Origin of the sequence: Martinezella tropici (assembly GCF_003287875.1) — a bacterium.
In the GTDB taxonomy this organism is placed as follows: domain Bacteria; phylum Pseudomonadota; class Alphaproteobacteria; order Rhizobiales; family Rhizobiaceae; genus Rhizobium; species Rhizobium tropici_C.
Genome location: NZ_QMKK01000043.1, coordinates 55,575 through 111,508 on the forward strand (window position 1 = coordinate 55,575; position 55,934 = coordinate 111,508).

The 55,934-nt window shown below is 59.9% G+C and carries 57 protein-coding genes, 1 tRNA gene and 1 riboswitch (2 of these 59 cut by a window edge); of the genes, 28 read left to right on the forward strand and 30 right to left on the reverse strand.

Translation table 11 applies throughout. From position 1 onward, the window contains the following. Positions 1-270, reverse strand: partial view of an L-serine ammonia-lyase gene (locus DQ393_RS18050; RefSeq protein ID WP_112343122.1) — the start only. 1,140 nt of this gene lie to the left of the window's left edge; the window shows 270 of its 1,410 coding nt (coding positions 1-270); its start codon is at positions 268-270; its stop codon lies beyond the left edge, outside the window. A 198-nt stretch (positions 271-468) separates the two neighbouring features. On the opposite strand from DQ393_RS18050, the gene DQ393_RS18055 reads away from it, so the two are divergent. The 3 genes from DQ393_RS18055 (at position 469) to DQ393_RS18065 (ending at position 2,699) form a co-directional block, all read left to right on the forward strand. Then, the gene (locus DQ393_RS18055) at positions 469-1,161 is read left to right on the forward strand and encodes a DUF599 domain-containing protein (protein WP_112343123.1); all 693 of its coding nucleotides are present in this window, start codon (positions 469-471) and stop codon (positions 1,159-1,161) included. A gap of 62 nt (positions 1,162-1,223) precedes the next feature. Further along, on the forward strand, positions 1,224-2,213 hold the full coding sequence (locus tag DQ393_RS18060) for a heparan-alpha-glucosaminide N-acetyltransferase (RefSeq protein ID WP_112343124.1): 990 nt from the start codon (positions 1,224-1,226) through the stop codon (positions 2,211-2,213). 12 nt (positions 2,214-2,225) lie between these two features. Further along, the gene (locus DQ393_RS18065; protein ID WP_112343125.1) at positions 2,226-2,699 is read left to right on the forward strand and encodes a methyltransferase family protein; all 474 of its coding nucleotides are present in this window, start codon (positions 2,226-2,228) and stop codon (positions 2,697-2,699) included. A gap of 23 nt (positions 2,700-2,722) precedes the next feature. Here DQ393_RS18065 and DQ393_RS18070 read toward each other — a convergent pair whose 3' ends face one another. Beyond that, a complete protein-coding gene (locus DQ393_RS18070) occupies positions 2,723-3,112 on the reverse strand; it encodes a MerR family transcriptional regulator (RefSeq protein ID WP_112343126.1) in 390 nt (129 codons plus the stop codon). Positions 3,113-3,552: 440 nt separating this feature from the next. Here DQ393_RS18070 and DQ393_RS18075 point away from each other — a divergent pair, with 440 nt between their 5' ends. Continuing rightward, positions 3,553-4,047 (forward strand): peptide deformylase, encoded by a 495-nt coding sequence (locus tag DQ393_RS18075; protein WP_112343179.1) that lies wholly within the window; start codon positions 3,553-3,555, stop codon positions 4,045-4,047. Between the two features lie 60 nt (positions 4,048-4,107). Here the strand turns inward: DQ393_RS18075 and DQ393_RS18080 are convergent, their stop codons facing one another. Beyond that, on the reverse strand, positions 4,108-4,641 hold the full coding sequence (locus tag DQ393_RS18080) for a hypothetical protein (RefSeq protein ID WP_112343127.1): 534 nt from the start codon (positions 4,639-4,641) through the stop codon (positions 4,108-4,110). Positions 4,642-5,287: 646 nt separating this feature from the next. On the opposite strand from DQ393_RS18080, the gene DQ393_RS33485 reads away from it, so the two are divergent. Beyond that, positions 5,288-5,449, forward strand: a complete 162-nt coding sequence (locus DQ393_RS33485; protein WP_162736972.1) for a hypothetical protein — start codon at positions 5,288-5,290, stop codon at positions 5,447-5,449. 99 nt (positions 5,450-5,548) lie between these two features. Here the strand turns inward: DQ393_RS33485 and lipB are convergent, their stop codons facing one another. After that, positions 5,549-6,265, reverse strand: coding sequence for a lipoyl(octanoyl) transferase LipB (gene lipB, locus DQ393_RS18085; protein ID WP_112343180.1), 717 nt, complete (start codon positions 6,263-6,265; stop codon positions 5,549-5,551). Between the two features lie 238 nt (positions 6,266-6,503). On the opposite strand from lipB, the gene DQ393_RS18090 reads away from it, so the two are divergent. Beyond that, a tRNA-Leu gene (locus tag DQ393_RS18090) sits at positions 6,504-6,588 on the forward strand. Between the two features lie 84 nt (positions 6,589-6,672). On the opposite strand, the gene DQ393_RS18095 is transcribed toward DQ393_RS18090, so the two are convergent. Next, on the reverse strand, positions 6,673-7,095 hold the full coding sequence (locus tag DQ393_RS18095; RefSeq protein ID WP_112343128.1) for a helix-turn-helix domain-containing protein: 423 nt from the start codon (positions 7,093-7,095) through the stop codon (positions 6,673-6,675). Between the two features lie 220 nt (positions 7,096-7,315). Here DQ393_RS18095 and DQ393_RS18100 point away from each other — a divergent pair, with 220 nt between their 5' ends. The 6 genes from DQ393_RS18100 to sugE all read left to right on the forward strand — a co-directional run bounded on the left by DQ393_RS18100 (position 7,316) and on the right by sugE (position 13,566). Continuing rightward, positions 7,316-8,251 carry a DMT family transporter gene (locus DQ393_RS18100; RefSeq protein WP_112343129.1) on the forward strand — a complete coding sequence of 312 codons (936 nt, stop codon included), beginning with the start codon at positions 7,316-7,318 and terminating at the stop codon, positions 8,249-8,251. An 80-nt stretch (positions 8,252-8,331) separates the two neighbouring features. Continuing rightward, positions 8,332-10,341, forward strand: coding sequence for an acetyl-CoA carboxylase biotin carboxylase subunit (locus DQ393_RS18105; RefSeq protein ID WP_112343130.1), 2,010 nt, complete (start codon positions 8,332-8,334; stop codon positions 10,339-10,341). Positions 10,342-10,503: 162 nt separating this feature from the next. After that, positions 10,504-11,631: an S-(hydroxymethyl)glutathione dehydrogenase/class III alcohol dehydrogenase gene (locus DQ393_RS18110; protein ID WP_112343131.1), complete on the forward strand. Its 1,128-nt coding sequence runs from the start codon at positions 10,504-10,506 to the stop codon at positions 11,629-11,631. A 74-nt stretch (positions 11,632-11,705) separates the two neighbouring features. After that, complete coding sequence (locus DQ393_RS18115) at positions 11,706-12,146, forward strand: YaiI/YqxD family protein (RefSeq protein ID WP_112343132.1); 441 nt, start codon at positions 11,706-11,708, stop codon at positions 12,144-12,146. Positions 12,147-12,268: 122 nt separating this feature from the next. Beyond that, positions 12,269-13,105: an S-formylglutathione hydrolase gene (fghA, locus tag DQ393_RS18120; protein ID WP_112343133.1), complete on the forward strand. Its 837-nt coding sequence runs from the start codon at positions 12,269-12,271 to the stop codon at positions 13,103-13,105. A 146-nt stretch (positions 13,106-13,251) separates the two neighbouring features. After that, on the forward strand, positions 13,252-13,566 hold the full coding sequence (sugE, locus tag DQ393_RS18125) for a quaternary ammonium compound efflux SMR transporter SugE (RefSeq protein ID WP_112343134.1): 315 nt from the start codon (positions 13,252-13,254) through the stop codon (positions 13,564-13,566). 7 nt (positions 13,567-13,573) lie between these two features. Here sugE and DQ393_RS18130 read toward each other — a convergent pair whose 3' ends face one another. From DQ393_RS18130 to DQ393_RS18165, 8 genes are all read right to left on the reverse strand, one after another. Further along, on the reverse strand, positions 13,574-13,960 hold the full coding sequence (locus tag DQ393_RS18130; protein WP_112343135.1) for a DoxX family protein: 387 nt from the start codon (positions 13,958-13,960) through the stop codon (positions 13,574-13,576). A gap of 135 nt (positions 13,961-14,095) precedes the next feature. Further along, on the reverse strand, positions 14,096-14,488 hold the full coding sequence (locus DQ393_RS18135; RefSeq protein ID WP_112343136.1) for a DoxX family protein: 393 nt from the start codon (positions 14,486-14,488) through the stop codon (positions 14,096-14,098). 121 nt (positions 14,489-14,609) lie between these two features. Next, positions 14,610-16,142: an acyl-CoA carboxylase subunit beta gene (locus tag DQ393_RS18140; protein ID WP_112343137.1), complete on the reverse strand. Its 1,533-nt coding sequence runs from the start codon at positions 16,140-16,142 to the stop codon at positions 14,610-14,612. 63 nt (positions 16,143-16,205) lie between these two features. Beyond that, on the reverse strand, positions 16,206-16,676 hold the full coding sequence (locus DQ393_RS18145; protein ID WP_112343138.1) for a hypothetical protein: 471 nt from the start codon (positions 16,674-16,676) through the stop codon (positions 16,206-16,208). 69 nt (positions 16,677-16,745) lie between these two features. Continuing rightward, positions 16,746-17,531 carry an ATP12 family chaperone protein gene (locus DQ393_RS18150; RefSeq protein ID WP_112343139.1) on the reverse strand — a complete coding sequence of 262 codons (786 nt, stop codon included), beginning with the start codon at positions 17,529-17,531 and terminating at the stop codon, positions 16,746-16,748. Positions 17,532-17,540: 9 nt separating this feature from the next. Then, positions 17,541-18,194, reverse strand: coding sequence for an HAD-IA family hydrolase (locus DQ393_RS18155; RefSeq protein ID WP_112343140.1), 654 nt, complete (start codon positions 18,192-18,194; stop codon positions 17,541-17,543). Continuing rightward, positions 18,191-19,189: an RluA family pseudouridine synthase gene (locus DQ393_RS18160; RefSeq protein ID WP_112343141.1), complete on the reverse strand. Its 999-nt coding sequence runs from the start codon at positions 19,187-19,189 to the stop codon at positions 18,191-18,193. The genes DQ393_RS18155 and DQ393_RS18160 overlap by 4 nt, the downstream gene beginning before the upstream one ends. A 186-nt stretch (positions 19,190-19,375) precedes the next feature. Then, a complete protein-coding gene (locus DQ393_RS18165) occupies positions 19,376-19,909 on the reverse strand; it encodes a copper chaperone PCu(A)C (protein WP_112343142.1) in 534 nt (177 codons plus the stop codon). 168 nt (positions 19,910-20,077) lie between these two features. Beyond that, positions 20,078-20,165: riboswitch (glycine riboswitch) on the forward strand. 148 nt (positions 20,166-20,313) lie between these two features. Here DQ393_RS18165 and gcvT point away from each other — a divergent pair. From gcvT to DQ393_RS33490, 5 genes are all read left to right on the forward strand, one after another. Further along, complete coding sequence (gene gcvT, locus DQ393_RS18170) at positions 20,314-21,450, forward strand: glycine cleavage system aminomethyltransferase GcvT (protein ID WP_112343143.1); 1,137 nt, start codon at positions 20,314-20,316, stop codon at positions 21,448-21,450. Between the two features lie 25 nt (positions 21,451-21,475). Continuing rightward, positions 21,476-21,838, forward strand: coding sequence for a glycine cleavage system protein GcvH (gene gcvH / locus DQ393_RS18175; protein WP_112334775.1), 363 nt, complete (start codon positions 21,476-21,478; stop codon positions 21,836-21,838). After that, positions 21,838-24,702, forward strand: a complete 2,865-nt coding sequence (gene gcvP / locus DQ393_RS18180) for an aminomethyl-transferring glycine dehydrogenase (RefSeq protein WP_112343144.1) — start codon at positions 21,838-21,840, stop codon at positions 24,700-24,702. Before gcvH ends, gcvP begins: the two co-directional genes overlap by 1 nt. Positions 24,703-24,850: 148 nt before the next feature. After that, positions 24,851-25,132 (forward strand): addiction module antidote protein, encoded by a 282-nt coding sequence (locus tag DQ393_RS18185; RefSeq protein ID WP_112343145.1) that lies wholly within the window; start codon positions 24,851-24,853, stop codon positions 25,130-25,132. A gap of 169 nt (positions 25,133-25,301) precedes the next feature. Then, on the forward strand, positions 25,302-25,697 hold the full coding sequence (locus DQ393_RS33490; RefSeq protein WP_162737072.1) for a hypothetical protein: 396 nt from the start codon (positions 25,302-25,304) through the stop codon (positions 25,695-25,697). Between the two features lie 155 nt (positions 25,698-25,852). Here the strand turns inward: DQ393_RS33490 and sufA are convergent, their stop codons facing one another. The 7 genes from sufA to DQ393_RS18225 form a co-directional block, all read right to left on the reverse strand. After that, positions 25,853-26,242, reverse strand: coding sequence for a Fe-S cluster assembly scaffold SufA (gene sufA, locus DQ393_RS18195; RefSeq protein ID WP_112343146.1), 390 nt, complete (start codon positions 26,240-26,242; stop codon positions 25,853-25,855). Positions 26,243-26,371: 129 nt separating this feature from the next. Then, the gene (locus DQ393_RS18200; protein ID WP_069612273.1) at positions 26,372-26,752 is read right to left on the reverse strand and encodes an SUF system Fe-S cluster assembly protein; all 381 of its coding nucleotides are present in this window, start codon (positions 26,750-26,752) and stop codon (positions 26,372-26,374) included. A gap of 11 nt (positions 26,753-26,763) precedes the next feature. After that, positions 26,764-28,005, reverse strand: coding sequence for a cysteine desulfurase (locus DQ393_RS18205; RefSeq protein WP_112343181.1), 1,242 nt, complete (start codon positions 28,003-28,005; stop codon positions 26,764-26,766). A 15-nt stretch (positions 28,006-28,020) separates the two neighbouring features. Beyond that, on the reverse strand, positions 28,021-29,295 hold the full coding sequence (gene sufD / locus DQ393_RS18210) for a Fe-S cluster assembly protein SufD (protein ID WP_112343147.1): 1,275 nt from the start codon (positions 29,293-29,295) through the stop codon (positions 28,021-28,023). A gap of 22 nt (positions 29,296-29,317) precedes the next feature. After that, positions 29,318-30,073: a Fe-S cluster assembly ATPase SufC gene (gene sufC, locus DQ393_RS18215; protein WP_092716448.1), complete on the reverse strand. Its 756-nt coding sequence runs from the start codon at positions 30,071-30,073 to the stop codon at positions 29,318-29,320. Between the two features lie 71 nt (positions 30,074-30,144). After that, positions 30,145-31,614 carry a Fe-S cluster assembly protein SufB gene (sufB, locus tag DQ393_RS18220; protein ID WP_112343148.1) on the reverse strand — a complete coding sequence of 490 codons (1,470 nt, stop codon included), beginning with the start codon at positions 31,612-31,614 and terminating at the stop codon, positions 30,145-30,147. 146 nt (positions 31,615-31,760) lie between these two features. After that, positions 31,761-32,927: a cysteine desulfurase family protein gene (locus DQ393_RS18225; RefSeq protein ID WP_112343149.1), complete on the reverse strand. Its 1,167-nt coding sequence runs from the start codon at positions 32,925-32,927 to the stop codon at positions 31,761-31,763. Positions 32,928-33,160: 233 nt separating this feature from the next. Here DQ393_RS18225 and DQ393_RS18235 point away from each other — a divergent pair, with 233 nt between their 5' ends. After that, positions 33,161-33,838, forward strand: a complete 678-nt coding sequence (locus tag DQ393_RS18235; protein WP_112343151.1) for an alpha/beta hydrolase — start codon at positions 33,161-33,163, stop codon at positions 33,836-33,838. A 114-nt stretch (positions 33,839-33,952) separates the two neighbouring features. On the opposite strand, the gene DQ393_RS18240 is transcribed toward DQ393_RS18235, so the two are convergent. Together DQ393_RS18240 and DQ393_RS18245 are read right to left on the reverse strand one after the other, a co-directional pair. Further along, entirely contained in the window at positions 33,953-34,468 is a 516-nt protein-coding gene (locus tag DQ393_RS18240; RefSeq protein WP_112343152.1) for a GNAT family N-acetyltransferase, read from the reverse strand. Positions 34,469-34,644: 176 nt separating this feature from the next. Beyond that, entirely contained in the window at positions 34,645-37,020 is a 2,376-nt protein-coding gene (locus DQ393_RS18245; protein ID WP_112343153.1) for a caspase family protein, read from the reverse strand. Positions 37,021-37,305: 285 nt separating this feature from the next. On the opposite strand from DQ393_RS18245, the gene tyrS reads away from it, so the two are divergent. Beyond that, the gene (tyrS, locus tag DQ393_RS18250) at positions 37,306-38,562 is read left to right on the forward strand and encodes a tyrosine--tRNA ligase (protein ID WP_112343154.1); all 1,257 of its coding nucleotides are present in this window, start codon (positions 37,306-37,308) and stop codon (positions 38,560-38,562) included. Between the two features lie 98 nt (positions 38,563-38,660). Here the strand turns inward: tyrS and DQ393_RS18255 are convergent, their stop codons facing one another. After that, complete coding sequence (locus tag DQ393_RS18255; protein WP_112343155.1) at positions 38,661-42,080, reverse strand: DUF3971 domain-containing protein; 3,420 nt, start codon at positions 42,078-42,080, stop codon at positions 38,661-38,663. 129 nt (positions 42,081-42,209) lie between these two features. Between DQ393_RS18255 and DQ393_RS18260 the strand changes: the two genes are divergently transcribed. The 6 genes from DQ393_RS18260 (at position 42,210) to DQ393_RS18285 (ending at position 47,869) form a co-directional block, all read left to right on the forward strand. Continuing rightward, entirely contained in the window at positions 42,210-42,692 is a 483-nt protein-coding gene (locus DQ393_RS18260) for a peroxiredoxin (RefSeq protein ID WP_112343156.1), read from the forward strand. A gap of 4 nt (positions 42,693-42,696) precedes the next feature. Next, positions 42,697-43,527, forward strand: coding sequence for a ferritin-like domain-containing protein (locus tag DQ393_RS18265; RefSeq protein ID WP_112343157.1), 831 nt, complete (start codon positions 42,697-42,699; stop codon positions 43,525-43,527). A 115-nt stretch (positions 43,528-43,642) separates the two neighbouring features. Beyond that, positions 43,643-44,959, forward strand: a complete 1,317-nt coding sequence (locus DQ393_RS18270; protein ID WP_112343158.1) for a M23 family metallopeptidase — start codon at positions 43,643-43,645, stop codon at positions 44,957-44,959. A gap of 197 nt (positions 44,960-45,156) precedes the next feature. Beyond that, positions 45,157-46,677: a DEAD/DEAH box helicase gene (locus DQ393_RS18275; protein WP_112343159.1), complete on the forward strand. Its 1,521-nt coding sequence runs from the start codon at positions 45,157-45,159 to the stop codon at positions 46,675-46,677. Positions 46,678-46,744: 67 nt separating this feature from the next. Then, complete coding sequence (locus tag DQ393_RS18280) at positions 46,745-47,167, forward strand: NUDIX domain-containing protein (RefSeq protein ID WP_112343160.1); 423 nt, start codon at positions 46,745-46,747, stop codon at positions 47,165-47,167. A 69-nt stretch (positions 47,168-47,236) separates the two neighbouring features. Next, positions 47,237-47,869, forward strand: coding sequence for a DapH/DapD/GlmU-related protein (locus DQ393_RS18285; protein WP_112343161.1), 633 nt, complete (start codon positions 47,237-47,239; stop codon positions 47,867-47,869). Positions 47,870-47,896: 27 nt separating this feature from the next. On the opposite strand, the gene DQ393_RS18290 is transcribed toward DQ393_RS18285, so the two are convergent. Genes DQ393_RS18290 through DQ393_RS18320 form a run of 7 tightly spaced genes read right to left on the reverse strand, consistent with a single transcriptional unit; the run spans position 47,897 to position 53,590 of the window. Beyond that, entirely contained in the window at positions 47,897-48,217 is a 321-nt protein-coding gene (locus tag DQ393_RS18290) for a TfoX/Sxy family protein (protein WP_112343162.1), read from the reverse strand. A 3-nt stretch (positions 48,218-48,220) separates the two neighbouring features. Next, the gene (locus tag DQ393_RS18295; RefSeq protein ID WP_112343163.1) at positions 48,221-49,855 is read right to left on the reverse strand and encodes an NTP transferase domain-containing protein; all 1,635 of its coding nucleotides are present in this window, start codon (positions 49,853-49,855) and stop codon (positions 48,221-48,223) included. Then, complete coding sequence (locus tag DQ393_RS18300) at positions 49,852-50,559, reverse strand: XdhC family protein (RefSeq protein WP_112343164.1); 708 nt, start codon at positions 50,557-50,559, stop codon at positions 49,852-49,854. The genes DQ393_RS18295 and DQ393_RS18300 overlap by 4 nt, the downstream gene beginning before the upstream one ends. After that, positions 50,559-50,888: an XdhC family protein gene (locus DQ393_RS18305; RefSeq protein WP_112343165.1), complete on the reverse strand. Its 330-nt coding sequence runs from the start codon at positions 50,886-50,888 to the stop codon at positions 50,559-50,561. The genes DQ393_RS18300 and DQ393_RS18305 overlap by 1 nt, the downstream gene beginning before the upstream one ends. A gap of 7 nt (positions 50,889-50,895) precedes the next feature. Continuing rightward, entirely contained in the window at positions 50,896-52,143 is a 1,248-nt protein-coding gene (locus DQ393_RS18310) for a vWA domain-containing protein (RefSeq protein WP_112343166.1), read from the reverse strand. 3 nt (positions 52,144-52,146) lie between these two features. Beyond that, positions 52,147-53,076, reverse strand: coding sequence for an AAA family ATPase (locus DQ393_RS18315; protein ID WP_112343167.1), 930 nt, complete (start codon positions 53,074-53,076; stop codon positions 52,147-52,149). Between the two features lie 19 nt (positions 53,077-53,095). Continuing rightward, on the reverse strand, positions 53,096-53,590 hold the full coding sequence (locus DQ393_RS18320; RefSeq protein WP_112343168.1) for a flavin reductase family protein: 495 nt from the start codon (positions 53,588-53,590) through the stop codon (positions 53,096-53,098). A gap of 168 nt (positions 53,591-53,758) precedes the next feature. On the opposite strand from DQ393_RS18320, the gene DQ393_RS18325 reads away from it, so the two are divergent. The 3 genes from DQ393_RS18325 to DQ393_RS18335 all read left to right on the forward strand — a co-directional run. Then, positions 53,759-54,841 (forward strand): branched-chain amino acid ABC transporter substrate-binding protein, encoded by a 1,083-nt coding sequence (locus DQ393_RS18325; RefSeq protein ID WP_112343169.1) that lies wholly within the window; start codon positions 53,759-53,761, stop codon positions 54,839-54,841. A 140-nt stretch (positions 54,842-54,981) separates the two neighbouring features. Continuing rightward, positions 54,982-55,668: a ribulose-phosphate 3-epimerase gene (rpe, locus tag DQ393_RS18330; protein ID WP_112343170.1), complete on the forward strand. Its 687-nt coding sequence runs from the start codon at positions 54,982-54,984 to the stop codon at positions 55,666-55,668. A 97-nt stretch (positions 55,669-55,765) separates the two neighbouring features. Next, positions 55,766-55,934 carry the 5' portion of a hypothetical protein gene (locus DQ393_RS18335; RefSeq protein ID WP_245430397.1) on the forward strand. 245 nt of this gene lie beyond the right edge of the window, so the window shows 169 of its 414 coding nt (coding positions 1-169); its start codon is at positions 55,766-55,768; its stop codon lies beyond the right edge, outside the window.

Consider the following 55,934-nt stretch of genomic DNA (forward strand, 5'->3'; position numbering starts at 1 on the left):
ATCCATATGATCGGGATCGACACTGTCAGGTTTCTCGCCCATGAGGCCGAGAATGACTGCCCTGCCCGTGCCATGGCCGATACCCGTATGGGCTAGCGAACCATGCAGGCTCACCTTGATCGAGGCGATATGCACATTCGAGGACGGGCGGGGCCATTCGTTCGAAAGCACGAGGTCGAGGAAGCGATTCGCGGCCGACATCGGTCCCATCGTATGCGAGCTGGACGGTCCCACACCGATCTTGAACACATCGAAAACTGAAAGAAACATGGACCTTTTGTGCCTCCAGGCAAATCGTTTTCCGTCAAAGCTACGCTATCGGGGCAAGCTTGCACGGCGATTGGCCGACATCGTATTTCATGGCAGCGACATTACATATAGGCATTCGGGGAAGCAAACAGAAGGCCATTGCGCACCGCTCGGGCTGCGCTACAGTCGACATCGGATTGATCTGGAGAATCTGCCTTTATGACGACTGCCGACTATGTCGCCCTCGCCCTGTTCATCTTTCTCTGGGTCGCGCTGAACTGGATCACCAGCAGCGCCAGCTTCTTCAATCGCACCAGCCTGACATTAGCGATGAACGAGCGCCGACGCGATTGGATCTATAATTCATTGCGCCGTGATCTGAAAATGATCGACACCCAGATTCTCTCGGGCCTGCAAAACGGCACGGGCTTCTTTGCCTCCACCTCGATTTTTGCGATCGGCAGCTGCTTTGCACTGCTCGGCGCCACCGAAAAGATCAATGCCTTCTTTTCGGATATGCCGTTCATACTCAATGGTGGCAGGGCAGCCTTTGAAATCAAGGTAGCCGGACTTGGCTGCCTCTTCGGCTATGCCTTCTTCAAATTCGGCTGGGCCTATCGTCTGTTCAACTATTGCACCATTCTTTTCGGCTCCCTGCCGATGCGCGAGGATGCCATCCTCGATCCACTGGCTGCCGAACGCGCAGCCGAGCGCGTGGTGCGCATGAACATCATTGCCGCGCGCAACTTTAATGCCGGCCTGCGGGCAATCTTTCTCTCCATCGGCTATCTCGGCTGGTTCCTCAGCCCCTATGTCTTCATGGGCACAACCATTTTCATCATCATCGTGCTGATTCGCCGGCAGTTTTTTTCCGATGCCCGTCTGGCCATCATGGATATCGATATGCCATGACAAAGCCGCGCCGGGTCGAACCGGTGCGCAACATCTAAATTCATGCCCGGAAGGACTTCTCAATGGCCGCCATTGCCGAGAGCGCGGACACCCCTCGCAAGACGCCTCGCATCGGCATTCTGGATACGGCGCGCGGCCTCGCCCTTCTGGCCATGGCAAGCTATCATTGCACTTGGGATTTCGAGTTCTTCGGCTATCTCGATTCCGGCACGGCTGAAACGGGCTGGCTGAAGCTTTATGCCCGCGCCATCGCCAGCACCTTCCTCTTTCTGGCGGGCTTCAGCCTTGTGCTTGCCAATACGCCGGAGATTCGCTGGCGCTCCTATTGGCGACGGATGGGCATGATTGTCGCTGCAGCCGCGGCGATTTCGCTCGTCACCTTCATCGGCATGCGTGACGAATGGATATTCTTTGGCATCCTGCACAGCATCGCGGCGGCAAGTCTCGTCGGCCTGCTGTTCCTGCGGCTGCCGGCCTTCGCCACCCTTCTCATCGCGGCTCTACTGACGGTCGGCATCGTCATCGACAATGTCATCGCACCCTTATCGCTGCATTCGAGCTTTTTCGATGCGCCGTGGCTCTGGTGGGTCGGGCTCTCCGAAAATCTTCGGCGCTCGAACGACTATGTGCCGCTCTTTCCATGGCTGACGCCATTCCTGTTCGGTCTCGGCATGGCGCAATTGGCAATATCGTTCGGCTGGCTCGAGCATCTGGCGAAATTCGGCCCCGGCCGCAATCTGATCGCCCGCGCCGGCCGCCACAGCCTCATCTTCTATCTGGTCCACCAGCCCGTCCTGTTCAGCCTCGTCTATCTCCTGTCACTGGTCGTGCCGGCGCCGCCACAGGATCCGGCTGTCGGCTACATCAGGCAATGCGTCGCCTCTTGCACGCGGTCAGGCACGGAAACCATGTGCCGCAGCTTCTGCCAATGCACGCTCGACAAGTTGCAGGCCCAGGATCTCTTCAAGCCATTGCAATCCGGAGCGATCAAAGCAGATAGCGATGAACGCGTAAGCCGAATCGCGATACAATGCACGGATGAAGCGCAATGACAGGGTTATTCCATGAATGCCTATCGTTCGAAGTCGCTGAATTTTCCGTGGCCGCCGCTGCTCTATAGCCTTGCCGTCATTGCAGCGCTTTGCCTTCAACGGTGGTATCCGTTGCCCTTGCCCTTCATCTGGGCGCTCATCTCATGGGTCGTCGGCGCCCTTCTCACTGCCTTTGCGGTGACGCTGAATGTCTGGGCCGTCAAGACGCTGGTGGAAAGACGAACCACTGTCCTGACGCAACGGTGCAGCGCGCATCTCGTCACCACAGGCCCATTTCGCTTCACCCGCAACCCGACCTATCTCGGTTATACCTTGCTGACGACGGGGCTGGGCATGATGATCGGTAATTTATGGTTTGTGGCGATGGCGGCCGTGGCAGCCGCTTTGACGACATTGCTCGTTATCCGCTGCGAAGAGATGCATCTCCTCTCGCGCTTCGGCTGCGAATTCGAATTTTACTGCAAACGCACGCGTCGCTGGCTATAGGGCGCTTGGCGGTGAGCCCGCGCTCAAGTCCCGACGCCGATTTCGGCAAGGCGTCCGAGACAGGCTTCCTCGACATTGTCGAGTTCGCTCAGCGTATCATCGATATCCTTGCGCTTCTGGCGCAGTTCGTCGCGCTTTTCATCGACACGTTTCATCAGCAGCTTCAGCTGACCGATCTCGCCCGGCGGTTCCTTGTAGACCTGAATGATCTCGCGGATTTCGGCGATGGTGAAACCGATGCGGCGGCCGCGGAGGATTTCGGCAATGAGGCGCCGGTCGGCGGGCCGGAACAGGCGCGTGCGCCCCTTGCGCTCGGGATGAATAAGGCCCTCGTCCTCATAGAACCTCAAGGTTCGAGTCGAAACCCCGAATTCCCGTGTAAGCTCTGTTATGCTATAATATCCGTCGACCAAGAATCCGCCCCTATCTGCTGGCCATCATAATATTGACTTTTACGTAATAGTCAATTTTCACTGGTTTATCGCGTCTAAACCTGCCCCAAATGCAGCATAATACGTCAACTCTCAAAGCCAGGGAGGACAAAATGCCGGCTAAAATCGATAACCGCGAGGTACAGAATTAGCGGGCCTCCCCACAGACTTCGGCCCGACTCGGTATGCGGCAGTTCGAAAAGCCTCAACGTGACGATCGCGTCCTCGCGCCAGCAAACTGCGTACCGCTCGGAAGGCTCAAGCTTGTTCCACCCTCTCTTACAACTGCTTAAAATCGCTGTAAAACAATGCGATAATGGAGCAAGTTCCTAAAGACTGTGGAACTGGCGGAACGGTGGCACTGCCGCCATCTTCCCTTTATCCTGATCGTCTATCCATGTCTTTCCATCCGAGAGAGTATCGTGCCCGCCCGCTCCATCATCCGTTTTCCCGATCCGCTGCTGCGGACCGCCTGCACCCCGGTGACCGTCTTCGACGATAATCTGCGGATGCTCGTCGAAGACCTGCTGGATACGATGCGCGCCGCTCCCGGCGTCGGCATCACCGGCCCGCATATCGGAGTCCTCAGCCGAGTCGTGGTGATAGAACTCAGCCGTGAGGATGGCGTGCGCACCTATATCAATCCGGAGATTCTTTGGTTCTCGGAAGAGACCATGCGACAAACGGAAGGCAGCGTTTCCATGCCGGGAGCGACCGAAGAGGTCGTCAGGCCCAAATCGATCCGCTTCCGCTATCAGGATGTCTCAGGTGAGCTGCATGAAGCGGAAGCGAATGATTTTCTCGCCATCTGCATTCAGCACGAAATCGACCAGTTGGACGGAATCTTCTGGCTTCAACGACTTTCCAAGCTCAAGCGCGATCGCCTCGTGAAGAAATGGGAAAAAACGCAGAACTGAAGGTGCAAAACGAAACGGGCGCCAAGACCGCGCCCGTTCCGCAATTGGCTGGATCCGCAATCAGCCCTTGAGCTTGGAGTTGCAGAGGCTGTAATAGCCGCCGCCCTTCTGGATCCACTTCAGGCCGCCGAGCGAATTGCTGGCCTTGGCTGCGTTATATGCGTCAACGCAGGTATGGAAGCGGCCTTTGCCTGGCGTCTCGGTGGCATATTTGGCGTCAACCTTTGCCGGGAAGGTTACGCCGGCCGGAGCAGCCGTCGTCGGCTTTGCCGGTTCGCTTGCCGGCGGCTTCGTCGCATCGGGCTCGCTGGCATCGACCTTGGCTGCTGCGGTTGTCTTCGCTGTCTTGGACGGCGTGGTAGCTGCCGGTGCGGTGGTTGCCGGTGCCGTCGTGGTGGCGCTGGCATCGGCACTGCACTGCGTCGCACGGAAGTCATTCCACTTTTGGCCGTTCAAGGTACCAGCGCTCTTGGCCGCCTGGTACTTGGCGCTGCACTCTTTCATGGTTAGCGCAGAAGCCGAAGAAGCGAGGCCCATCGAACCTACAACTGCAAGCGACGCAAAAGACATCAACAGGATGGCACGACTAGTCATTGGCATTTCCTCCGCTCTATGACGAATGTCGAAACTATTAATCGTATCGTCCCTATCGATTGTCAATCGACGCGCGATTTCCGGGGCGACGAGAAGCACCATATGCGGACGAACATGAACGCAAACTGTACAAAAATAGCCATCAAAAAGAGAGACTTGGCAGGACCGGCAATCGCGGATGGTCTTAGATGAGCGTACCGGCTTCATCCGGAAGTGGATAAGGCGACGATGTCGATATGGCATCATAGCGCCCGTTAACTCACGGGATAACAATGTGCTCGGGCTGCAATTGCATTGGGCGTGAAATTGCTGGCCCGCGACGGCCGATACCCGCTATAGATGGATGCAATTGCTGACGCGATACACTTATCGCGAGATCCGGGCCTTGAAGTGCGGGCATATCGCCCTAATCTTTTCCTGGCAGTTCCCCTCTCTATGCCCTGGATGCTCTCCCTTCCAGGGCATTTTTCTTGGCAGGCGTGCCATGCGGCGAGCTCCGTCAGGCAAAATGATTTAAGTAAAATGATTCGCCTTGGCTCCGGATTGAGCGTAGGTTGCGCTATCGTCGGCTACCGAACCCGTAGGCGCCGGCGGCTGAGAGTTGCTGATGCGGCACTCTCGCCTGCAGAGGTCAAGGAGTTCTCGCATGACCTCGCATGACAATCGAGACAATATACTCAGCGATCAGCAACTGCATGATCTTCTCAAGGCGCAAGATGAGATGGATCATCCGGAGAAGGCGAAGCTTGGCACGCCGGATGAGTTTGTCGTGTCTGCCGAAGAAAGTGCCCAGGAGTCTTGCTTGTGAGGGCAGCGGGCGATCGGGCAGGATGTTGATCCTGCCCCGCTTCAGCGTTGAAATCGGAATAATGTCTTGGGTCGCGAGAAGGCGCGTGGGAAAGCGATCTTACGTTTCGTTGACCGTCTGCCCGAAGACCTGCTCGAAGGCATCGCGAAGGCGGATATCGACATCGGTCATCATGACCGGCAGGCCGAGATCGACGAGGCTGGTGACGCCGTGAGCGGAAATCCCGCAGGGAATGATGCCGGTGAAATGGCCGAGATCGGGATCGACGTTCAGCGAAAGGCCGTGAAACGTCACCCATTTGCGCACGCGGATGCCGAGAGCCGCGATCTTGTCTTCCGCCATGGTGCCGTCAGGTAGCACTGGCTTTTCCGGCCGCCGGACCCATACTCCGACCCGATCTTCGCGCCGCTCGCCGCGCACATTCATCGAATCGAGCGTACGAATGATGACCTCTTCAAGCGCACCGACGAAGGCGCGGATATCCTGCCGCCGACACTTCAGGTCCAGCATGACATAGGCCACGCGCTGGCCCGGGCCATGATAGGTATATTCCCCGCCGCGTCCGGTCGCGAATACCGGAAATCGATCCGGCTCGATAAGATCGGCCGCATCGGCGCTCGTGCCCGCGGTATAGAGCGGCGGATGCTCCACCAGCCAGACAAGTTCAGCTGCCCGCCCTTCGGCAATGGCGGCGACTTCCGCCTCCATCGCGGCGACGGCCTCTTCATAAGGTACGAGACCATCGCTGATCCGCCAGCGAACGGGCGGCGTACCGTGGACAGGGAACATCTGGTGAGAAAGTTCGGTGCGAAGCATATGGCAGTCCTTTGCGTGCCGCCGGCCGCCCGTGTGGAAATCCACCGCTGCCTGCGAGTTGTCCACATATGGCGCCAATCGAGCGGAAATTCAAACATCTAAGGCGTTTCCATCGCATCGGGACGAGCGCGATCGGAGGAGCTGTGAAGGAATTTAAAAAAACTGACATATCGCTCTTGTGCCCCCCGAATGCTTTTGCTACATGCAGCCGCGCCGGAGCAATCCGGCCTACCACGATGCGGTCGTGGCGGAATTGGTAGACGCGCAGCGTTGAGGTCGCTGTGGGGCAACCCGTGGAAGTTCGAGTCTTCTCGACCGCACCAAAAGAACCCGGCTTCGGCTGGGTTTTTTGTTTTCAATCCCTATCGGTTATAGATTCGATGTGAACTACAGCGAACTGTCACGGTTCAATGCGCAACATCCTTGCTGAGATTGCGCAGCCGGATCTGGTGATCGAGTCGCTCGAGCTGGCGAGAGGTCGCCTCGATCAGCTTGCCCATTTCCTGATAGGCAGTTCGCAGTCGCGAAAGCTCGTTTCGGATAGCCTCCAGTGCCCGTTGGTCGCTATCCTCTCCGGGACCATCGCCCGCCCCGGTCATCAACCAGGCCGGAGAAACATCGAAAAGAGCCGACATCTTCGCCAGAGCGGAGGGATTTGGTTCGGCGCGATCGGATTCCCAGGCAAGCATCGTCTCTTCGCTGACACCAAGCTGGCTTGCCAATGTTTGGAGGCTGATGCCGGCGGCATCGCGGGCCATGGACAGGCGGCCACCCAGAGTGTCGTCGCCCTCATCCGAAAAAACGGTCGTCTCTTGTTCGGGTTTGAACATCGGTGCGATCCTTTTCTTGGGCGCGCCGGTGAATTTTTGTGCGGCGCATTGATGTTTTAGCCGTTTCCAAAGGCAGAGATAGGTCTAAGGGCGTCATTCCACCATTGCGATCTGTCCCAAATGGAAAAGTGTGACGTTTTGCGATGACTGTTTTCGCTTATTGCCACCAGCGTCCGATCGCGCCTTGATTGCATGTCCCTCCTGTGTTTGATGATCATGCATGACCGTCGCTCTCGCCGCTCCCTCACAACAAAATCCACTCCGAGGCATGACGATCATGGCAAGCGCCATGATCCTGCTGCCGACGATGGATGCGATCGCCAAATACATGGCGAGCTTCGAAGGCATGTCGCCAGGCCAGGTGACTTTCTATCGCTTCTTCTTTCAGGTCGTCTGCATACTGCCGCTGCTGATGACGACAACCGGGCGATCGGCATTCTCGGCAAGGCGACCCTGGATGAATCTGCTGCGTGGCGCGCTGCATGGTGCTGCCAGCCTGCTCTTCTTCGCAGCGGTCAAATACATGCCGCTCGCCGATGTCTTCGCGATCTATTTCGTCGAACCGTTCATGCTGACGGCCCTTTCAGCGCTGTTTCTGGGCGATAGGGTCGGCTGGAGGCGGTGGCTGGCGATCGTCATCGGCTTCGTCGGCGCGATGATCGTCATTCAGCCGAGCTTCGAGATCTTTGGATTAAAGGCATTGCTGCCTGTGGCCTGCGCCTTCCTCTTTGCGCTCTATCTGTTCATGAACCGCGCTGTCGGCGAGGCGGATTCGCCGTTGACGATGCAGGTCATGGCCGGCGTCGGCGGCACGCTGTTCATGTCGGCCACCTTGCTTGCGGGAGCATCCGCCGGCGTCGCAGATTTCGAGCCCTCCCTGCCCGCTTCCACGCTCGGGCTCGTCCTTTTGCTGATTCTGGGCTCGATATCAGGCTACGCGCATATGCTGGTCGTCAGAGCCTTCCGGCTGGCACCGCTCTCGCTGCTTGCCCCTTTTCAATATTTCGAGATCATTTCCGCCACTGTTCTCGGTTACGCGATCTTCGGCGACTTTCCAAATCTTTCCAAATGGATCGGTATATCGATCATTGTCGGCTCCGGCCTGTTCATCATCTGGCGGGAGCGCGTTCAGTCGCGATCGGAAAAAACCGCGTGAGCGCCGATATCTTCGCATGGACCGACGGTGCAATTTATGGCTAAAACACTGACTGAATAGAGTATTTGGGCGGAGATTGCATGTTCAAGAAGATCCTGATCGCCAATCGCGGCGAGATCGCCTGCCGCGTGATCAAGACTGCGCGCCGGATGGGTATCCTGACGGTCGCCGTCTACTCCGATGCGGATCGGGACGCATTGCATGTCGAAATGGCCGACGAGGCTGTCCACATCGGTCCGGCGCCTGCAGCAGAAAGCTATCTCGTCGCCGAGAAGATCATCGCCGCGTGCAAGGAAACCGGCGCCGAAGCCGTTCATCCGGGTTACGGCTTCCTCTCCGAGCGCGCTTCCTTCTGCGCGGCGCTGGAGAAGGAAGGCATCGTTTTCATCGGCCCGAAGCCGAAGGCGATCGAAGCCATGGGCGACAAGATCAAATCGAAGAAATTCGCCAATGCCGCCAAGGTCTCCACCGTTCCGGGCCATCTCGGCATCATCGATGACGCCGATCATGCCGAAAGGATCGCTGGCGAGATCGGCTATCCGGTCATGATCAAGGCATCCGCCGGCGGCGGCGGCAAGGGCATGCGCATCGCCTGGAGCAAGGACGAGGTGCGCGACGGTTTCGAGCGCGCCCGTTCGGAGGCGAAAAGCTCCTTCGGCGACGACCGCGTCTTCATCGAGAAATTCGTGGTCGATCCCAGGCACATTGAGATCCAGGTGTTGGCCGATGCTCACGGAAATGTCGTCTACCTTGGCGAGCGCGAATGCTCCATCCAGCGCCGGAACCAGAAGGTCGTGGAAGAGGCGCCCTCGCCGTTCCTGGACGAAGCAACGCGCAAGGCCATGGGCGAACAGTCTGTGGCGCTGGCCAAGGCTGTCGATTACCAAAGCGCCGGCACGGTCGAGTTCATCGTCGATCGCGACAGGAACTTCTATTTCCTCGAAATGAATACCCGCCTGCAGGTCGAGCATCCGGTGACAGAGCTGGTGACCGGCGTCGATCTCGTCGAGCAGATGATCCGCGTCGCCGCCGGCGAAAAACTGCCGTTCAAGCAATCGGATATCAAGCTTCACGGCTGGGCGATCGAAAGCCGCTTGTATGCGGAGGATCCCTATCGCAACTTCCTGCCCTCGATCGGCCGACTGACACGCTATCGTCCGCCGCGCGAGGGTAAGACGGAGACATCGGTCGTGCGCAACGATACCGGCGTCTTCGAAGGCGCCGAAATCTCCATGTATTACGATCCGATGATCGCCAAGCTCTGCACCTGGGCTCCAACGAGGCTGGAGGCGATCGAAGCGATGGGGGAAGCCCTGGATGGCTTTGTCGTCGATGGCATCGAGCACAATATGCCGTTCCTCTCCGCATTGATGAAACACCCGCGCTGGCGCGAAGGCCGCCTCTCCACGGGCTTCATTGCCGAGGAATATCCCGACGGCTTCGCGCCGGTGACGCCGGATGAGGAGCAAACCGCTTTGCTGTCGGCAACCGCCCTTTCCTGCAGCCTGATCGAATCCAATCGCCGTGAACGCCATGGCGACCGGCTGCGTCCAGCCGCCGCGCCGCTGCGGGAGAGCTGGGTCGTCAAGCTCGGTGCCGATTATCTGCCCGTGGCATTGCTTGAAGGCGTGGTGACCATTCCCTTCGAGATGGACATGCAGATCGGCGCCCAAACCGTAACTGTCGCAACCGACTGGCGTCCCGGCGATTCCGTATGGGCCGGCACCGTCGGCGGCCGCAAGCTGACAGCCCAGATCCGCACCGTGCTCAATGGTCTGCGCATCGATTGGCAGGGTATCTCTGTCCGGACCAGGGTGTTCACGCCGCGTCAGGCCGAACTCGACAAACTTATGCCCGTCAAATTGCCGCCGGATACCTCAAAGCTGCTGCTCTGCCCCATGCCCGGCCTGGTCGTCGCGATTGCCGTCGCCGAGGGACAGGAGGTCAAAGCGGGCGAAACGCTGGCCATCGTGGAAGCGATGAAGATGGAAAATGTGCTGCGCGCCGAACGCGATCTGGTCATCGGCAAGATCAACGCCAAGCCGGGCGAAAGCCTCGCCGTTGACGCGGTGATCATGGAATTCGCCTGATCGAGAAGCTTCGCCATCGCGGCCATATGAAAAAGCTTGCATGGCGATTGCTCGGCCAAAACATGATAATTGCGACGCTAAGTGTCTGATTTTGGCTTGAGCCGCCCCGTGCGCCCATGCCAATGTCGCGCGGACCAAATCATAGCAGGAAGGGATGAGATCATGGACGTAAGAGCAGCGGTCGCGGTTGCGGCAGGCAAGCCGCTTGAGGTGATGACGGTTCAGCTGGAGGGGCCGAGAGCCGGCGAAGTGCTGATCGAGGTCAAGGCGACCGGCATCTGCCACACCGATGATTTCACGCTCTCGGGCGCCGATCCGGAAGGGCTGTTCCCGGCGATCCTCGGCCATGAAGGTGCCGGCATCGTCGTCGATGTCGGTCCGGGGGTAACCTCGGTGAAGAAAGGCGATCACGTCATTCCGCTCTATACGCCCGAATGCCGCGAATGCCCGTCGTGTCTCAGCCGCAAGACCAACCTGTGCACCGCGATCCGTGCGACTCAGGGCCAGGGCCTCATGCCCGACGGCACCTCGCGCTTCTCGATCGGCAAGGACAAGATCCACCACTATATGGGCTGCTCCACCTTCGCCAATTACACCGTGCTGCCGGAGATCGCCGTCGCCAAGGTCAATTCCGACGCCCCCTTCGACAAGATCTGCTATATCGGCTGCGGTGTCACCACAGGCATCGGTGCCGTCGTCAACACCGCCAAGGTGGAGATGGGGGCAACCGCCATCGTCTTCGGTCTCGGCGGCATCGGGCTCAACGTCATCCAGGGCTTGCGGCTTGCCGGCGCCGGCATGATCATCGGCGTCGATCTCAACAATGACAAGAAGGCCTGGGGCGAGCGCTTCGGCATGACGCATTTCGTCAATCCGAAGGAGGTCGGCGACGACATCGTGCCTTATCTCGTCAATATGACGAAGCGCGGGGCCGACCAGATCGGCGGCGCCGACTATACCTTCGACTGCACCGGCAACACCAAGGTGATGCGTCAGGCGCTGGAAGCAAGCCATCGCGGCTGGGGCAAGTCCGTGGTCATCGGCGTTGCCGGCGCCGGCCAGGAGATCTCCACGCGTCCGTTCCAGCTGGTGACGGGCCGCTCGTGGATGGGCACGGCCTTCGGCGGGGCACGCGGCCGCACCGATGTGCCGAAGATCGTCGACTGGTACATGGAAGGCAAGATCGAGATCGATCCGATGATCACCCACACCATGCCGCTCGAAGACATCAACAAGGGTTTCGAGCTCATGCATTCGGGTGAAAGCATCCGCAGCGTCGTGCTCTACTGAGGCACAAAGCCACTCGACTGGGCGTATGCGGCGCATGAGAAAAGCGCCGCATAGAGTTGAAAAGATTTGATATCATGATTTATGTCGACGCCGACGCGTGCCCGGTCAAGCCGGAGATCCTGAAGGTTGCCGAACGCCACGGCATGGAGGTGACCTTTGTCGCCAATTCGGGATTGCGGCCATCGCGGGACCCGATGGTGCACAACGTCATCGTCTCCAATGCCTTCGATGCCGCCGACAACTGGATCGCGGAGCGTGCCGGTGCCGGCGATATCGTCGTCACGGCGGATGTACCGCTTGCTGGTCGCTGCGTCGCGACCGGAGCGCTCGTGACGGGACCGACCGGTCGCATCTTCGACAAGACCAATATCGGCATGGCAACGGCGATGCGCGACCTTGGCGCGCATCTTCGCGAAACCGGTGAGAGCAAGGGCTACAACGCCGCCTTCTCTCCGCGCGACCGCTCCGCCTTCCTCGAAACCTTCGACCGGCTCTGCCGGCGTGCTAGAGCATGATCCCAAAAAGTGCGCAGCGGTTTTTGGACAAGATCATGCAAAATCAAAAACATTTGAGCGCGATGGCGATTCGAAGAAAAGCCATCACGCTCTAAAACTCACCAGACGCCTGGAGGCCAGCCGTGAATATCATTTCCCAGAACACCGCTTTCGGCGGCATGCAAGGCGTTTTTTCGCATGAGTCCGAAGCCTGCAAATGCGAGATGACCTTCGCCGTTTTCGTGCCGCCACAGGCAATCAAGGAGCCTCGCCCGGTTCTCTGGTATCTCTCCGGCCTCACCTGCACCCATGCCAATGTCATGGAAAAGGGAGAATATCGCCGCATGGCCGCCGAGCTCGGCCTCATCATCGTCTGCCCGGACACCAGCCCGCGCGGCAATGACGTGCCTGATGAACTGACCAATTGGCAGATGGGCAAAGGTGCGGGCTTCTATCTCGATGCGACCGAGATGCCCTGGGCCGAAAACTATCAGATGTACACCTACATCACCGAAGAACTGCCCGCCCTCATCGCCAAGCAATTCCGGGCCGACATGAGCCGCCAGGGCATCTTCGGCCATTCCATGGGTGGCCACGGCGCCATGACGATCGCCCTGAAGAACCCGGAGCGCTTCAAGAGCTGCTCGGCTTTCGCTCCGATCGTCCAGCCGTCGACGGCCGATTGGTCCGCACCTGCGCTGGAGAAATATTTGGGGAGCGACAAGGCCGGATGGCGCCGCTATGACGCCTGCGCCCTCGTCGAAGACGGCGCTCGCTTCCCCGAATTTCTGATCGATCAGGGCAAGGCCGACAGCTTCCTCGAAAATGGCCTGCGCCCCTGGCTGTTCGAGGAGGCAATCAAGAAAACCGGCATCGGCCTGACGCTGCGCATGCATGAGCGCTACGATCATTCCTATTACTTCATCTCGACCTTTATGGATGATCACCTGAAGTGGCATGCCGAACGCCTGACGAGATGATGTGGCATGGCTGCCATGCGGTTCATGCCTTGAAAAGCGCCTTCGGCAAAGGCATATACGCATTGCGCAGACGACTGCGGCGGCCGGGAAGATGACCGGCCGTAGACCCCCGCGGGGACGGCCTCGCTCTTAACAAGGAGCGTAAAATGGCTTGGTTCCTGCTTCTCCTCGCAGGCTTGTTCGAAATCGGCTGGGCGGTCGGGCTCAAATATACCGACGGATTCACCCGACCGATGCCGACGGTCCTCACCGTCGCATCCATGATCATCAGCATCGTGCTGCTTGGATTGGCGGTGAAAACCCTGCCGATGGGCACGGCTTATGCGGTCTGGACCGGTATCGGCACCGTCGGCACAGTTCTGCTCGGCATATGGCTACTCGGCGATCCCGCGACATCCGTCCGACTGCTCTGCATCGGCCTGATCGTGGCCGGCATTGCAGGCTTGAAGCTTGCTGCCTGAGATATCGTTATCGGCGCTGGCGATTGTCCAGCGCCCATTTCCCAGGGCCTGCAAATACCAGAAACAGGAAGATGAAGCAGAACAGCACCGCGCCATCGCCGTCATTGTTGGCCGGAAAGAAATTGATCTGCATATGCACCATGAAATAGGCGATCGCCATTTCACCGCTGAGGAGAAAGGCGACTGGTCGAGTGAATAGACCGAGCAGAATGAGGATGCCGCCCACGAACTCGATGATCGCCGCAACGAAAAACAGCGTCGTGATGGCGTAAGGCGCCGGCGGAAAGCCGAAGAGCTTCTGCGTGCCATGTTCGATGAACAACAGGGCAGCCACGATTCGCAGGATTGCGAGAGCTGTAGGCTGGTAGGGCGACAAGCGCTCAGAAAGTGACATGAAGATCTCCGTTCAAAGGGGAATGCGAAGGAGATCCTGTCGAAAGTGCTCTCGCTCCGCTGACAACGGAATTAACACGCGAGAGCCATATTTATTCGCCAGGCCCGGCGATAGCCAGGCCTGGCGAATAGCGGATTACTTCTTGTTGTTATCCAGCGCCAGCAGGCCCGGGCCTGCAAAGATCAGGAACAGGAAGACGAAGCAGTAGAGGATCGCTGCATCCCCGCCGTTGTTGGCCGGAAAGAAATTCTTCGGATAATGCGCCATGAAATAGGCGACCGCCATATTGCCGCAGAGAATGAACGCGACCGGACGGGTAAAGAAGCCGACGATCGTCGCCAATCCGCCAACGATTTCGATGATGCCCTGAACCAGAAGCAGGGTCGGCAGCGGGCTTGGAAATTGGCCGCCGGTCGGAAAGCCAACGAGCTTCTGCAGACCATGTTCGATGAACAACAGGCCAGTCATGACACGCAGCACGGTAAGAGCATAGGGCTGATATTGATTCAGCCGATCGGAAAGCGCCATTTTGAACTCCAGTTTCAATTCCCTGCAGGAAGCAATAGAGCGACCTGCTCAGAACGTGAAAACACGGCTTCTGACGCCCAATCAATTTTCCGTGTGAAATCCGTGACTTGTTGTCACAATCTCACAAAGGGATGTTGTCATGTTTCTTCCAGGGATTGGTCAGGTCCTTGTTGCGCAGCATTCTAAGACCCTGTGCCAGCCGCCGCCGCGTCGAACGCGGCATGATCACCTCGTCGATATAGCCCCGTTCGGCCGCGACGAAAGGCGACAGGAAGCGATCCTCATACATCTTCGTATGCGCCGCGATCTTTTCCGGATCGGCAATATCCTTGCGGAAGATGATTTCGACGGCGCCCTTGGCGCCCATAACGGCGATCTGCGCCGTCGGCCAGGCATAATTGAGGTCGCCGCGCAGATGCTTCGAAGCCATCACGTCATAGGCACCGCCGAAGGCCTTGCGGGTAATGACGGTCAGCTTCGGCACGGTCGCTTCTGCATAGGCGAAGAGCAGCTTGGCGCCATGCTTGATCAGCCCGCCATATTCCTGTGCCGTTCCCGGCAGGAAGCCGGGCACATCGACAAAGGTAACGATCGGAATATTGAAGCAGTCGCAGAAGCGTACGAAACGCGCTGCTTTTCGCGATGCGTCGCTGTCGAGAACGCCGGCAAGCACCATCGGCTGATTGGCGACGAAGCCGACCGTGGCACCCTCGATGCGGCCGAAACCGCAGACGATGTTCTTGGCGAAGCTTTCCTGTATCTCGAAGAAATCGGCCTCGTCCGCCACCTTCAGGATCAGTTCCTTGATGTCGTAGGGCTTGTTGGCATTGGCCGGGATCAGCGTGTCGAGCGAGTTGTCCGGCTCCGTCACGGACTGATAGCACTCGATCTCGGGCACACCAGCCGTATTCGATTGCGGCAGGAAATCGATGAGCCGGCGCACTTGCAGCAGCGTATCGACATCATTGTCGTAGGCCGCATCTGCGATCGAGGATTTCGTCGTGTGCACCGAGGCGCCACCAAGCTGCTCGGAGGTAACGGTCTCGTTGGTGACGGTCTTCACCACATCCGGCCCGGTGACGAACATGTAGGAGGTGTCGCGAACCATGAAGATGAAATCCGTCATGGCGGGGGAATAAACGTCGCCGCCGGCGCATGGCCCCATGATGACGGAGATCTGCGGAATGACGCCGGAGGCCAGCACATTGCGCTGGAACACCTCGGCGTAGCCGCCGAGCGCGGCAACACCCTCCTGGATGCGGGCGCCGCCGGCATCGTAGATGCCGATGATCGGCGCCCGGTTCTTCAGCGCCATATCCTGCACCTTGGTGATCTTTTCCGCATGCGCTTCCGAAAGAGATCCACCGAAGACCGTGAAATCTTTGGCAAAAATGAAAACGGTACGCCCGTTGACGGTGCCCCATCCCGTCACGACGCCGTCGCCGGCGATCTTGCTCTTGTCCATGCCGAAATCGGTCGAGCGATGTTCGACGAACATGTCGAATTCCTCGAAGGAGCCCTCATCGAGAAAAATATCGATGCGCTCGCGCGCCGTCAGCTTGCCGCGCGCGTGCTGGGCGTCGATGCGCACCTGCCCGCCTCCGAGCCTCGCAACCTCGCGACGACGTTCCAGTTCCTGCAGGATTTCCTTCATGCGGCTCTCTCTCCTTCACCGCTTGGGATTAGCACGGCGCAAACACCGTTTGAAGCTGCCGGGTCAATCCGCCAGCCGCGGCGTGGTCAGGGAAAAGATGGAACGGACGCGCGCCGCGATATCTTCCGCCATCAGCTCATCCGCCGTGGCGGGATCGGGGGCTGTGGTTTTAGTCTCGAAAGATGCCATGGCGACCACTGCGCCGCCATCTAGCGCCGCCGCGTCGATGTTGACCTTGACGCTGTTGCGGTCGCGGTTGAAGCCGCGCGCCCTGCGGACATCGGTCAGCCGCACGGTGATTGCGACCTGTGGCAAGGGTTGACTGTAGGTCGTTGCAGCGATCGCCGCATTCACACGATCATTGACGGCGGTGACCAGCGCCGGCGATACCGGCGGCAGAGCCTGATCGGCGACGACGCTCGCACTGCGCACGGCATAGGTTGGAGGTGGAGGGTCGACGGACCAGCTAGAGCAGGCTGCCAGTACCAAACATCCTACGAGCGCCGAAACGGCACCCGACCTCAACCACGACATGATATCCGTCCAGACCTACGAACTTTTAAGATACGAAGATCGATATAAAGGACTGGAAATCAACAATGTTCAACTGCGAAGCGCTGAAAAAACATCGGTCGCGGCCTGAAATTCCTCAAAACGTTGTGCACGACGGAGCTCGGCCTCCTCGTCGCTGCCCCAATGCTCGATCGTCCAGTCCTCATCCAGATGGGCAAGCGACCAGACGTCGGTAAGCGGCAGGAAACCTTCGGCAAAGGCCAGCGCCAGGATCGCAGAACCGGTAAGCGTCGTAATCGTGTGGAGGCTGGCAAGTTCCATCGGTGTGTCGTACTTACGCAAGGCAGCCGAGAAGGCAGCGATGGCTTCACCGGGCTGTTCCTGGTGCATGACGCCTTCAGCCAGGATGAAGCGGGCGCCGAGGTCGCGCGCTGCCCATTCGACTACCGGGTTCCAGCGCTCCGACTGCCGCTCGACGAGGCGCTCCGGAGCGTCGGCGCGGTAGCAGAGCAGATCGCTGCCGGAGAAGCGGACGATTTCGTCGAATACCGCCCGGCTCTCCGTCGCAACGCCATCAATGGCGGTATTGACGAGGCGCGTCACAGGCATGGTCGCGGGATCGATGACATCAACCTGATGCGCCCATTCGACGGCCACCAGTCTGGCAAGCGCTTCCGTCGGCAGAGCCAGGGAATGCCGCGCCGGCGTCTTCACCACCTTGCCGTCGAGGGCAATGGCGTGGCCGCCCTCGTCCGCGCTGATCGTCACGTCCTTGTAGAAGCGTTTTGGCAAGGGCTTCTTCATCTGGATCTGCGCGCGGCGGATCGGATCGGGATGGCTGAGACCTTCGGAAAGATCGTTCAACAGGTCGCGCATGGCGTCACCTCAGAGAATATGGCTCAACAGATCGTTCGGATGGTGGGCGATGGCATCGGCGCCGGCCGCCAGCAACTCCTCGACGGAAGCATAGCCCCAGGCCACGCCAATGGCGGTCGCGCCCGCCGCCTTCGCCATCTGCATGTCGTAGATGGCGTCGCCGATCACGATCGTATCATGCGGATCCATGCCAGTTTCGTCGCAGCATTCCGTCACCATCGCCGGATGCGGCTTCGACGGGCAATCGTCCGCAGTGCGGGAGACGATAAAATAGGGCGTGAAATCGTTGACCTCAAGGATATGGGTCAAGCCGCGGCGGGATTTACCCGTCACCGCGCCGATCAGCAGTTCATCGCGGGCCGCAAGCGTCTCGATCAGTGGCTTGATGCCGTCGAAGAGCGGCGTCTGCATGTCCGCCTCATCCCGTACATCGGGAAAGATCGACTTGTAATGCGTCGTCATGGCAATCGCTTCGTCGTCGACATGCGGCTTGCCCTGCAGACGGGCAATGGCAATATCCAGCGTCAGGCCGATGATCGATTTGGTCGCCGAAACATCGGGGCGCTTATAGCCAAAGGCGACAAAGGTTCGCGCCATGACTTCGTGGATCAGCCGCGCGCTGTCGACCAGAGTGCCGTCGCAATCGAAAAGGACCAGCCTCATTCGTCGTCCGGCTCCTCTGCCGATTCCATATCGAAGCCGAGAAGGTTCCAGGTCTGCACCATGTGCGGTGGCAAAGGCGCGGTGACGCGCAGGCGTCCGCCGCTCGGATGCGGGATATCGATATGGCGCGCATGCAGATGCAGGCGCTTCTGCACACCACCGGGAAAATCCCAGTTCGGATCGTCATCGAAATATCTGGGGTCGCCGATGATCGGATGCCCCATATGCAGCGCATGGACACGCAACTGGTGAGTACGGCCCGTATAGGGCTCCATTTCCAGCCAGGCGAGGCTCTGCGCCGCGGTCTCGATCACGCGATAGTAGGAGATGGCGTGATCGGCGCCCTCCTCTCCATGCTTGGCGATGCGCATGCGGTCGCCATCCGGCGTCGCTTCCTTCACCAGCCAGGTGGAAATCTTGTCCTCGTGCTTGCGCGGCACACCCTTGACCAGCGACCAATAGGTCTTCTTGGTATCGCGCTCGCGGAAGGCTGCCGTAAGCTTCTGCGCGGCACCGCGGGTGCGGGCAACGACGAGTACGCCCGATGTGTCGCGGTCGAGACGGTGCACCAGGCGTGGCTTCTCGCCCTTCTTGCTCGTCCATGCCTCGAGCATCTTGTCGATATGACGGGTCAGACCGGAGCCGCCCTGCACCGCAAGGCCGGCCGGCTTGTTCAGCACATAGACCTTGTCGTCTTCATGCAGCAGCATGCGCGCAAGAAGCTCGGCATCACCGGAGTGTTTGAGGTCATTGCCAGCGATCGGACCGTTCTTCAGTCCCTTTGCATCAACATCGAGCGGCGGCACGCGCACCATCTGCCCCGGCTGCACGCGGGCATCCGTCTTGACTCGGCCACCATCGACGCGCACCTGTCCGGAACGCATCAGCTTCTGCAATTGTCCGAAGCCGAGCCCCGGAAAATGCACCTTGAACCAGCGGTCGAGGCGCATGCCGGCCTCGTCAGGCTCGACCTTAATATGCTCAATCCCGGCCATTCTTCTTCTTTCAAGTACCTCGGCATGTCCCGGAAAAGCGGCAAGGCGCATTGGGCGGGTCATGCAAATTCAAACAACGGGACGCTCAGCCCCGCGGCCGGAGATTTCCTAGCCTTTTGACGTGGCTTTAGAGCATTTCGAGGAAAAGTGGAAACCCGGAATTATACGGCAGGATAATTTTCTGGCTCAATTTCCCTTGGCCGAGACGACGGGCAGATTGATGTCGACCATGCCCGCCTTGTCGAACATCAGCATCACGGGCACCGTGCCGCCTTGCTTGAAGGGCGCCTTCACCTGCTTGAACATCATGTGCATCGTATTGGGTGCAAGCGTCACCGTCGCGCCGGCGGGAATGGCGATGCCGCCTTTTATCTCGCGCATCTTCATGATCTCGCCTTCCATCTTCATCTCATGCAACTCCACCTTGCCGGCGGATGATGAGGTCACGGAGGTGAGCTTGTCGTCGGTCTTGCCGGTATTGTGAATTGTAATATAGCCACCGCCGACCGGTTGGCCGGGAAGCATGGCGCGAACATAGCCGCCGCTGATGTCGAGGTCGCCCAGCTTGGCGGTTGCGGAGGCGGAAGGGGCCGCACCCGCATCCATGTGCATTCCGGGCATGGATTTCATCGCACCGCTGTCCTGCGCCATCGCTCCGCTAAGGGATAGCGAAAACGCCCCTATCGAAATCAGCAATGCGGCGGCGTGGTTGCGGTTCATTGTCATCTCCTGCCCGGTTCCTCAATCGACCGGAAGGGATAGCCTCTCCGATGGCAGTTGCAAAGGCCCGTAATCACTAGGGAACGCAGGATTGATCCGCGCGACAAAAATTTGTTCAGCGGCGACATTTGCCCCTTGCCATCTTGGGCCGGGACCGGATAATGGCTCTCAACCCTGTTGGGAGAATCCGGTGCAAGCCGGTGCCGAAGGAGCAACCGCCCCGGAAACTCTCAGGCCAAAGGACCAGCAAGGGGCAGACGGAACTCTGGAGAGAAGCGCGCAAGCGTTCGCCGAAGGGATAACAATCTCAGGCAAACAGACAGAGGGGGCTCAACGCAAGGCGCAGTCGCGCCGAAAGTGTGAGCTCTGCGCTTCGAGATAAGCGCAAAACCCGGAGGCGTCATTTGGACGAGACCGCTGCCCTCAAAACAACACCCCTTCACGCCCTCCATTTGTCGCTTGGTGCCCGCATGGTGCCGTTCGCGGGCTACGATATGCCGGTGCAATATGCGCCGGGCGTGCTGAAGGAACATCTTTGGACTCGATCTTCCGCCGGCCTGTTCGACGTGTCGCATATGGGTCAGGTGACAATCCGCGCCCACTCCGGCAAATATGAGGATGCAGCGCTTGCGCTGGAAAGCCTGGTGCCGGTCGATATTCTCGGCCTCGCCGAAAATCGCCAGCGCTATGGCTTCTTCACCGACGACAAGGGCGGCATCCTCGACGATCTGATGATCACCCATATGGACGACTATCTTTTCGTCGTCGTCAACGCTGCCTGTAAAGAGCAAGATTTCAAGCATCTTCAAGATCATATCGGCGATAGCTGCGAAGTTACATTACTCGATCGCGCCCTCATCGCCCTGCAGGGACCACGCGCCGTCGACGTGCTTGCCGAGCTTTGGGCCGACATCGCCTATATGAAGTTCATGGATGTGCGCCATTGTCGCCTCCACGACGTCTCCTGCCTCGTATCGCGCTCCGGCTATAGCGGCGAAGACGGTTTCGAAATCTCCGTTCCCGCCGATAAGGCCGAGGATATCGCCAAGCGGCTGCTGGAGCATCCGGACGTCCAGCCGATCGGCCTTGGCGCCCGTGATTCACTGCGCCTTGAGGCTGGTCTCTGCCTCTACGGCAACGACATCGACCAGACGACGACGCCGATCGAAGGCGCGCTGGAATGGGCGGTCCAGAAGGCTCGCAAGACCGGCGGCGCCCGCACCGGCGGCTTTCCTGGCGCAACCCGCATCCTCGGCGAACTCGATCACGGCACATCGCGCCGCCGCGTCGGCCTGAAACCGGAGGGCAAGGCGCCGGTGCGCGGCCACGCCAAACTCTATGCCGATGCCGAAGGCAAGAGCGAGATCGGCGAAGTCACCTCGGGCGGTTTCGGTCCGAGCGTCGAAGCTCCGGTTGCCATGGGTTACCTACCGACCGAATTCACCGCTCCCGGCACCACCGTCTACGCTGAAGTCCGCGGCAAATATCTGCCCGTCGTCGTCAGCACCCTGCCTTTCATCAAACCAACCTATAAACGTTGAACGTCTTTTCCAGAGAGGATTATCCATGCTGAAATTCACCGAAGAACATGAGTGGCTGAAGGTCGAAGGCGATGTCGCAATCGTGGGCATTACGGCCCATGCCGCTGAACAGCTAGGCGATCTCGTTTTCGTTGAATTGCCCGAGGTCGGCGCCAGTTTCTCGAAGGGAGCCGACGCGGCAACCGTCGAATCCGTTAAGGCGGCTTCCGAAGTCTATTGTCCGCTCGACGGAGAGATCACCGAAATCAACGAAGCCATTACTGCCGATCCGGCCCTCGTCAACTCCGATCCGATGGGTGCCGGCTGGTTCTTCAAGCTGAAGCTGAAGAACGTCGGTGATCTCGATGGTCTTCTTGATGAATCCGGTTACAAGGAGCTGATCGGATAATGACGACGCCGACTGAGTTCACCTTCACAGATTACCAGCCATACGATTTCGCCAATCGCCGTCATATCGGCCCATCTCCGTCGGAGATGGCCGATATGCTCAAGGTGATCGGCTATAAGAGCCTTGACGGCCTGATCGACGCGACGCTACCGCCGGCAATCCGCCAGAAGGCGCCGCTCGCCTGGGGCGCTCCGATGACGGAGCGCGAGGCGCTCGACCGCCTGCGTGAGACCGCCAACAAGAACAAGGTTCTCGTTTCGCTCATCGGCCAGGGCTATTACGGCACGATCACGCCGCCGGTCATCCAGCGCAACATCCTGGAAAATCCGGCCTGGTACACGGCCTATACACCCTATCAGCCCGAGATCAGCCAGGGCCGCCTAGAGGCTCTGCTGAACTACCAGACGATGATCAGCGATCTCACCGGTCTCGATGTCGCCAATGCGTCTCTGCTCGATGAAGCGACGGCTGCGGCCGAAGGCATGGCGATGGCCGAGCGCGTCGCCAAGTCGAAGGCAAAGGCCTTCTTCGTCGATGCCGGCTGTCATCCCCAGACCATTGCGCTGATCAGGACCCGCGCCGAGCCGCTCGGCTGGACCGTCATCGTCGGCAATCCCTTCACCGATCTCGATCCGGTCGATGTCTTCGGTGCGATCTTCCAGTATCCAGGCACGCACGGTCACATCAACGATTTCAGCGGCTTGATCGCCCGCCTGCACCAGACCGGTGCAATCGCCATCATGGCGACCGATCTCCTGGCATTGACCCTGCTGAAATCCCCGGGTGAAATGGGTGCGGATATCGCTATCGGTTCCTCGCAGCGCTTCGGCGTTCCGGTTGGCTATGGCGGCCCGCATGCCGCGTTTATGGCCGTCAAGGACGACTACAAGCGCTCCATGCCGGGCCGTCTCGTCGGGGTTTCCATCGATGCACGCGGCAATCGCGCCTATCGCCTGTCGCTGCAGACCCGCGAACAGCATATCCGCCGCGAAAAGGCGACGTCCAACATCTGCACCGCCCAGGTGCTGCTCGCCGTGATGGCCTCCATGTATGCAGTCTTCCACGGTCCTCAGGGCTTGAAGGCCATCGCGCAACAGGTCCACCAGAAGGCCGTGCTGATGGCCAAGGGCCTGGAAAAGCTTGGCTATACCGTCGAGCCGGAGACCTTTTTCGATACGATCACCGTCGAGGTCGGTCACATGCAGGCTCTCGTCCTGCGCGCAGCCGTCGCCGAAGGCGTCAACCTGCGCAAGGTCGGCGAAACCAAGATCGGCATCAGCCTTGACGAGCGTACGCGCCCGGCGACGGTCGAAGCCGTCTGGCGCGCTTTCGGTGGCGATTTCCGCATCGCAGATTTCGAGCCGTCCTATCGCCTGCCGAAGACGCTGCTGCGCACCAGCGAATACCTCTCGCATCCGATCTTCCACATGAACCGTGCCGAAAGCGAGATGACGCGCTACATCCGCCGTCTTTCGGACCGCGATCTGGCGCTCGACCGCTCGATGATTCCGCTCGGCTCCTGCACCATGAAGCTGAACGCGACGGCGGAAATGCTGCCGATCACCTGGCCGGAATTCTCGGATATCCATCCGTTCGTCCCGGCCGATCAGGCACTTGGCTACCGCGAAATGATCGACGATCTGACGGACAAGCTCTGCGCGGTGACCGGTTACGACGCTTTCTCCATGCAGCCGAATTCCGGCGCGCAGGGCGAATATGCGGGCCTGCTGACCATCCGCAACTATCACATTGCCAATGGTCAGGGTCACCGCGACATCTGCCTCATTCCGACCTCCGCCCACGGCACCAACCCCGCCTCGGCACAGATGGCTGGCATGAAGGTCGTGGTCGTCAAGGTCAGCGATGACGGCGACATCGACATGGCCGATTTCCGCGCCAAGACCGAGCAATATGCCGACAACCTCTCCTGCTGCATGATCACCTATCCTTCGACGCATGGCGTCTTCGAGGAGACGGTGAAGGAGATCTGCGATCTCGTGCACAAGCATGGCGGTCAGGTCTATCTCGATGGCGCCAACATGAACGCTATGGTCGGCCTCTCACGTCCCGGCGATATCGGTTCTGATGTCAGCCACCTGAACCTGCATAAGACCTTCTGCATCCCGCACGGCGGCGGCGGTCCCGGCATGGGCCCGATCGGCGTCAAGGCCCATCTGGCGCCTCACCTGCCCGGCCATCCGGAAACGGACGGCCGCAGCGGTGCGGTCTCGGCAGCAGCCTTCGGTTCGGCCTCGATCCTGCCGATCTCCTGGAGCTATTGCCTGATGATGGGCGGCGAAGGCCTGACGCAGGCAACGAAGGTGGCGATCCTCAACGCCAACTACATCGCTGCCCGTCTCAAGGGTGCCTATGACGTGCTCTACAAGTCCAAGGACGGACGCGTGGCGCATGAATGCATCATCGACACCCGCCCGCTGGCCGCAAGCGCCGGTGTGACGGTCGACGATGTCGCCAAGCGCCTCATCGATTGCGGCTTCCATGCCCCTACCATGAGCTGGCCGGTTGCCGGCACGCTGATGATCGAGCCGACCGAATCGGAAACCAAGGCTGAGCTCGATCGCTTCTGCGAGGCGATGCTGGCAATCCGCGAGGAAGCCCGCGCCATCGAAGACGGCCGGATGGACAAGACCAACAATCCACTGAAGAACGCACCGCACACGGTGGAAGACCTGGTCGGCGAGTGGGATCGCCCCTATTCGCGCGAACAGGCCTGCTTCCCGCCCGGTGCCTTCCGCGTCGACAAATACTGGTCGCCGGTCAATCGCATCGACAATGTCTATGGCGATCGCAACCTGATCTGCACCTGCCCGCCGCTGGAATCCTACGCCGAGGCCGCAGAATAGTATTTTTACAAAAAAGCGAAGCGGTTCAGTCGCTTCGCTGGAAACAGACATAAATCTATTGCGAAACTTGTCTATGAAAACGCCGCGTGTCCGAAAGGATGCGCGGCGTTTTTGATGACGTCACAGTGGGGTCTTGGAAATCAGATTTATGCCGGAACGATTCGACGTGGACAATCCCGACAGCTACATCGCCGCCGCCTTCGAAACCGACGATCCGGCCTCGATCGCCAAGGCGTTGGGTGAAGTGGCGCGCACGCGCAACATGAGCAAGCTTGCCAAGGATGTCGGCATGAACCGCTCGGCACTCTATCGCGCGCTCAGTGGCGACGGGAATCCGGAATTCGCAACGATCCTGAAGGTCGTCAGGGCACTCGGCCTTAAATTGACGCCGGTACCGGCCGCAAACTACGAATATCGACAACGCTCATGAGCTGAATTTCGACCCGTCGCGGAAATCATCTATTTTTCGTCGTTTGGAAGCCGCCAGGTGAGGGCCGATGTCCTCCCCTAATGAGGCATTCTTGCCATTAACGTCAAAATTGTATTGACTACCAGTGTTATTCGCCAACTGTCCTATGGATGGGAATATAGGAAATCAGGTGCTCAGAAATTACCTCCTTCATCTCGTTCCGGCTTTTTGTATCCCTGCAGGCTTATACCTTTTAGACAATAGCCTTCCATTGACTAATCTTTTTAAGGTTGGCTTGCTATTTCCGGCCCTACTGCTTGCGCTGAAGAGGTTACAGTTTTATTTCCCACCAGAAAACATAAAGGACCGCTCAATCGGCGGGACAGTTGAATACTCCATCCTGAATGGAATGGTCTACGCTACCTTCATGGTTGAATTTACAGGTCTCACACAGCCGTGGCTACAGCCAACAATCGTCGCGACATTGCGCACATTCATGATTGGCACCGCAGCCGTGACCGTATCCACTATAATTGTAAATCTAAACCAGCAGAAAAAGTTGCGTGATCTGAGCCGCGATGCATGACATTGGGCAGGATTTCGCCCGCAGTAGCTGCGAAACCGAACCCTGCCGCAAAAATACTGGATGGCGCTGATAAATTCATCACAGACTGCATGTTCACCGGAACGGCGATGTCAAAGCACGAAACGCATTGCGGGTGAATTATGGAGGAGCCAGCGTTAAGCGGGTTGCGCTGCCTGTCGCTGAGCCGCAAGGGCCGCAAGATCGGCGGGCTTCAGCTCGACGGATTCGCCGCAGCCGCAAGCCGATGTCTGATTGGGATTGGTGAAGATGAAGCCGGAACGCAGCGTCGTGGTCTCGAAGCCCATTTCCGTGCCGAGCAAATAGAGGACGGCCGACGGCTCGACCCAGACCTTTGCGCCATCGCGCTCGATCAGGTCGTCTTTGGGGTTCGGCTCGGTCACCAGGTCGATGGTATATTCCATGCCGGCACACCCGCCCTTTTTGATGCCGACGCGAACGCCCTTGGCATCGGGGCCGGAATTGCCGACGATCGCCTTGACGCGGGCTGCTGCCGCATCCGTCATGCTCATGATTGCGAAGCCCATGGGCTCATTCTCCTCTGGCATCGGCCCGAAAAGTGGTCCGGTTTTCGGACCAGCCGATGCCTACTTAAATGCAACCGGGGTCAAGATCCGGCGCTTCGAGTCTTAATGTAAAGCCGGCGGCTTAAAGCTTCAATACCAGCCGACGGCCACCTGTGCCTCTTCCGACATGCGATCCGGCGTCCATGGCGGGTCGAAGGTCATGCTGACGTCGACACCGGAAACACCTTCCACGGCGCCGACGGCATTTTCGACCCAGCCCGGCATTTCGCCGGCGACCGGGCAACCCGGTGCTGTCAGCGTCATGACGATCTTCACCATGCGGTCGTCTTCGATATCGATCTTGTAGACCAGACCAAGCTCGAAGATATCGGCGGGAATTTCCGGATCATAAACCGTCTTCAACGCGGAGATGATGTCGTCGCTGAGGCGCGCCAGCTCATCTGCGGGAATGCTGGAATGCACGATCCCTTCGCGTGCGTCGATCTTCTGTTCGCTTTCGTCGAGTGACATCGCTTGCCTCCTCAGGCAAAGAATTTCCGTGCATATTCCAGTGCGTCGGCCAGAGCATCCACCTCCGCGCGCGTATTGTACATGCCGAACGATGCACGGCATGTGGAGGTGACGCCGAAGCGTTTCAAGAGCGGTTGGGCGCAATGCGTGCCGGCACGAACGGCAACACCCTGCCGGTCGATCACCATCGAAACGTCGTGGGAGTGAATTCCCGCCAGCTCGAAGGAGAAGATGCCGCCCTTGCCTGGCGCCGTACCGATGACACGCAGCGAATTGATATCCCGCAGCCGTTCCGCCGCATAGGTGGCCAGATCGGCTTCGTGGCGCGCAATCGCTTCCCGGCCTATGCTGTCCATGTAATCGAGCGCATAACCAAGGCCGATCGCCTGCACGATCGGCGGCGTTCCCGCTTCGAAGCGATGCGGCGGATCGTTGTAGGTGACGTTTTCCTCGGTGACATCGAAAATCATCTCGCCGCCGCCCTGGAACGGCCGCATCTCGGCAAGCCGCTCCTTCTTGCCGTAGAGAACGCCGATACCCGAGGGGCCGTAAAGCTTGTGACCGGTCATGACATACCAGTCGCAATCGATATCCTGCACATCGACAGGCATATGCACAGCACCCTGCGAGCCGTCGATCAGAACCGGAATGCCACGCTCATGCGCAATGCGGCAGACTTCCTTCACGGGAACGACGGTTCCGAGCGCGTTCGACATATGGGTGATGGCGACGAGCTTGGTGCGCTCCGTCAGGCTCTTCTCGAAATCCTCGATATGGAACGCGCCCTCGTCGTCGACTGGCACCCACACGAGTTTGGCACCCTGCCGTTCCCGGATGAAATGCCAGGGAACGATGTTGGAGTGATGCTCCATGATGGAGACGACGATCTCGTCACCCTCGCCGATCTTCGGCATGCCCCAACCGTAGGCGATCGTGTTGATCGCCTCGGTCGAGTTCTTGGTAAAGACGATATCGTCGACCGACGGCGCATTCAGGAAGCGGCGCACCTTTTCGCGAGCCGCTTCATAGGCTTCCGTGGCAGCGTTGGACAGGAAATGCAGGCCGCGATGCACATTCGCATATTCGTTGGAATAGGCGTGAGAGATGGCATCGATGACGACCTGCGGCTTCTGCGCGGAAGCGCCATTGTCGAGATAGACGAGCGGCTTGCCATGCACCGTCTTCGCCAGGATCGGAAAATCCCGGCGAATGGCTTCGACGTCATAGGCTGTTGCCGGCACGATCTTGTCCACGAGCTTTGCCTCCAATCAGGCGTGCTTTTCCAGCCAGGCTGAGATAACGCCTTCCAGCGCCTCGACCAGGGCTTCGTCTTCCAGTTCCTCGACGATCTCGGCCACGAAGGCATTGACCAGCATGGCCCGCGCCTTGTTCCGCGGAATGCCGCGAGCCATCAGGTAGTAGAGATGGTTCTCGTCGATGTCGGCAACCGTTGCACCATGGCCGCACTGGACGTCGTCGGCGAAGATTTCGAGCTCCGGCTTGACGGAGAATTCAGCGTCGTCCGACATCAGCAACGTGTTGCATGCCATGCGTGCGTCGGTCTTCTGTGCATCGGGCGCAACCCGGATCATGCCCTGGAACACGCCGCGAGCGCGGTCGAACACCACGTTACGGACGATCTCGGTCGACGCAGTATGCGGAACGTCATGGCCAAGCACCAGCGTCACGTCCGTATGGGTGTCGCCGCCCAGCAGGTTGATGCCGCGCAGCGTCAGATCGGAACCCTCGCCCGTCACCTTCACATGCAGCTCCTGCCGCACCAGCTTGCCGCCGGCATTGATGACGAAGAGCTTCAGCTTCGCATCGGCGCCGAGATCGACGCGGATCTGACCGAGATGCGTATCCTCGGATCCCTGCTCCTGCAGGATGATCCAGATCACTTCCGCACCCTTACCGATCTTGATTTCACTCACCGACGAGACGAGAGCGGCAGCACCTTCGACAGCCTGGTGGCGTTCGATGACCGTCGCCTTCACGCCGGCCCCGAAGGAAACCGGCAAGCGGCTGTGGATCTGCCCGCCGGCGTGTACGAACTGCACCTCCAGCGGCGCTTCGAGTTCGGTGCCATCGGGAACGTCGATGACATAGCCATCGCGCACGAAGCTCGCATTGATGCGCCCGATGGCGTCATCCTTGCCGAGTGCTTCGAGCCCGGCGGCTGCCGTGCCATTGATCAGGCTGTCGGCGTAGCGTCCGACCGCCAGATTCTTGACGGAAGCCTTTTCGTTCGCCTTGCCCTGGAGGACCGCAAGAACCGGAGATCCCTCGACCGTCGGCGGCAGCGCCTCCACAAGACCCTTGCCGATGTCGCTGGGAACCAGGCGCAGCAGGTTCTTGAAATCGGTATAGTGCCAGGCTTCGACGCGGCGCGTCGGCAGGCCTGCCGTCTTCAGCTCGTCCAGCAGGCGGTCGCGGACGGCGAAAACCTCGCCATCACCAGGCAGATCGCCCATCTGGTCGTTATACGCCTCGATCAGCGCCGTTTCGGCTGATGTCAGGCGGTTCGTCGTCTGAATGTTCATCGACGTGTCCTTTCCGCCTCGATCAGGCTGCAGCTCCGATGATGTCGGCATAGCCGTTGGCTTCGAGCTCATGCGCCAGCGTCTTGTCGCCGGACTTGATCACCTGGCCCTTGTAGAGGACGTGGACGGTGTCCGGAACGATATAGTCGAGCAGGCGCTGGTAGTGGGTGATGACGATCACGGCGCGATCCGGGGAACGCAGCGCGTTGACGCCGTCGGCGACGATCTTCAGCGCGTCGATGTCGAGGCCGGAATCGGTTTCGTCGAGCACGCAAAGCTGCGGCTCCAGGAGCGCCATCTGCAGGATTTCGGCGCGCTTCTTTTCACCGCCGGAAAAGCCGACGTTCAGCGGGCGCTTCAGCATGTCCATGTTGATCTGCAGCTTGGCAGCGGCATCCTTGACGCGACGCAGGAAATCCGGCGTCGTCAGCTCGTCTTCGCCACGCGCCTTGCGCTGTTCGTTGAGCGCCACCTTCAGGAACTGCATGGTGGCAACGCCGGGGATTTCGACCGGATACTGGAACGCCAGGAAGATGCCCTTGGCGGCGCGCTCGGCGGCGTCGAGCTCCAGAATGCTCTCGCCGTTATAGAGGATGTCGCCCTCGGTGACTTCATAGTCCTCACGGCCGGCGAGAATGTAGGAGAGCGTCGACTTGCCGGAGCCGTTCGGGCCCATGATGGCAGCGACTTCGCCGGCCTTTACGGTCAGGTTCAGGCCACGGATGATCTCGGTGCCGTCTTCGGCGATACGGGCGTGCAGGTTCTTGATTTCAAGCATTTTAGTATCCTATCGCAGGAATGAGTGTGCGGCGCGCGTGGCGCGCCAAAGCTAGTTCTGGTTCGTGTGCGTCAGCCGACGCTGCCTTCGAGCGAGATGCCGATCAGCTTCTGCGCTTCGACGGCGAATTCCATCGGCAGCTCCTGCAGCACTTCCTTGACGAAGCCGTTGACGATCAGCGCAATCGCCGCTTCCTCCGGAATGCCGCGCTGCAGGCAGTAGAACAGCTGGTCTTCGGAAATCTTCGAGGTCGTGGCTTCATGCTCGAACTGCGCGGACGAATTCTTCGCCTCGATGTACGGCACCGTATGCGCGCCGCACTTGTCGCCGATCAAAAGCGAGTCGCACTGCGTGAAGTTGCGGGCGTTGGTCGCGCGGCGATGCGCCGAGACCTGGCCGCGATAGGTATTCTGCGAGACACCGGCCGCGATACCCTTCGAGATGATGCGGCTCGACGTGTTCTTGCCGAGATGGATCATCTTGGTGCCACTGTCGACCTGCTGATGGCCGTTCGAAACCGCGATGGAATAGAACTCACCACGGCTGTCATCGCCGCGCAGGATGCAGGACGGATACTTCCAGGTGATGGCAGAGCCGGTCTCGACCTGTGTCCAGGAAATCTTGGAGCGGTGGCCGCGGCAATCGCCACGCTTGGTGACGAAGTTGTAGATGCCGCCCTTGCCGTGCTTGTCGCCCGGATACCAGTTCTGGACGGTCGAATACTTGATCTCGGCGTCATCGAGCGCAACCAGCTCGACGACAGCGGCGTGCAGCTGGTTTTCATCGCGCTGCGGCGCCGTGCAGCCTTCCAGATAGGAGACATAGGCACCTTCTTCGGCGATGATCAGCGTGCGCTCGAACTGGCCGGTATTCTTTTCGTTGATGCGGAAGTAGGTCGACAGTTCCATCGGGCAACGAACGCCCTTCGGCACGAAGACGAACGAACCGTCGGTGAAGACGGCCGAATTCAACGTCGCATAGAAATTGTCCGTCGTCGGCACCACGGAGCCGAGGTACTTGCGCACCAGCTCGGGATATTCGCGGATGGCTTCCGAGATCGACATGAAGATCACGCCGGCCTTCTTCAGCTCTTCCTTGAAGGTCGTGACGACCGAAACGGAATCGAACACCGCGTCGACGGCGATCTTCGGCTTCTCGACGCCGGCGAGAATTTCCTGCTCGCGCAGCGGAATGCCGAGCTTCTCGTAGGTCTTCAGAAGCTCCGGATCAACGTCGTCGAGCGACTTCGGACCGGCGAATTTCTTCGGCGCGGCATAATAGTGAATATCGTTGAAGTCGATCTTCGGATAGTCGACGCGCGCCCATGTGGGCTCTTCAAGCGTCAGCCAGCGGCGATAGGCCTCGAGGCGCCATTCCAGCATCCAATCCGGCTCCTGCTTCTTGGCGGAGATGAAGCGGATAATGTCTTCGGAGAGGCCCTTGGGAGCCTTTTCCACCTCGATCGTGGTCTCAAAACCATACTTATACTGGTCCACGTCAATCAGGCGAACCTGATCGACCGTTTCCTGGACTGCAGGCATTTCGTTCTCCAATCTCGCCGGATCCAAGGTCCGGCAGCTTGTCAACGTTGCGGCAGACTTATGTCTACCCCCTATGTAGTCGGCCAAAAGGGACTTTTCACCCCGATTGGCAAGCGGAAATTTCGGTTTCCGCAAAATTGTGGCCGTCAGGCCGCCGCACCCGCCAGCTTGCGCCTTGCCGCGATGCGGGAAAACGCGGCGATTGCGCGATCAATCTCCGCTTCGGTCGTGGTTGGACCCAGCGAAATGCGCAACGCTCCAAGCTTGGGATCGCATCCCATCGCCACGAGCACATGGCTCTCGCCGACCTTGCCGGACGAGCAGGCGGACCCGGCAGAAATCGCCACCCCTTCCAGGTCGAAAGCGATCTGGCCGGTTTCGGATTTCAGTCCCGGCAGCGTGAAAAAGCTGGTGTTCGGAACGCGCGCACCCTGCTCGCCATGAATAATGACATCCGGTGCGCTCTGCCGCATGCCTTCTTCCAGCCGGTCGCGTAGTCTGGCAATTGCGACATTCCGTTCTTCTAGCCTGTCGAACGCGGCAGCGGCAGCCGCACCGAAGCCAATGATGGCAAGCGTGTTTTCCGTACCCGAGCGATGGCCCTTTTCCTGGCCGCCGCCATGGATCAACGGTTTCGGCATCAGCACCTCGCCACGCGAGACGAGCGCGCCGGCACCCTTGGGACCGCCAATCTTGTGCGAGGAGACGATCAGGAAATCCGCACCGATCGCATCGATATCGAGCGGAACGCGGCCGGCGGCCTGAACTGCGTCGACCACGAAGAGCCCGCCCGCCGCCTGAACAAGCTTCGCGGCTTCAATCACAGGCTGGAGAATACCGGTCTCGTTATTGGCAAACATGATGGCGACCATCGGTAAGCCGGCCGTTTTGTCATGCGCCGACAGCAACGCTTCCAGTGCGGCAAGATCGACCGTGCCTTCCGGCGTTACCGGTATTTCGCTGACATTATCTCTGGCAAACCGCCCGCCTTCGCGCACGGCCGGATGTTCGACGGCCGATATATAAAGATGGCTGACGGCAAGCGGCGTCCGGCCCATGCGAAATTCCGGCGTCAACACCATATTGGCCGCCTCGGTGGCGCCGCTGGTGAAAACGATGTGCGCGGGTTCCGCGCCCGTCAGGCTTGCCACTTGCCTCCGGGCGGCCTCGACAGCGGCCCGCGCTGCCCTACCTTCGCCGTGAACGGAATTGGGGTTGCCTTGAATATCCATTGCACGCAACATCGCATCGCGCGCCGCCGGATGAAGCGGCGCGGTAGCATTCCAGTCGAGATAGAGGCGTGTTGCCGCCATAATCTTCTTCCTGCGCGACTTTGCTTTACTGCGGCCGGCTCATTTTCCTTGAAATTTCAGCCGGGCATGCCTTATGACACGTTCCACAAACCGTTGCACAGACAACAGGCGGAACACCGCATCAAGTTTCGAATTGTTCTAAACTGCGTTCTAGAAAAGATGAGCGCATTCGTCAAGTCAACTTGCTGCGTGCCGTTGGATTTGGACGCAGAAAAAGAAGAGCCGGAGTATCAATGCCCGAAGTAATTTTCAACGGCCCCGCAGGCCGCCTTGAAGGCCGCTATCAGCCCTCCAAGGAAAAAAGCGCCCCGATCGCCATTATTCTCCATCCGCATCCCCAGTTCGGCGGCACGATGAATAATCAGGTGGTCTACCAGCTCTTCTATATGTTCCAGAAGCGCGGTTTCACCACACTCCGCTTCAATTTCCGCGGCATCGGCCGCAGCCAGGGTGAATTCGATCACGGCGCCGGCGAGCTTTCCGATGCGGCATCGGCACTCGACTGGGTCCAGAGCCTCCATCCCGATTCGAAGAGCTGCTGGGTTGCCGGCTATTCCTTCGGCGCCTGGATCGGCATGCAGCTGCTGATGCGCCGCCCCGAGATCGAAGGTTTCATGTCGATCGCGCCGCAGCCGAATATATACGATTTCTCCTTCCTTGCTCCCTGCCCGTCATCCGGCCTGATCATCAACGGCGATGCGGACAAGGTTGCTCCGGAAAAGGATGTCAACGGCCTTGTCGAGAAGCTGAAGACGCAGAAGGGCATCCTGATCACGCACAAGGTCGTGCCGGGCGCCAACCACTTCTTCAACGGCCAGGTCGAAACGCTGCTCAGCGAATGCGAGGATTATCTCGACCGCCGCCTGAATGGCGAACTGGTGCCGGAACCGGCCGCCAAACGCATTCGCTAAGAAGCGGTACCCGTCTCAGAGCGTTTCCGCGTTTCTTTGAAACACGGAAACGCTCAATTTTACCGTTTACGCATTCCGGTCGAAAATCGTTGCAAACTTTTCCCGGAACTCCTCCTAGCGCGACATCCTGAAGCAAAGGCCTGAAGTGCCGCTGACAACGATCGGCGCTTCGTACTGCATTCCGATTTTCTGGAGAACTCGCTGCGAAGCAGCGTTTTCCGGATGCGTGAATGCGATGAACCGATCGGTAAAGCCGCGGCGGAAAAACCACTGCGCGAGCGCGCCGGCGATTTCGGTGGCATAGCCATTGCCCCACGCGTCCTGCCGAAGCGAATAGCCGAGTTCGAACTCGCCTCGCCCTCTCTCCTGGAAGCGCGAAAATCCGGCACGGCCGATAAAGCGTCCATCCTCGCGCCGCAGCAGCTTGTATTTGGTCGTGCCATCTCGCGCATGTTCATCGAACCAGCTTTTCAGCCGTTCCTCGGCCTTCTCCAGCGTCCAAGGAGCCGCACCCGAGAGATAGCGCGTCGTGTCGATCGTCGAATGCAATTGCCGAATCACTTCGGCATCACCCTTGTCCCACATCGTCAGAACGAGGCGCGGGGTTTCGAGTATGATGGTGTCACTCATCTGCCTGCCTATTTTCGTGATGGATCTGCAGCCTGCTGGGTGTATGGCAGCGCCGATTGACGACCGGCCGGTCAGTGCTAACCGCTCGGGCCGATTTCAACAAGCCGATCAAGTGACAATATCGCGTGCGAAGGCCCGCCGAAGCGAGCCTTGAAATTATCGCTTGATATCATCGGTCAGTGACATGCCGGCAGGCCAGGAGCGCCGCACTTCTTCTTTTCCGGAGACTTCTGCGGCGGAAGCGGTCTTTTAACCTGTTGCACGACCTTCGCCTGCGGTTGGGGCCTCGGCTGAGCCTGCGGCTTCGGCGCTGGCGCCCTCGCCTGCGCCACGACATGCGGCAAGGGTCTGGGCTGCGCAGGAGTCGGATTGGCTCGCCTGGGCGGGGCGGCGGCCACATGAGGTTGACTGCTGATCCGAGGTTGGTTGTTGGAGATGGCCTTGGGCTTCGCCGGAGTTCGGGCGGCAACAGCGGGAGCGTGGGCACTGGGCTTCGGTGCAACTGCAACCGTTTTCGGTTTGCCACTCGGCGCTGTTTGCTGTGCCGGGGTCTTGGCAATCTGGTTTTGCTCCTTGGCACCGGGAAGTGCATGAGCATTGGCGTTCGGTGCAGCCTGAGGCTGTTGAGCCTGTTTCGTCTGCGCTCCGCCCGGATTGGCCAGCTTGCCCGTGGTTGGCAAAGGCTGACCATTTGCGCCGGGAAGCGCGTGTACATTGATATTTGTGCCTTGCTGAGCAGGTTGCGTGGCGACAGCCGGATTATGCGATGCATTCGGTGCGACTTGTGGCGATTGCCCCTGCTTCGTCTGAGCGGCTCCCGGCAGTGCATGAGCTGCAGCATTTCCGGCTTGCGGCTGGGCCGAAGGTGCGGCCGCCGGAGCCGTTCCGGGCGCCGCCTTGACCGCTGCGGCCGGATTCTGCTTTTGCAGAATCGCCGCCTTCTTCTGCACTGATGGCGGCAGGGCGACATGCAGCGCCACGGCGCCTGCTCCGGCAATGACGGCTGCGCCGCCAAGCTTCTGGCCCGTCGTCAGCCCGGGTGCTGCAGGCGCAGCGCCATTTTCATTGACGACAGTATTGTTATTGATGACCGTCGTGTTGTTCACGACCGTATTGTGGATGTTGTTGAAGATGATGTTGTTTTCGGGCGGTGCGATATCGCGCGGCGGTTCGACCCATCGAGGGACCGGAACGAAGACTGGCGCCGGCAATACATAGAGATTGACCGAAGGCTGCGGCGGTGCCAGCACGACGAAATCCTGTGGCGGCGGCGCGAGGAAAACGAGGGGCGGCGGCGGTGCATAGCCGAAGTCGGCATCATCGAAATAAAGCACTGGCCGCTCGACATAGACCACCTCCGGCGGCGGTGGTGGCGGCACGTCATATTCGATGACGGTGAAGGACGGCGGCGGCTCAAGCGCTGCCTCGAAATGTTCGAGACTGCGGCGGGCATCCCACACATGGGGACCGCGCGGATAACGCCTGAGATAGGACCAATAGGCCTCCGGCGTATCGGCAATCCAGGTCTCGCGCCAGGTGATAGCCTCGCGGCGGGCAGCGACAATGGCGCGCACGCGCCTTGCCATGGAGTCGTTGGGATAGGCTGCCAGAAAATCCTCATAGCCCTGTAGCGTGTCGCGATCGAGCGCGGCGAAATAGGCATCCCGCTCGTCGAAATCGCGGATCGCCTTCGTGCGGATTGCCGCGTTATCGTAGCTCACCACCTGGGTGGCCGGCGCATCGGGACCGCGATCGAAGAAGGTAAGGGCATTTCTGAATTTGGAGGCATCCCAGGAGATCTGCGCGCCCTTGGTCAGATCGCTGACGCGCAGGCGCGTGCGATCGAATACGTCGTCAAGGGGCAGACCGCCGACGCGGATCATCTCCGCCAGCGCATGCGCGTAGGAACCATAGGGACCGGCCTCCTGCGGCGCCACCGTGCCGGGCGCTGCATTGAAGGCGATCAGCTGGTTGGCGTCTGGATCGACCAAGGCCAGACCGCCGGCCAGCGGCTGGCTGGACTGCACGAATGGATTGGCCCTCGCCGCATCCAGCACGACGATGCTGCCGCGATTGTTGATCGCGGCCAGCGACTTCGTGAAGTCGCTCACGCGGATCGCCTGAACGGGGACATCCGTAGCATTGGTGATCTGTGCATCGACAGGAACGAAATAATTGTCGCCCTCATATTGCACACCATAGCCCGCCAGATACACGAAGACGACGGTGTTGGGGCCTGATGCGTTGGCTTTCGTCAGAAAGTCGCGCATGGCGTCGCGCAGCCCGTTCTGGTCGAGGTCGCGCGCGCCGATCACATCGAAGCCCGCGGCCTGCAGCGTCTGCGCGATCAGGCCGGCATCATTGGCCGGCGTCGGAAGCGCGCCAGCCTTGTAGACGGCATTACCCACGACGAAGGCTATTCTCTTTTCGGGAGAACCCTGCGCTTCGGCCGGACTCGTAGCAGCGATACCGGCCAAAACCAACATCATGGCAAGAAATGCCCAGATCGTCCTTTGAGATGACAATCCCATCATCGAGAGCAGAGGTGACATACCGGCTTCTTTCGCGAAACATGTGACGCACACGGGATGAATGGGAAATGGCTAGGATTGGATTTGGGCGGATACGCGGCATATTCCCGGCGGCATGGCGGCGATGTCGCGGTCTATTCACGTTCAGACGCGCTCGGTTACAAATCCCGCCTCAATCGAAACTTGCCACCCGCGACACCAAAATGATGACGTGCCGGCAAATCGGTGCTAAACGCGCCTCCGCAATATTCAACAACAGCGACTTCGCCGCATCCTTCATCGATGCGGCTTCGAGAGACCAAGATCATGGCTGAGTTCAAATCCGATTTCCTGCGCACCCTGCACGAGCGCGGCTTCATTCATCAGATTTCCGATGAAGCCGGCCTCGATGACCTTTTCGCCAAGGAAACCGTGACGGCCTATATCGGCTTCGATCCGACTGCATCAAGCTTGCATGCGGGTTCGCTGATCCAGATCATGATGCTGCACTGGCTGCAGGCGACCGGCCATCGACCCATTTCGCTGATGGGCGGCGGTACCGGCATGGTCGGTGATCCCTCGTTCAAGGACGAAGCCCGCCAGCTGATGACGATCGACACGATCGAGAGCAACATCGCCTCGATCAAGCGCTGCTTCTCGAACTACCTCACCTATGGTGAAGGCCCGAAGGACGCGTTGATGATCAATAACGCCGAATGGCTGCGCTCGCTCAACTACCTGGAATTCCTGCGCGATGTTGGCCGCCACTTCTCGGTCAACCGCATGCTGTCCTTCGACAGCGTCAAGACGCGCCTGGATCGCGAGCAGTCGCTGTCGTTCCTCGAATTCAACTACATGATCCTGCAGGCCTACGACTTCGTCGAGTTGGCCAAGCGTTACGATTGCCGCCTGCAGATGGGCGGTTCGGACCAGTGGGGCAATATCGTCAACGGCATCGACCTCGGTCACCGCATGGGGACGAAACAGCTCTTCGCCTTGACCTCGCCGCTGCTGACGACGGCGTCCGGCGCCAAGATGGGCAAGTCCGCCACCGGCGCGGTCTGGCTGAATGCCGACCTGCTTTCGGCCTACGACTTCTGGCAGTACTGGCGCAACACCGAGGATGCCGATGTCTCGCGCTTCCTGAAGCTCTACACGACGCTGCCGATGGATGAGATCGCACGGCTTTCGGCCCTGGCCGGCTCCGAGATCAATGAAGTCAAGAAGATCCTCGCGACTGAAGTGACCGCGATCCTGCATGGCCGCGCGGCAGCCGAACAGGCCGCCGAAACGGCCCGCAAGACCTTCGAGGAAGGCGGCCTGTCCGAAAACCTGCCATCGATCGACGTTCCGGCGTCCGAACTCGAAGCCGGCATCGGGCTTCTCTCGCTGATCGTGCGCGCCGGCCTTGCCGCTTCCAACGGCGAGGCTCGCCGTCATGTTCAGGGCGGCGCGGTTCGTATCAACGATGAAGCCATCAGCGACGAACGCAAGATCATTGGCAGCGGCGAAGTGACGGCCGACGGCGTCATCAAGCTGTCGCTCGGCAAGAAGAAGCACATCCTGATCCGCCCGGCTGCCTAAACCGCGGAACAGTCTGAGAATGAATAAAGCCGGCGTCCCCTCGCCGGCTTTATGGTTTCTGCATGAAAGAAAGCCGCGGTCGCCCTGCAGCACATTCGTCAATATTCAAATATCTGCCTGAAGACACCCGGCGCGATGATCGACAACGGGTTGATCTGGAGGTTCGATTTTTCCAGCGTGCCGGTCAGCCTGAAGGTGATGCCGATGAGGCCACGGTCGCTGCCGTTGCCGAGGATGAAGCCGACGATCGGAACCTCTGCGAACAGCCGGTTCAGGCCGTAGGCAGGCATGAAGGTTCCGGTCATGTCCATCTTGCCGCTGGCATCCTTCAGCGTTCCCTGGAACGTCGCGCCGAGCTGCACGCCGCGCACCACGCCGTTTTCGACCGATAGCGTGCCGTCACGCATGACAAGCCGCGCAAAGCCCCGCTCGAAGCTCTGCGAACGCGTATCGATATTCTGCTTCACCGCCGCATTCAGGCTCTTTCCGTTCTTGCCGCTCGGGGTCGAGACGATGGTGGACAGCTTCTTTTCATCGATGATCGCGAAGTTGCGGATATCGAGCGAACCATCCCAATCATCTCGGCCGGTCGACCGCAGCGATAGGTTGAGGAGCCCCCCCTGCAGGTGCTTGTAGAGATCGGTGAAGCGCGCGACTGCGCCGGCGTCGCCGCTCGTGATGCGAATCACACCATTATTGCCTTTGCTCATCTGGGTGACGAGCGCCTCGCCGCTACGCGTCACGCCGGAAAAATCCGCTGCCGTCGTCTTGCCGCCGGCGATCGAGTAGACGCCCTTGACGTTGCCCACGGTCTCGTCGTTGAAACCGATGACCTTGTCGATATTGGCGCGAACGGTCGCGCTCGCCGAAGCATCGCTATCCGAATTTTGCTGGCCACCTGAGGTCGACGACTTCAGACGCGCCAGGATCGGACGTATGTCGGCGGAGTTGCCCGATATGGCGACATCGTAACTGCCGCTTTTGCTCCGCTTCAGGGAAAGCGCAAAATCGTCGAGCGCGGAAAGCTTGACGCTGTCGAAACTCGCGGATGTCAGAGTCCCCTTGCTGATCAGCAGATCGCCGCTGACGCCGAAGCCGTCGCCCTTGAGCGTGAAATTCTTGAGCGTCGTCTGATTGTCGGGGCCGGATGCCTCGAACTGCGCGACCGCTCCAATACCGCTGCCCTTCGACCAGCCGACCCAGGGCACCGTCAGTGCCGCCTTGCCGAGATCGACCTTGACGCCCTGGCGATCCTCGTCGAGGCGCGTCAACTCCACCTTGACGGGTCCATCGATTATATCGCGAAGGCCGGGCAGAACTGCATTGCGCTGCGCATCCGTCAGCGTGGCCGTAATCACACGCGTTCGCTTTACCGGCGATTTGCTGTCGGTCGGCTCGACCATGTCGATCTCTGCGGGAATGCCATCGATCTGGGCTTCGGCCTGCAGATGAACCGATTGCGGATCGGCTGAAATCTCACCCGTCAGATTGTCGATCTTGCGATTGTTCATCGGCTTCAGCAGATCGACATTGTCAAGCTCGAGCTTCGCCTGCCAGTCCGGCGGAGGCGGCTGCTGATCCCTGATCAATCCGATCCTGGCATCGACCTTGGCGACGATCTTGCCGTTGAAATCCTCCGGCTTGAACTCGGTCCGCTGCAGCACCTCGAGCGGCTTATAGGTCAGGAGCTCGCCTATGGCGTCACCGGAGCCCGATATCGTCAGGTCGAGATCGGCCATCAACGGCTTGTCGTATGTCGCCGGGATCGAGAAGCTGCTGTCGTTTAGAGTGATCGTCCGACCAGTGGCGAAATAGGAGGTTGCCGTCGCGATATTGACGGCCATGTTCGGCCCGGTCAAATCGAAATGGGCCTTGGTGTCTCGCAACGGCGGGATGTCACCCGGGACGTTCATGCGCGCGCCGGCGATGTCGAAGGCGATATGCAGCTCGTTCTTGCCGAGCTGCAGCTTGCCGTTTTGTGAAGCTTCCCTCAGCCTTCCGGCAGGAATAAAGACGGATATGACGGCATTGGTCACCGAGCCACCAAAGAGATTGGCCTCGACCCACGTCCTTGGTTTCGAGGCCATCCAGAAAGGCCAAAGCTGCTTGACGACGGTCGTATCCAGTTTGTCGGCACGGCCGCCGAAGCTGATTTCCGGCGAGCTGTCACCGAGCTTCACGTGCAGGGAACCGAACAGCGCGCCTTGCGGTGTCGATATACCGAGGTTTTCGAGCTGGAGTTCCTTGGTCTCGGAAAGAAAGTGCCCGGTGGCGCGACCATCGAAGCTGACCGGTTTTTCCCCGGAGATCGATGATGCGGCAACGCCATCCTTAATGACGAAATCGATGCCGAAACCCTTGCCCGCATTGGCATTGACACGATCGAGATCGATGACCGCACCGGAGAACGGCACCATGGTGCCGACGAATTGCACCTTCGAAGGCGCAATCTCCAGCGTCTGATGATCGAAATTATAAGCGAGGTTGATGTTGCCCTGTGTCAGGTCCTGGACGTCGCGGTCCATATAGAGGGTGCCGGGCTGCACGTCGATCGAGGCTTCCAGCTTCGGATCGATGCCGGCATCGCCCTTGACGGCGGACAGTGTCACATCGGCGAAACTGATGACGCCCTGCCGCGGCGCGCCGTTCGCATCATAGGCCATGGTCAATGGCTTGAGATCGAGATTGGAGATCTTCGCCGTCAGCGAAGAACTGTGGCCGGGCTGCTGCTGCGTCGCCTTCACATCCAGTGTCGCCACCGACCCGTTGACGGCAACCTCGCCAAAGAGATGCAACGCGTTCGGCTCGGCGCGTTCGAAGGTAAGATTGTCGACCACGAGAGAGATCGGATCGCCTTCCTGGCGCGCCAGCTTCATCGAGAATCCGGAAATGCGCACAGAATTCGTGCCGCCGCGCTGCACGAAATGCTCCAGGAAATCGAGATTGTCGAAGGCAGCGTTCAGCGCCTGCGGCAGCGCATCGACCCGCAGCTTCGTCAGATCGACGGGATCCCCTTGGGGCAGAAGCGACGTATCGAGCGCGATGCCCTCCGCCGCCACGCTTGCAACTTCCACCCGGCCATCAAGCAAAGCCAGCGGATCGAGCTCCATGTTGACGGCAGACATGGTCGACAGATGCTTGCCGCTTTCCTGATCGACGACGTTCACGTCATGGGCTTCGAGCGTCAGCCGCAGGCCGGATGTAAATCGGATCACGGTTGCGCCGACTTCGGCCTTGTAGCGAGGACCAATGGCATGATCGAGCGCCGTCTGCGCCTTCTGCGACAGCGGCGCGTCGAAAATACCGCCCTCAATGGTCGCGACGACGGCTCCAAGGATGATGGCGAGAAATGCAAAGAAAACCAGTGTGATACGGCAAACATGCCAGATATGCGAGCGACGACGGCGAACGCGCTCCGGCACGTGCACGATCAGCGGATCTTCGGCCTGGGCGGACGGCAGATTGTCGAGCGGCACGAGATCCTTTTTGCGGAATGTTATCTTTTCGCCTCGGATCACTCCTGCGCGTGCCTTTCGCTCTCTACAATTTTGTTGGTGACGCTGCGTCCCATTGGACGGCACACGTGGGCAGTATATATGGCTTCCCTCAAGTGTCATCTAAAAAACCGGCAAAAGAAAGGTTTTCCCGTGGCGGAAGTTTTTCCAGTTCAACTCGGCATCGGCGACAAGGCACCGGCTTTCGATCTCCCGCGCGATGGCGGCGGCAGAATTCGTCTTGCCGATTTTAACGGGAAACCGCTGGTGGTCTATTTCTACCCCAAGGACGACACCACCGCCTGCACGACGGAATCAATTTCCTTCACGGCGCTCGCGGCCGATTTCGCCAAGGCGGGCGTTGCCCTCCTCGGCGTGTCTCCAGACCCGGTCAAGAGCCACGACAAATTCGTCAAGAAGCACGCGCTCTCCGTGCCGCTCGCCTCAGACGAGGAAAAGACCATGGCGACGGCCTACGGCGTCTGGCGGGAGAAGAGCATGTATGGCCGCACCTATATGGGCGTCGTACGCTCCACCTTCCTCATCGGTGCCGATGGTCGCATCGCCAGAATATGGGACAAGGTCAAGGTGGCGGGGCACGCCGAGGCCGTTCTTGCCGCCGCCACGGAACTCTGACGGCATGACCGATACCACCGAGATGATCACATCGCTTCGCGGCGGTGCCATCGCCGCCATCCGTTCGGCCGATCTCGATCGTAAGACCGAACTTGCCCAGGAATCGGCGCGACGCTGGTTTGCCCGGACCCTGTCGCTGCGTTCGCCGCTCGATCCGCCGCTCGCCGATCGCCCCGGCCGCCCCGACAAGCCGGATCTGGTGCCGCCAAAACACATGGAGAAGCGTTCCCTGCATACGCTCAAGGGCCGCATCGCACTCCTGCACGCCATCGCCCATATCGAGCTGAACGCCGTCGACCTGGCACTGGATATCGTCGCACGCTTCGCGACGGGGCCGGTTCCGAATTCGTTCTTCGACGGCTGGATGCAAGTTGCCTTCGAGGAAGCCAAGCATTTCCGCATGGTGCGGGCGCGGCTACGCGAACTGGGTGCCGATTATGGCGATCTTCCAGCCCATGACGGCCTGTGGCAGGCAGCTCATGCGACCCGCACCGATCTGACCGCCCGCCTCGCCGTCGTGCCGTTGATTCTCGAAGCCAGGGGGTTGGACGTGACGCCGGCGCTGCAGGCGAAGATGCGCGAAACCGGCGACCTGGAGAGCGCTGCCATCCTTGACGTCATCTATAATGATGAAAAAGGCCACGTCGCCGTCGGTGCCAAATGGTTCCGATTCCTGTGCGCACGGGAGAAGCGTGATCCAGCCCGAACCTTCCAGGAATTGGTGCGCGCCAACTTCCGCGGCTCCCTCAAAGCGCCATTCAATGACATTGCAAGGGCGGAAGCGGGACTGACTCCCTCCTTCTATCGCTCGTTAACCTCTACGAACAGCGCATAATCCACTCACATTAAAGGCTTTTTCCGGTATCTAACGATGCGCCGGAAAGTATTCATTAACCATAATGCCGTGTACTTCCAGACAATGCCACAAGGCATCGATTGGGAGATTCTCGGTGACAGCAAAGCCTCAGCATCGGGTTTTCGGCAAGCAACGGCGACACCACACCATTATTCTCGCCAGCGGCGATACGGTGCGCCATATGACCGTGCGTCCATGGATGGCCGCCATTGCCGTCTGCCTAGTCGGGATATTTTCAATCGGCTATCTGCTTGCGACCTCTTATCTCGTGCTGCGCGACGATCTGATCGGCGCGACGATGGCCCGCCAGGCGCGCATGCAATATGACTATGAAGACCGCATCGCCGCACTGCGCGCCCAGGTCGACCGCGTCACGTCCCGCCAGCTCCTCGACCAGCAGGTCGTGGAAGAAAAGGTCGACAAGCTGATCGAACAGCAGCAGCAGTTGTCGTCCCGCAACGGCAAACTCGGCACCTTGCTCGACAGGGCCGAAAGCTCCGGCCTGACCGACAAGAGCCAGCATCCGGAGGCAAATGCCACCGTTCCCGGCAACGAGCATGCCCGACTGACCGCGCCGAAGGCGATCGAGACACTTCTTCTGGGGGACAAGCCGGCCGATGCGACGCCCGATAACTCCACCCTCGCATATGTCCCCGCGCCGGAAACGGTCGCCGATCGCGCCGATCGTGTCTTCTCGAAAGTAACGTTGTCGCTGAAGCATGTCGAACAGGATCAACTGATCCGTATCCGTAACCTCACGGCCGATGCCTCCGAGACAGCGAGCGAAATCCAGGCGATCATGCACAATGTCGGAATCAAGGTTCCGAACGAGGTCGTGGCCGCGAAGGGCGAGGATGCGGACAACGGCGTGGGCGGGCCTTACGTGCCGCCCGAAAATGTAGATCAGTTCGAGCGGTCGATGGCGAACCTCGATACGGCATTGACGCATCTGGAAACCGTGCGAGGCACGGCCGAAAGCCTGCCCTTCCGAAATCCGGCAGCGGGCAAGCTCGTCACCAGTCCCTTCGGCAATCGCAAGGATCCATTCTTCGGCACGCTGGCGCTCCACACCGGCACGGATTTCCATTTCAGCCCCGGCGAAAAGATCAAGGCCACCGCCCCCGGCAAGGTGGTTTCGGCAGGCTGGACCGGCGGCTACGGCAACATGGTGGAGATCGACCACGGCGACGGCATCTCCACGCGCTATGGCCATATGGAGCAGGTGCTCGTCAAGGTCGGCGACAAGGTCGGTGCAGGCGCCGTCGTGGGTCTTGCCGGCAGCACCGGACGTTCGACGGGAACCCATCTGCATTATGAAGTTCGCGAGAACGGGCATCCGGTAGACCCGATGTATTTCATCAATGCCGGCACGAAACTCGCAAGTTACATTAGCGGCCTGGGCGCAATTTAGCTGCCGGAATTGTGACAAACGCGCAACAAAGATGGCACTAATCCAAAAATTGCGTTATGAATGAACTTCAGGTCCGTTGAAGCGCCTGCTTTCCTTGACTTCACGGGTATTTGGTTCTATGTCGCGCTGCGTTGCGGCACGTTCCTGCGTGTCGACTCACAGTGTTCGACTGAACCAGGACGGAATTAGATTTCCCTTTGACAACATTTGCTGACCTTGGCCTGAGCCAAAAAGTCCTTTCCGCGGTGACTGACGCGGGCTACACCACACCGACTCCGATCCAGGCCGGTGCCATCCCGTTTGCGCTTCAGCGCCGCGACATTTGCGGCATTGCCCAGACCGGAACCGGCAAGACGGCCTCTTTCGTGCTGCCGATGCTGACGCTGCTCGAGAAGGGCCGCGCTCGTGCCCGCATGCCGCGCACGCTGATCCTCGAGCCGACCCGCGAGTTGGCGGCCCAGGTCGCCGAAAACTTCGAGAAGTACGGCAAGAACCATCGCCTCAATATCGCACTGCTGATCGGCGGCGTCTCCTTCGAAGAGCAGGATCGCAAGCTTGAGCGTGGCGCCGATGTGCTGATCTGCACTCCTGGCCGCCTGCTCGACCATTTCGAACGCGGCAAGCTTCTGATGAGCGGCGTCGAAATCTTCGTCATCGACGAAGCCGACCGCATGCTCGACATGGGCTTCATTCCGGATATCGAGCGCATCGCCAAGCTCATTCCCTTCACGCGCCAGACGCTGTTTTTCTCGGCCACGATGCCAGCGGAAATCCAGAAGCTGGCCGATCGCTTCCTGCAGAATCCGGAACGCGTCGAAGTCGCCAAGCCGGCATCGACGGCCAAGACCGTGACGCAGCGTTTCGTTGCCTCGCATGGCAAGGACTACGAGAAGCGCGCCACGCTGCGCGACCTCATTCGCGCCCAGACGGATCTCAAGAACGCGATCATCTTCTGCAATCGCAAGAAGGACGTCTCCGACCTCTTCCGTTCGCTGGACCGCCATGGTTTCTCGGCCGGCGCACTGCACGGTGATATGGACCAGCGCTCGCGCATGACCATGCTGCAGAATTTCAAGGACGGAAACCTGCAGCTGCTCGTCGCCTCCGACGTTGCTGCTCGCGGTCTCGACATCCCCGATGTCAGCCACGTCTTCAATTTCGATGTTCCGATCCATTCGGAAGACTATGTTCACCGCATCGGCCGCACCGGTCGCGCCGGCCGTTCCGGCGCCGCTTTCACCATCGTGACGAAGCGCGACACCAAGCACGTCGACGCCATCGAGAAGCTGATCGGTGAAGATGTTCAGTGGCTGAACGGCGATCTTTCGGCTCTGCCACCCGCAGACGAGAGCAGCGACGACAACCGTTCGTCCCGCCGTCGCGACCAGAAGGGTAAGGGCCGCGACCGGGATCGTAGCCGTGGAGGCCGCAATGCCTCGAGTCATAAATCTGATATCGACGTCGAGGATAATGACGTCGTAGCGATCGAAGCAGCACCAGCAAAGGCCGAAAGCGTGAAGAACGAGCGCAAGTCTGAGAACAACAATAACAGGTCCCATAACGGTTCTCGCAACAGCCACCGGCCCTTCCCTGCTGCCAATGACGATCATCGCGAGCGCCGCAACCGCTATCGCGATCAGGATGACGGCCCGACGCCGGTCGGCTTCGGCGACGATATCCCGGCTTTCATGCTCATCGTGGCAAACGCCAAGGGCTGATAATCTTCACCTGCCGCCGATCCGAACCACTGCGCCGGAAAGTCGCGGCAAATCTCGGAAGTCCGGCATGGGCAAGCCTGGCATCGATTTCCCAGGACTAGGAACCGGTCTCGCAATCTTGCGGGACGGCAAGCTTTTGCTATATCGGCGCCTCAAGGCACCGGAAGCCGGATGCTGGAGCATCGTCGGCGGCAAGGTCGATCACATGGAGCCGGCCGCCAAGGCAGCCATTCGTGAGGCTGAAGAGGAAAGCGGCCTCGCCATCGGCAGGATCGACTATCTCTGCACGGAAGAAGTCATCATCGAGGCCGATCGGCAGCACTGGATCTCGCTGATCTATGTCTGCAGGGATTTTTCCGGAGAGCCGCGACTGATGGAACCGGATAAGCTCTCCGATTTCGGCTGGTTTGGCCGCGACGAGCTGCCGGCTCCGCTTTCCGAATTCGCCAGGGCAACCATCGCCCATCTCAGCGAAGACGATTTCCACTGACGTCCGAAGTCCTGCGTCACATGCCCTTCATCGTCTCCGGTTAGGCAGGCCGAAATCCGGAGATTATCCATGCATTCGACCGCACAAGAAAATCGCCCCAAGATCGCCGAGACCGTGATCCATCCAACGGCGACTACAAGAGATTCGAGCATCGGCAAGTGCTGCGAGATCTTGGCAAACACATCCTTGCACACGGTCGATCTTGGGGATTACTCCTATCTGGGGCCTCGCTGCATGGTCGGTGATGCAACGATCGGGAAATTCTGCGCCATTGCGGCAGAGGTCAGGATCGGCGCCCCCAATCACCCGATGGATCGCCCTTCCATGCACCGCTTCACCTATTGCCCTGAATATTACTCGGCGGGCGCCGTGCGCGACGTTTCCTTTTTCGAGCAGCGCAAGCAAGACCGCGCTATCATTGGCAACGACGTCTGGATCGGCCACGGCGTCATCGTCTTGCCGGGCGTAACAGTCGGAGACGGTGCCGTTCTCGCAGCCGGAGCAGTCGTCACCAAAGACGTCGAACCTTATACGGTCGTCGGCGGCGTTCCCGCGAAATTCATTCGCGAGCGGTTTACGCGAGCCACCGCGGAAAAGCTTGCATCCATCGCCTGGTGGGACTGGCCGTTCGAAACCATCATGGAACGGCTTGCAGATTTTCAGTCAAGCGACATCGAGGCATTTTGCGAACGTTGGGCGTAGCGCTACCATCAAGCTCCGCGAGATTCGCTATTTTTCGGCGCGCAAGGCTGCTTCATAGGCAAGCCTTACCCAGCGCGCCATTTCATCCGGATCGTCGAATGCATCGTCGGGTATCGACCAATAGGGCATGTTGACCGCCTTGCCTTTCTTGCCCTCGTAAGCCCAGCGCCGCGCGCCGGCCGCTTCAAATTCTGAAGCACTGGTATCGTCCGCCTTCAGGAGGATTTCGTCGCCAACTTCCAGAGCCAGGATTCGACCCATGTGGTAGATGCCCTTGCCGCCAAACATCCGTTTGATGGTGATCGGCCCGAGAGACTGAAACATCTCTTCGATATCGATATTGTCCATTCCCTACCCCTTCAAAATCCCGCCGGCCGCGACAACGGCCTCAGGCGTATCGACATCGAGATGAGCCGCCTCGCCGATCTCGACGTCAACCACCGGAAGCCCCGATGTTTCGATGATATGCCGGGCGCCCACATCGCCTTCCAGACGCATTACCGCATTCAGCACGGCGCGCGGCAGGATGACGGGATTGCCGCGCTTACCACCGGATACCGCCCGCACGATCGCGTGGCCATTCGCCTTGCGAAAGGCGGCAGCCAGTTTTTTTAGATCGTCGCTGGTGACACCAGGCATATCGGCCAGCATGACAAGAACACCATCGGCCTTTTGCGCCGCGCCGGTACTCACGCCGGCAACAAGCGAGCTCGCCATGCCCGAGGCATAATCCGGATTGAATACCGGTTCGACGGCAAGATCGCTTAAAGCACCTTCGATCTCGTCGCGGCGATGGCCGGTGACTGCCACGACATCCGATGCACCGCTCGCAATGGCAATCGATGCCGAACGGCGAACCAACGGTACACCGTCGAACTCCGCTAAAAGCTTGTGCGCACCGCCCTCGCCCATGCGGCTCGCCTTTCCGGCAGCCAGCAAAACGACAGCTACCGAAATTTGCGACGCCGGCTTCGCAGCGATGTCGCGTGGCCGCGGCCGTGACTGAATTTCCATGAGCAACCCTCCAACGCCCATGCCGGTGATATCCCGCGACGCCGGTCGTTCGCCGGCTAAGATACGATCGAGCACCCAGTCGAAACCATTCTCCTTCGGGCTGCGCGCGCATCCGGGTGCTCCGACGACGTAGACGTCGCCTACGCTGCCGAGCACCAGCAGATTGCCGGGATCGACGGGCATCCCAACCTGAATGACCTCGCCGCCGGCAAACCGGATCGCTTCGGGAATGACATCACCGGCGTCGATGACTGCGGACGCGCCGAAAACGATCACCAGCTTCGGCAATCGGTCCGGTGCTGCCAGGGCGCGGCGGATCGCGTCGGCAACGGCGGTCGCCTGATGTGCAACCCGCTCTTCCCGCTGCAGCACGCTGCCCGAAGGCTGCAGCCGCTGCGACAATATCCGTGCCGTCTTGTCCATCACCGAAGCCTTCAGCGACGGCAGTTCCGTGGCGACGAGCGATATAGCGTGCGGCACGAACGGCTTGACCTCGAAGACCGGCTTTCGCTGAAGAATTTCGACGCCTTCGCGGACTTTGGCCCCGGAAACGGCGAGCGGAATGATCTTGAAGGTCGCGACCATGTCGCCGGCGCGAACCGGCACGTGATCGGCAAGACAGGCAAGGGTAATCGCCGGATCAATGCTGTTGATCCGATCGACCGCTGCACGATTTGCAACGAAAAGGCCATCGACGGCGCTGTGGACATTGACGCGCCCAGTCGCCGCCTCAGAGAAGGTCAGATGATCGGGCGCAACTGCCCGCGCCAGCCGTTCCGCTGCCTCGTCCTCCATGAGATCGCCCGGCTCGATCCGCGCGGCAATGATGCGCTCAATTCCAGCGGCGGTCAGCACGTCTATATCGTCACGACCGAGCCTGTGCCCTTTGGAAAAACTGCCATCAGGCAGCCGAAGAGAATGCGCGAGAACCGCACCTTCAGCCTCTATCGTCGGAAATTCACCGAAGATCATGGCTTGACGCTCTTTGGCGAAGACACGTCGCGCCCACGAAGGGAGCCGATGATCTCGGCCAGAATGGCGACTGCGATCTCGGCCGGGCTCGCGGCTCCGATGGGGAGCCCGATCGGCGCGTGGATGCGGGAAAGCTCCGCCTCGCCCAACCCCTCGCGCTTCAAGCGTTCCAGCCGGCCGGCATGCGTCTTGCGGCTGCCGAGTGCCCCTACGTAGAAACAGCCCGTTCTCAGCGCTTCTATGATCGGCTCATCATCGATCTTCGGATCGTGAGTGACAGCAACCAGCGCCATATAGCTATCCAGCGGCCGCTCCTTCAGCGCATCGACCGACCAATCCGCGGTGAGGTCGATGCCTTCGAAGCGCTCCGACGTTGCAAAGGCGGTGCGGGGATCGATGATCGTCACGTCGAAGCCCGCAAGTGCGGCCATCCGCGCCAGGATCTGGCTGATATGCACGGCACCGATGATAACGATGCGCGGCGGCGGCAGATGCACGTTGAAGAACAGGCTCTGTCCGTCCACCTCGAGTGCTGCGGACTTGCCCGAGCGGAATGCCGCTGCAGCGGCATCGGCGAGCGCGCCTTCCAGCGCATCGCCTTCGACGATGAGCCGATCCGGCCCTCCGGAGAGATCGGTGACGAGGATTGCTGCCTGCCGCTTGCGCCGCATTTCATTCAGCCGCGCCAGTATCTGACGGTCCATCAGGCGAGCCTTTCGACATAGACGCGGATGCGGCCGCCGCAGGAGAGTCCCACGCGCCAGGCCGTTTCGTCGGCAACGCCGAATTCCAGCATGCGCGACTTGCCCGTTTCGATGACGTCGAGCGCCTCGGTGATGACAGCGCCTTCGACGCAACCGCCGGAAACGGAACCATGGAAATTGCCGTCGCCGTCGATCACGAGATGACTGCCCGATGGGCGCGGCGCGGAGCCCCAGGTATCGACGACTGTCGCCATGGCCACATTGCGGCCCGCCGACACCCATTCCTCCGCAATCACGAGCGGATCCAGACTTTCGGATATATCTGACATCGGAGCCTCATTGCTTGCCGAGAAACCGCTTGGGATCATAGAAATCCGCGCGGCCGGCGGTGAGAGCCGATACGAGATCGGCCAGAGATAATAGATTGTGAACGGGACGGAATTCGTCAACATGCGGCAGCATCGCTTTTACGCCGCGCGCCCGAGCTTCGAAACCCTCGAAGCGCAGGAGCGGATTGAGCCAGATGAGCCGCCGGCAGGAGCGATGCAGACGATCCATCTCTTGCCCGAGCAATTCCACGCCTTCGCGCTCCAGCCCGTCGGTGATCAACAGTACGATCGCGCCCTGCCCCAGCACGCGGCGCGCCCATAGCCTGTTGAATTCCTTCAGCGTCTCGCCGATCCGCGTTCCGCCAGACCAGTCGCGCACCGCCGCCGCGCATTCATCCAGCGCTTGATCCGGGTCCTTGTGGCGCATCGCTCTGGTGACGTTGGTCAGGCGCGTTCCGAACAGAAACGTATGCACACGCCGGCGGCGTTCGGTGAGCACATGCAGAAAATGCAGAAAGATGCGCGTATATTGGCTCATCGAGCCGGAGATATCCGCAAGCACGACCAGCGGCGGCTGGATTTCCTTCGGCTTCCGGAAGCGCGGAAGGATCAGCGCCCCTCCCGTACGCAAGGCCGAGCGCATTGTGGCGCGCGGATCAACCTTGGCCACTGTGCGAGATGGTGCGAAACGGCGCGTGCGCACGCGGTCCAGCGGCAGTTGCAGCTTCCCTAGTTCCTTCTTGGCGACGGCAATTTCCGCCGCCGACATCTGCGCGAAATCCAGATGGCGCAATACCTCGCTGCCAGAACTGGTAAATCGCGCATCGATTTCGATATCCGGCGTCTCGCGCGGCGGGCGCTGGTCGTTGCGGTCATTGAGCAAGGCATCGCTTGCGCGGCTTTCGCCCGGCTTCGGTTTTTCCTTCTCTCGATAATCGGGCGCGACGGGCGACATCAGCGCAATCATTTTCGCGACGAGATCACGCGAGCGCCAGAATAGCCGGAATGCCTCGTCGAATACGGCCAGATCTTCATGCCGCTTGACGAAGACCGAACAGAGGGCGGCATGGAACTCCTCGCGAGAACCAATGCCGATCGCTTCGACCGCCTCGATGGCATCGGCAATCGCCCCAGGACCGATCTTCAGGCCGGCCTTGCGGAGCACCCTGCCGAACAGCACGATATTGTCGGCGAGGCGCCCGTCACCGGGCGGTGACGGCGCAACGACGATGCCATCCTGCGCGCCCGGTTCCATGGTTCATCCCGCTGCAAGCAGTTCGGATTTGACGTCGTCCAACACCCGCTTGCCCTCAGAGCCCTGAATACGGGCGATATCGTCCTGATATTTCAGCAAAGTGCCGAGCGTATCCGATACCGTCTCCGGATCGAGGGCCAGCCGATCGAGTTCCGTCAAGGCGGTCGCCCAGTCGATCGTCTCGGCGACGCCTGGATTCTTGAAGAGGTCGAGCGTCCGCAGCTTCTGGACATAGGCGACGATCTGGCGCGACAGCGCTTCATTGCAGCCTGGCACCTTGCGCCGGATGATTTCAAGCTCCTGCTCGGCCCCGGGATAATCGACCCAATGATAGAGGCAGCGCCGTTTCAGGGCGTCGTGCACTTCGCGCGTGCGGTTCGTCGTGATGATGACGATAGGCGGCTCGGCGGCCCGGATCGTCCCGAGTTCCGGCACCGTTACCTGAAAATCGGACAGCACTTCCAGCAGGAATGCTTCGAAAGCTTCGTCGGTGCGATCAAGCTCGTCGATCAGGAACACCGGCGCGCGTCCACCGACACCCGACAGCGCCTGCAGCACCGGCCGGCGGATGAGATAGCGCTCGGAGAAGATATCGGCCTCGATGCGATCGCGATCGGTGAGACCGGAAGCTTCCGCGAGACGGATTTCCAGCATCTGCGCCGGATAGTTCCATTCATAGACGGCCGAGGAAACATCCAGGCCTTCATAGCATTGCAGGCGGATCAGCGGCCGGTCGAGCGCCTTCGACAGGACCTTGGCAATTTCGGTCTTGCCGACACCGGCCTCGCCCTCGAGAAAGAGCGGCCGCTTCATCTTCAATGCGAGAAACAGGACCGTGCCGAGCGCGCGCCCGGCCAGATAGTCGTGCGCACCGAGCAACGCCATCGTTTCATCGATGGAACCCGGTAGCGAAGGTAATGTCTGATCCGCCATGATAACTCCCTTGAAGGGGTTATAGCGTGTGATAGCCCCGGTTCATATAGAGCAATGCCGGCTTCGGCTCGCTGTAGCGTATGGCCATCACCTCGCCGAAGATGATGTTGTGCGTGGAAGCCTGCTTGATCTCGATCACGCGGCAATCGAAAGCGGCAAGCGCGTCGCTGAGGACAGGCGCACCAGTCACCAGCGTCTCGAACCTGCCGGTTGCGAAGCGCTCGTCGGCGGTCAGCTGCGTCTTCCCGGAAAAGGCATCGGCCAGGGACTGGTGATCGGCACCGAGCGTATTCAGGGCAAAAATGCCGCTCTTGAAGAAGATCTCGTTCTTGGCGTTGCTGTTGTTGACGCAGATGAGAACCGTCGCAGGGCTGTCCGACACCGAGCAGGCAGCCGTGATCGTCACGCCGCGCCGCTCCGAGCCGAGCGCCGTCGTCACCAGCTGCACATGGCCTGCATAGCGGCTCATGGCATCTCGATAAAGCGCCGGATCCATACGCTGCCTGTCTAGCATCACCGTCTCCATATTCCTGTGACACCTTATCTTTCGCTCAATATGGCGGCCAGGTGTTAGCTTTTCTACAATAACGCCATTGAAAACAGAGCGATTTTGTTGCTTTTTCTTTGACGATGCCCATCAGGCGGATAAATAGAGCGGAAAATTGTCCGGGATAATCCATCGATGAACGTTCTGCGCCGCCTTCCGCTTCTGCTCGTACTGCTTTCTGCGGCCGGCAGCAGCCATGCCGCGGGAATCCATATTGGCGTGGTGGCACCGCAGAGCGGCAATTTCGCAATGCTTGGCGCCGAAATCACCACCGGGGCCAATTTCGAGATCCAGGCCCAAAAGGATAAAGCGACGGTCATCGACGAAGCTTGCACCGAGGATGGCGGCCGAGCTGCCGCCGAAGCATTGATCGCGGCGAAAGTGCAGATCGTGATCGGCTTTCTGTGCACGGAAACATTGGAAGGTGCGCTTCCACGCCTTAAGGAGGCCGGCATACCGGCCATCACCGTTTCCATCCGTTCCCGCATTTTGATGGAGGATGCGCTGAAGAATGGCTGGCCACTGTTTCGCCTCGCACCCGTGGATAGTGCCGAGGCTGCCATCGCGATCAATACCATCCTGAAAAACTGGGCGGCCGAGCCGATTGCGCTGATCGACGACGGCACGATCCATGGCCGCGAACTGGTGGGGGCGATCCGCAGCGCGCTTGAGGAAAAGGGGCTGAAGCCGGTCTTCACCGATACCTACCGCCCCGGCCAGGATCAGCAGATCGCGCTTGTCCGTCGCTTGAAGAAGGCCGGCGCCACGCATGTCTTCATCGGTGGCGATCGCAGCGATGTCGCGGTGATCGCGCGTGACGCTAGGAACGAAAACATTCCGCTGGCGCTGATGGGGGGCGATGCGATGCGTGCTGCCGATTTGCCCGTGCCTTTGCAGGAAGGCGTGCAGGCGATTGCCCTGCCTGATTATGCCACTCTGCCTGCAGCACAACAGACCGCACAGGCCATGCGTGCCGGCGGCATCGAGCCGGACGGCTATACCCTGCCGGCCGCGGCCGCGGCGCAGATCGCCAGCCAGGCAGCCGAAGGCGCGAAGGCGGAAAACAAGCCCGTTGCCGAAAAGCTCCTTGGCGCGACATTCCAGACGACGATCGGCTCGATTACCTTCGGCCAGAACCACGAATTGAACGAAAACCCCTACCGCCTGCTGCAATGGCGCGGCAACGCTTTCGTGCCGGTGACGACGCCGTCGAACTGAGGTGATCCCCTCGGGCGGTTGTTTGCCCGCGACAGCGGTGCTAATCCAGACACCACTGCATAATTTAAAGCGCTATAGCGACCTCAGCGCGTCACATGTGACGCGCGGCGCTGTAGAAATCAGTTGGAGCTCAGCCACCCATGACCTTGCCGATCCGCATCGCCCCTTCCATTCTCGCCGCCGACTTCGCCAAGCTTGGGCAGGAAGTCAAGGACGTGACCGAAGCCGGAGCCGACTGGATCCATCTGGATGTCATGGACGGGCATTTCGTGCCGAACATCTCCTTCGGCGCCGATGTCATCAAGGCGCTGCGCCCCTATACGACCGCGACCTTCGACTGCCATCTGATGATCTCGCCCGCCGATCCTTATCTGGAAGCCTTCGCCAAGGCCGGCTGCGACCGCATCACCGTTCATGCCGAAGCCGGCGTGCATCTGCACCGCTCGCTGCAGACCATCCGTCATCTCGGCAAGAAGGTCGGCGTCACCCTCAATCCGGCAACACCGCTTTCCGTGCTGGAAAATGTACTCGACGATATCGACCTGATCCTGATCATGTCGGTCAATCCCGGCTTCGGCGGCCAGAAATTCATTCCCGCCATGGCCGACAAGATCCGCAGCGCCAAGTCTCTGATCGGTGACCGTCCGATCGAACTCGAAGTCGATGGCGGCGTTTCGGTCGACACCGCACCTCTCATCACGGCTTCCGGCGCCAACGTGCTCGTCGCCGGCTCTGCCATCTTCAAGGGCGAATCGGTCGATGCCTACAGGCAGACGATCGGCGATCTCCGAGCCGCTGCCGAACGAGGCCGCGTTGGATCAAACTAATCCGACCAATGCCTTCATCGCGACGACGGGCCGGACACGGACCGTCGCTTCGCATTGCCTCGAAGTTTTGGGCAACGCCGTCGGCTGGGGCGCGGCCATGGCCGCTTCGGCGCTCGCCGCCCTCTATTGGCGCAACGGCCTTCTGACCAGTCATCTCACGGCTCTTACCCTTGTTTACTTCTTCGGCGGCACCCTCGCCTGGGCCATCCTCGTGCCGCTAACCCGCCGGTTCGCCCGTGGCCGACCGGCAAGCGCGCGCTTCGCCG

What these genes read in the sequence shown, in the direction of transcription:
- DQ393_RS18200 (WP_069612273.1), bottom strand. Translation starts at nt 26,752, where the DNA reads ATGTCACTCGACGAAAGCGAACAGAAGATCGACGCACGCGAAGGGATC.
- DQ393_RS18235 (WP_112343151.1), top strand. Translation starts at nt 33,161, where the DNA reads ATGCCCGAAGTAATTTTCAACGGCCCCGCAGGCCGCCTTGAAGGCCGC.
- DQ393_RS18280 (WP_112343160.1), top strand. Translation starts at nt 46,745, where the DNA reads ATGGGCAAGCCTGGCATCGATTTCCCAGGACTAGGAACCGGTCTCGCA.
- DQ393_RS18305 (WP_112343165.1), bottom strand. Translation starts at nt 50,888, where the DNA reads ATGTCAGATATATCCGAAAGTCTGGATCCGCTCGTGATTGCGGAGGAA.
- DQ393_RS18185 (WP_112343145.1), top strand. Translation starts at nt 24,851, where the DNA reads ATGCCGGAACGATTCGACGTGGACAATCCCGACAGCTACATCGCCGCC.
- DQ393_RS18315 (WP_112343167.1), bottom strand. Translation starts at nt 53,076, where the DNA reads ATGGCGGATCAGACATTACCTTCGCTACCGGGTTCCATCGATGAAACG.
- lipB (WP_112343180.1), bottom strand. Translation starts at nt 6,265, where the DNA reads ATGCTTCGCACCGAACTTTCTCACCAGATGTTCCCTGTCCACGGTACG.
- DQ393_RS18325 (WP_112343169.1), top strand. Translation starts at nt 53,759, where the DNA reads ATGAACGTTCTGCGCCGCCTTCCGCTTCTGCTCGTACTGCTTTCTGCG.
- DQ393_RS18225 (WP_112343149.1), bottom strand. Translation starts at nt 32,927, where the DNA reads ATGGCGGCAACACGCCTCTATCTCGACTGGAATGCTACCGCGCCGCTT.
- DQ393_RS18155 (WP_112343140.1), bottom strand. Translation starts at nt 18,194, where the DNA reads ATGAGGCTGGTCCTTTTCGATTGCGACGGCACTCTGGTCGACAGCGCG.
- sufD (WP_112343147.1), bottom strand. Translation starts at nt 29,295, where the DNA reads ATGAACATTCAGACGACGAACCGCCTGACATCAGCCGAAACGGCGCTG.
- DQ393_RS18065 (WP_112343125.1), top strand. Translation starts at nt 2,226, where the DNA reads ATGAATGCCTATCGTTCGAAGTCGCTGAATTTTCCGTGGCCGCCGCTG.
- DQ393_RS18290 (WP_112343162.1), bottom strand. Translation starts at nt 48,217, where the DNA reads ATGGACAATATCGATATCGAAGAGATGTTTCAGTCTCTCGGGCCGATC.
- DQ393_RS18110 (WP_112343131.1), top strand. Translation starts at nt 10,504, where the DNA reads ATGGACGTAAGAGCAGCGGTCGCGGTTGCGGCAGGCAAGCCGCTTGAG.
- DQ393_RS18135 (WP_112343136.1), bottom strand. Translation starts at nt 14,488, where the DNA reads ATGGCGCTTTCCGATCGGCTGAATCAATATCAGCCCTATGCTCTTACC.
- DQ393_RS18060 (WP_112343124.1), top strand. Translation starts at nt 1,224, where the DNA reads ATGGCCGCCATTGCCGAGAGCGCGGACACCCCTCGCAAGACGCCTCGC.
- gcvH (WP_112334775.1), top strand. Translation starts at nt 21,476, where the DNA reads ATGCTGAAATTCACCGAAGAACATGAGTGGCTGAAGGTCGAAGGCGAT.
- sugE (WP_112343134.1), top strand. Translation starts at nt 13,252, where the DNA reads ATGGCTTGGTTCCTGCTTCTCCTCGCAGGCTTGTTCGAAATCGGCTGG.
- DQ393_RS18285 (WP_112343161.1), top strand. Translation starts at nt 47,237, where the DNA reads ATGCATTCGACCGCACAAGAAAATCGCCCCAAGATCGCCGAGACCGTG.
- DQ393_RS18095 (WP_112343128.1), bottom strand. Translation starts at nt 7,095, where the DNA reads ATGTTCAAACCCGAACAAGAGACGACCGTTTTTTCGGATGAGGGCGAC.
- DQ393_RS18300 (WP_112343164.1), bottom strand. Translation starts at nt 50,559, where the DNA reads ATGGACCGTCAGATACTGGCGCGGCTGAATGAAATGCGGCGCAAGCGG.
- DQ393_RS18140 (WP_112343137.1), bottom strand. Translation starts at nt 16,142, where the DNA reads ATGAAGGAAATCCTGCAGGAACTGGAACGTCGTCGCGAGGTTGCGAGG.
- DQ393_RS18245 (WP_112343153.1), bottom strand. Translation starts at nt 37,020, where the DNA reads ATGTCACCTCTGCTCTCGATGATGGGATTGTCATCTCAAAGGACGATC.
- DQ393_RS18080 (WP_112343127.1), bottom strand. Translation starts at nt 4,641, where the DNA reads ATGACTAGTCGTGCCATCCTGTTGATGTCTTTTGCGTCGCTTGCAGTT.
- DQ393_RS18320 (WP_112343168.1), bottom strand. Translation starts at nt 53,590, where the DNA reads ATGCTAGACAGGCAGCGTATGGATCCGGCGCTTTATCGAGATGCCATG.
- DQ393_RS18310 (WP_112343166.1), bottom strand. Translation starts at nt 52,143, where the DNA reads ATGGAACCGGGCGCGCAGGATGGCATCGTCGTTGCGCCGTCACCGCCC.
- DQ393_RS18150 (WP_112343139.1), bottom strand. Translation starts at nt 17,531, where the DNA reads ATGCGCGACCTGTTGAACGATCTTTCCGAAGGTCTCAGCCATCCCGAT.
- DQ393_RS18165 (WP_112343142.1), bottom strand. Translation starts at nt 19,909, where the DNA reads ATGAACCGCAACCACGCCGCCGCATTGCTGATTTCGATAGGGGCGTTT.
- DQ393_RS18130 (WP_112343135.1), bottom strand. Translation starts at nt 13,960, where the DNA reads ATGTCACTTTCTGAGCGCTTGTCGCCCTACCAGCCTACAGCTCTCGCA.
- DQ393_RS18055 (WP_112343123.1), top strand. Translation starts at nt 469, where the DNA reads ATGACGACTGCCGACTATGTCGCCCTCGCCCTGTTCATCTTTCTCTGG.
- DQ393_RS18100 (WP_112343129.1), top strand. Translation starts at nt 7,316, where the DNA reads ATGACCGTCGCTCTCGCCGCTCCCTCACAACAAAATCCACTCCGAGGC.
- rpe (WP_112343170.1), top strand. Translation starts at nt 54,982, where the DNA reads ATGACCTTGCCGATCCGCATCGCCCCTTCCATTCTCGCCGCCGACTTC.
- sufB (WP_112343148.1), bottom strand. Translation starts at nt 31,614, where the DNA reads ATGCCTGCAGTCCAGGAAACGGTCGATCAGGTTCGCCTGATTGACGTG.
- tyrS (WP_112343154.1), top strand. Translation starts at nt 37,306, where the DNA reads ATGGCTGAGTTCAAATCCGATTTCCTGCGCACCCTGCACGAGCGCGGC.
- DQ393_RS18160 (WP_112343141.1), bottom strand. Translation starts at nt 19,189, where the DNA reads ATGGCCGGGATTGAGCATATTAAGGTCGAGCCTGACGAGGCCGGCATG.
- DQ393_RS18240 (WP_112343152.1), bottom strand. Translation starts at nt 34,468, where the DNA reads ATGAGTGACACCATCATACTCGAAACCCCGCGCCTCGTTCTGACGATG.
- DQ393_RS33485 (WP_162736972.1), top strand. Translation starts at nt 5,288, where the DNA reads ATGACCTCGCATGACAATCGAGACAATATACTCAGCGATCAGCAACTG.
- DQ393_RS18295 (WP_112343163.1), bottom strand. Translation starts at nt 49,855, where the DNA reads ATGATCTTCGGTGAATTTCCGACGATAGAGGCTGAAGGTGCGGTTCTC.
- sufA (WP_112343146.1), bottom strand. Translation starts at nt 26,242, where the DNA reads ATGGGCTTCGCAATCATGAGCATGACGGATGCGGCAGCAGCCCGCGTC.
- DQ393_RS18115 (WP_112343132.1), top strand. Translation starts at nt 11,706, where the DNA reads ATGATTTATGTCGACGCCGACGCGTGCCCGGTCAAGCCGGAGATCCTG.
- DQ393_RS18145 (WP_112343138.1), bottom strand. Translation starts at nt 16,676, where the DNA reads ATGTCGTGGTTGAGGTCGGGTGCCGTTTCGGCGCTCGTAGGATGTTTG.
- gcvP (WP_112343144.1), top strand. Translation starts at nt 21,838, where the DNA reads ATGACGACGCCGACTGAGTTCACCTTCACAGATTACCAGCCATACGAT.
- DQ393_RS18265 (WP_112343157.1), top strand. Translation starts at nt 42,697, where the DNA reads ATGACCGATACCACCGAGATGATCACATCGCTTCGCGGCGGTGCCATC.
- sufC (WP_092716448.1), bottom strand. Translation starts at nt 30,073, where the DNA reads ATGCTTGAAATCAAGAACCTGCACGCCCGTATCGCCGAAGACGGCACC.
- DQ393_RS18105 (WP_112343130.1), top strand. Translation starts at nt 8,332, where the DNA reads ATGTTCAAGAAGATCCTGATCGCCAATCGCGGCGAGATCGCCTGCCGC.